This window comes from Nitrosovibrio sp. Nv17, assembly GCF_900119085.1.
GTDB lineage: Bacteria > Pseudomonadota > Gammaproteobacteria > Burkholderiales > Nitrosomonadaceae > Nitrosospira.
Genome location: NZ_FPIQ01000016.1, coordinates 1 through 57,671, shown reverse-complemented (window position 1 = coordinate 57,671; position 57,671 = coordinate 1). Strand labels below are relative to the sequence as shown.

Sequence of the window (57,671 nt, the reverse complement as noted above, 5' to 3'; positions counted from 1 at the left end):
TGTGTCCGGCCTTCTTACCGGCTTCTTGTCTGCCTGACGCAGTCTTCCAGTTCGCTGAAACTCGGCCGTTCGGTCGAATACAGCACCTTGCGCCCGAACTCGACCGCCAGCGCGGGGGCGTAGCCGTTGATGCTCGAGAGCAGCGTGACCCGGATGCACTGCAGCATCTTGGTCGACTCGCCCAGCTTCTGCTCCAGCACGGCAGCCAGCGGCCCGACCAGCCCGTAGCCGAGCAGGATGCCGAGGAAGGTGCCGACCAGGGCCTGGGCGATCAGCCCTCCCAGCTCGGAAGGGGGCAGCCCCACGGAGGCCATGGTATGCACCACTCCCATGACGGCTGCGACGATGCCGAAGGCCGGCATGCTGTCGGCCACCTTGCTGATGCAATGCACCGGTATCTCACCCTCCTGGTGATGGGTCTCTATCTCGTTGTCCATCAGGTTCTCGATTTCGAATGCATTGAGATTGCCTCCCACCATGAGGCGCAGATAGTCGGTCATGAACTCCACCACATGGCGATCCGCCATGATGCTGGGATAGTTTGCGAAGATCGGGCTTTCATGGGGGTGATCCACATCCTGCTCGATCGACATCAGCCCCTCCTTGCGGATCTTTGCAAGGATGTCGTAGAGCAGGGCCATGAGATCGAGATACAGGGTCTTGGTGTAGCGCGGGCGCTCCAGCACCCGGGGCAGCGCCTTGAGGGTGGCCCGCTGCGCCTTGCCGGTGTTGCCCAGCACGAAGGCGCCCACTGCCGCGCCGCCGATCATCAGCAGCTCCAGCGGCTGAAGCAGCGCGCCCAGGTGTCCTCCGGAAAGCGCAAACCCCCCGAAGACTGACATGAACACAACAAGAGAACCGACGATGACCAGCATTTTCAGATTTCCCAGTCGAGATTCGCATCCGGTTCGAGATGTCTCTCCCGGCGTGCGATGCCTGCATGATTGCGAACCATGCAATCCCGGTAACGGCCGGATCCGGAAAATCTTTAATGGGAAAACCGGTGCACGACCGGCGAATACGGCGAATACGGGGAAACGAAGGTGCTGGGGAAATGAGGCCCTGCCCGGCAGGATGTTGCGGCCCGTGGCAGAAGCATGGTGTGGCCGCATCCGCAGCCGCCGGCGCGGCCGCAGCGGGAATCGTCAGGATCCGCGCGGCGATGTCCGGCGCCGATGCGGAGAGGTTCCTCGCAGGTTCCGGGGACCGGGCGTCAGGCCGCCAGGGCCGCGGCCGCGGCGGCAGAAGGGACGCGGGACTTGCTGGTTTTCCCGGCTCGCGAGGGTGTATTGCACAACCCGCAGACGTAGCGGTGGTGAAGGTCATGGACGTGTACCACGAAATGCCCGTGGCATTGCGTGCACGCCGTGGTCTGCAGGATGCCGCTATCGAAGAATCGCACCATGGTCCAGGCGCGCGTCAGGCTCAGCACCGGCTCCATCTCGCTCATCCGGCAATGCTCCAGATAGAGCTTGTAGCTCTTGACGATGGCCGTGATGCCCCGGCACTCGGCATGGCTGGTCAGGTAGCGATGGATATCCGCGAAGACCGAGGAATGAACGTTGGGCTGCCAGGTCAGGAACCAGTCCGCGGAAAACGGCAGCATTCCCTTGGGAGGCGAAACTCCTTTCAATTCCTTGTAGAGCCTGATCAGGCGCTCCCGGCTCAGGCTGGTTTCATTCTCCAGCAGCTGCAGGCGTGCGCCCAGCTGGATCATCTCGATCGCGGCCCGTATCTCGTTGGCCTCCGACACCACACTCTTCTTGCGCATGCGCACTCCTCTAAGCCCTCTCCGTGGCAGTTCGGCAAATGCCCGGTCGAGCCGGCGATTCAGAATCCATGATGGAAAATCAGGGCTGACTGCTATCCAGGAAACTTTTCAGCCTGGAAGGCATTCCCGGCGTCAGGCGATCTCCTCGGCCGGCTGGCCGGCGAGCAGGATGGCCGCGTGGGACTGGGACATCAGTTTTTCCTTGCTGTAGTCCGTGAGCATGCCGAATACCAGGCTGTCGTCGAAGCGTATCCGGCACAGCATCATGTTGGAATTGGCGAGCTTGAGGATCTGGCTCAGCGACAGGACTTCAAGCACGTCCGCGATATCCTTGCTCACGCCCAGGCGGAAGATGGCCATATCCTTGTCGGCCAGGACCATCTGCTGGGCCAGCATCAGGTACGTCAGGTTGAGATCTTTGATCTCGGTGGTCAGTTCGGTGGCTTTCATCTTTCTCCCTCGTGGTTGTGACAATGGGGCTCATTCTGCCGCGCCGCACGAGATCGCGAAATCGGAATCTGTCGGATTCGCGCGTAGAAATAGCAGGGGTTTCCGTGTAGGAAAACTTCCTACAGGAGTACCGTTGCGATTTCTCCGGCGATTCCCGCATGTCCTGGTGGACGTGGGTGTAGTAGACATCGCGAGTGTCGCGGTATTCCTGCAGGATCTGCGCCGTGTAGAGCGCGGTGTCTCCGCCTCCCACCGAATCGCCTACGAGATAGCGGGGCTGCTCCGTCAGCACGTTTGCGGTATTGCTCTGCTGCCCGTCGTTGATGTCGCCCAGTACGATGACGGGAGATAAGTTGCGGATTGCATACTTTCGTTATCGATATTTACGGTTGACGTAAATCATCAAAACCTGCTATTCTGGATTTATGATTCTGGGCTACCGCGACAAACGAACCCAAGATTTCTCCGAGGGCAAATTTGTCCAGGAGTTTCAGGGCTTCGACCGACAGGCGTGGAAGCGCCTCGAAATCCTGGATGCCGCGATAGGCCTCGACGAATTGCGGATTTTGCCGAGCAACCGCCTTGAGGCGCTGCACGGCAACAGACGCGGCCAGTTCAGCATCCGCATCAACAGTCAATGGCGGATTTGCTTTGAATGGCTGCAAGGTGCCGCCGGACCGTCGAATGTCGAAATTGCGGACTCTCATTAGGAGGCAGAACAAATGACGCGTCCCCCCATTCATCCCGGTGAAATCCTCGCCGACGAATTGCAGGAGATTGGCATAACGCCAACCGAGTTGTCACGTCAGATCGACGTGCCCACCAACCGCATCACGCAGATCATCCACGGCCGGCGCGGCATTACCGGGGATACGGCGTTGCGCCTGGGTCATTGGTTCGGTACGTCAGCGCAGTTCTGGCTTAACCTCCAGAGCGCCTACGACATCCGCTTGGCCGAGCAGATGGCCGGTGCGGAAATTGCCATGCTGCCGACCAGATCGACTGGTCGAATTGAACATCCGAAGCAGCCGGGTTTGCTTTGAATCCAGATAATCTGTAGTAGTCACGACTTCATCCGACAGTCACCCGATTTGACAGGTGCAATTGCCAGATTGAATCGAAGCGACTACACATGAGCGAATCCGGCGTCAGCGAGTCGAGCTGCCTACCTTCCAGCATCGCACGGACGATATCGGGTGCAAGGAATGCCAGATACACCACCCGCGTCACATAGGAGCTGGTGACCTCCTCCTGCGTTGCAATCGCCTGCATGCTTCCAGCCGTGCCCGATGCCAGACGATCGAACCAGTCATGCGTCCGGGATAGCAACTGCACCAACATCGGATCTGCCCCTCGGGGCACATCCAGCCCCGCACGATCAGCCGCATCACCCGGCCGCTGCGCTTGAGCTGTACAGGTGGCGGGAGGGTATCGGTCTCCGGTGGCCTTGGAAAAAGAGCTTTCCGTATTATATCTTTTTTGGTTGACCGGCACACGGCCCACGTGTAGGCGGCCTAGTTCGGAATAGAGGAAGAGAGCAGGGTATCGCGGGTCATCGTGGCGGAGAGAGAGGGATTCGAACCCTCGATAAGCCTTTTGAGCCTATACTCCCTTAGCAGGGGAGCGCCTTCGACCACTCGGCCATCTCTCCGTGGAAGAGGCGTAAGGATACCGGTTTGCACTTTTCCGGTCAAACGGTACGCCGCGTGCTTCTCCGAAACCCCGGGGCCTCAGGACGACTGGTCCAGGTCGAACACCTTGTGCAGCACCCTCACCGCGAGTTCCATGTATTTCTCATCCACCACCACGGAAATCTTGATTTCGGAGGTGGAGATCATCTGGATGTTGATGCCTTCCTCGGCCAGGGCGCGGAACATCCTGCTGGCGATGCCGACGTGCGAGCGCATCCCCACGCCCACCACCGAGACCTTGGCGATCTTCTCGCCGCCGACCACGCCGCGGGCGCCGATGTGGGGTTGAACCTGGTTTTCGAGGATGCCCATGGCCCGGCCGAATTCGCTGCGGTTGACGGTGAAGGAGAAGTCCGTCAGGCCGTCGTAGCCGATGTTCTGGATGATCATGTCGACGTCGATGTTGGCGTCGGCGATCGGACCCAGGATCTGGTAGGCGATGCCGGGGCGGTCCGGTACGCCCAGCACCGTGATCTTCGCCTCGTCGCGGTTGAACGCGATGCCTGAAATGATTGCACGTTCCATGTTGCCTTCCTCGAAAGTGATCAGGGTGCCTTCGCCTTCCTCGTCGAAGCTGGACAGCACCCGCAACCTGACCTTGTATTTCCCGGCGAATTCCACCGAACGAATCTGCAGCACCTTGGAACCGAGGCTCGCCAGTTCGAGCATTTCCTCGAAGGTGATGGAAGCGAGCTTGCGCGCCTCGGGAACGATGCGCGGATCGGTGGTGTAGATGCCATCCACGTCGGTATAGATCTGGCATTCCTCCGCCCCGAGCGCGGCTGCCAGCGCCACGGCGGTGGTATCCGAACCGCCGCGGCCCAGCGTGGTGATGTTCCCATGAGCATCCGCGCCCTGGAATCCCGCCACGACCACGACGTACCCCGCATCGAGGTCGGTGCGGATGCCGCCCTCGTCGATCTTCAGGATACGCGCCTTGGTATGGGCGCTGTCCGTCAGAATGCGCACCTGCGCACCGGTATAGCTTTTCGCCTTGAGGCCCAGATCCGTGAGTGCCATGGCCAGCAGGGCGACGGAAACCTGCTCGCCGGTCGAGACCATGACATCCAGTTCCCGCGCCGAGGGATCGGCCTGGAATTCCCTGGCCAGGGCGATGAGACGGTTGGTCTCCCCGCTCATCGCAGAGACCACCACCACCACCTGATGGCCGCGCGACTGGAATTTCGCGATGCGGCGGGCGACATGCTTGATGCGCTCGGTGCTGCCGACCGAGGTTCCGCCGTATTTCTGGATGATCAGTGTCACGCCGTTCTTGCCATATTAAATAAAAAAACGGGGAACTCTACGTGGAACCCAAGTGTCACATATGTTGAATCAATTATGCCTGCGGCAATGGATTCAACTTTCCCTCGAAGGTGGATTTTACCCGATTGCGGGGAATAAAGTCCGATATATGCAATAATGATAACCTCTCCAGGGATTGTCTGCCACGCAAGGGTTGCATTGCTTGGAAAAACGAATTAAATTTATGAGTTTTCGATAGTCCTACACGATCAACCGTATCACTCACAGCGAGCCGATCTCATGAAACTTTTCGAAGAAATATCCAATCCTCGTGAAATCCGACGCAAGCTCGGGTTGAATCAGCATGACTTCTGGAGCAAGGTCGGTGTCACCCAGAGCGGCGGCTCCCGTTATGAAAGCGGACGCAACATGCCCAGGCCGGTCAGGGAGCTTGTAAGACTGGTGCATATCGAGCACATCGATCTGGCAAAGATCAAGAAGGATGACCTCGCCATCGCCGCATTGCTCAAGAGCCAGGATCCCGATCTGTACAAAACCCTGAAGAAAGCCGCCCGGGCAAAATAACCCCTGCAGCCGCGCAGCCCAGATTTACACAGCGCAGCATCCGCAGTACATATTCCGGTTTCCCCGGCTCACGGGAACGACGGCCCCAGGAACTCGATGCGTGTCTCATGGATTGAGCCTGACAGCGAGCCCGGTTGCCCGGATTCTTTCATGGAATGCATCCATCCATGCCCGGTCGACCTTGGCAAGCCGCGGCGCATCCGGCTGCATGGAGGGGCGGGCGAGCCCGTATAGCAGCACCCCTTCGAGCGGCACGCCCTCCCCCCGCAGTTCCTCGACAAACCGGAGATAGGCATCGGCTTCCGAATCGGAAGGAGGCCTGCCGTCGATCTGCAGCACGCAGGTCTGGAGCCAGGTAGGGCAAGCGGCTGCGGCCAGCTTCAGGTTCTCCTGCATCCGGCGCAGGCTCATGCGCGTGCCATTGATGCGCAGCCTGCCCGCGGGCGTGACGCTGTCCACCTTGAACCACACTTCGCCGTTCAGCTGCGCCATGCGGTGCAGGCCGGCGTGGACGCCCGGACGGTCGATCAGGCTGCCATTGGTGATCAGTACCAGCTTGAGGTCCGCGGGCAGATCGCAATCTCCCCTCACCCTTCCGATCAGCTCGATCACCTGCTCGAATTCGCGGGCGCTGGTGGGCTCGCCGTTGCCCGACAGGGCAATGTCGCGCAGGCGCCTCGCATCCGGCGGCACCTGCGTCTCCATGAATGCGCCATACCGGAGTTCCTGCAGGAAGGCGCGCAATTCCGCCTCCAGGCGAGGCAGGTCGATCGCCGGCGCCGTACCACGCCGGAGCTCCGGAACCTGGCAATAGACGCAGCGCCAGTTGCAGGCATTGTTCGGGTTGAGATTGATGCCGACCGATACTCCCCCCGCCCGGCGCGACACCACCGGATAGACGTAGGCCAGCCCGGCGCTGTCGCGGCTGTGGTCCGTCACGTCCAATAGTCTGGAAGCGTGCGCCAATGCTACAATCCTCTGATGTTGATCACCCGCAGGCTGGAATTCGACGCCGGCCACCGCATCCCCGCCCACGCCAGCAATTGCCGCCATCTGCATGGCCACCGCTACGCCATCGAAATCACCCTGTCAGGGGACATTATCACCGAGGCGGGCACCGCCGGGCAAGGCATGGTGATGGACTACTCGGAGGTCAAGCGCATCGCCAGGGCGGCGCTGGTGGACAAATGGGATCACGCCTTCCTGGTGTATGCCGGAGACGTTGCGGTGATGCAGTTCCTCGAATCCCTTGAAGGCCACAGGACGGTCGTGCTGGACGCTCCGCCCACGGCGGAGAATCTTGCCCTGGCGGCCTTCCGCATTCTCGACGCTGCCTACGGCGATACTTACGGCAACCACCTGCGTCTGGAACGGGTGCGCCTGTTCGAAACGCCCAATTGCTGGGCGGATGCGGTGCGAGGGCAGCTGCCGCAAAGCCCTGCCTGACGGCATCGCCGGGGTCCCGTCCTCCCGTGCAGAAAGGTTGATTTTCTTTGCATTCGCTTTTTGTTACCATGCGGGACGGCCAGAGTTACGGGCATATTTCCATACCACTCCAGACGAGGTCCTCATGCCGAGCCAGCCTGCTCCCGATTTCGAGCTCCCCTCCACCAGCGGCAAGACGTTCAGGCTGTCCGGCGCGGCAGGCAGGAATCTGGTGATCTACTTCTACCCCAGGGACGACACGCCCGGCTGCACCGTCGAGGGCCAGGAGTTCCGCGACGCCTTCGACGAGTTCACCGGGCTCGGTTGCGACATCGTGGGCATCTCGCGCGACACGCTCAAATCCCATGAGAAATTCAAGGAGAAGATGGGGTTTCCCTTCGAGCTCCTGAGCGACGTCGACGAGTCGGTCTGCGGGCTGTTCGGCGTCATGAAGATGAAGAACATGTACGGAAAGCAGGTGCGCGGCATCGACCGCAGCACCTTCGTCGTGGACGCGAAGGGCGCGCTGCGCCGGGAATGGCGCGGCGTCAAGGTTCCCGGCCACGTCCAGGAAGTGCTCGAGTTCGTGAGGACCTTGTCCAGAGCGGACTCATGAACTCCCGCAAACCGGCTTCATCCGTCACTACCATCACGCGCCTGCGCGCCCACCCCAAGCTGTTCGTGCTCGACAGCAATGTCCTGATGCACGATCCCACCAGCCTGTTCCATTTCGAGGAGCACGACGTCTACATCACCATGGTGACGCTCGAGGAACTCGACAACAACAAGAAAGGGATGTCGGAAGTGGCGCGCAACGCCCGCCAGACCAGCCGGTTCCTGGACGAGATCGTGAACAGTGCGGTCACCAACATCGAGGAGGGCATTCCGCTGGCCGAGCATGGCAGCAAGAGCGCGACCGGACGGCTGTTCCTCCAGACGCAGACGATCAACAATACCCTGCCGGTGCGGCTGGCGAGCGGCAGCGCCGACAACCAGATCATCAGCGTGGTGAAGTTCCTGCACGAGGCCCATCCCAGCCGGATCGTCACGCTGGTCTCCAAGGACATCAACATGCGCATCAAGGCGCGTGCCCTGGGGCTGGCGGCGGAAGACTACTTCAATGACAAGGTCCTGGAAGACACCGATCTCCTGTATTCCGGCACCCTGCAGCTGCCGGACGACTTCTGGGACAGCCACGGCAAGGACATGGAGTCCTGGCAGCAGGCCGGGCAGACGTTCTATCGCGTCAGCGGACCCCTCTGCCGCGGTTTCCTGGTCAACCAGTTCGTCTACCTGGAGCACGACAAGCCCTTCTACGCCCAGGTGAAGGAGCACGACGGCAAGACCGCGGTGCTGCAGACGCTCAAGGACTATACCCACCAGAAGAACAACATCTGGGGCATCACGGCGCGCAACCGCGAACAGAATTTCGCGTTCAACCTGCTGATGAACCCGGAGGTGGACTTCGTCACGCTGCTGGGCCAGGCGGGAACCGGGAAAACCCTGCTGACCCTGGCTGCCGGACTGATGCAGACGCTCGAGTCCAAGGTCTACTCGGAAATCATCATGACACGCGTCACCGTCCCGGTCGGCGAGGATATCGGCTTCCTGCCCGGCACCGAGGAGGAAAAGATGGCGCCCTGGATGGGCGCGCTGGAAGACAACCTGGAAGTGCTCAACCACGCGGAGAATGACGGCGGGGAATGGGGGCGCGCCGCCACCCGCGACCTGATACGCTCGCGCATCAGGATCAAGTCGCTCAATTTCATGCGCGGGCGCACCTTCATCAACAAGTTCCTGATCATCGACGAGGCCCAGAATCTCACCCCCAAGCAGATGAAGACGCTCATCACCCGCGCCGGACCCGCCACCAAGGTGGTCTGCCTGGGCAACATCGCCCAGATCGACACGCCCTACCTGTCGGAAGGAAGCTCGGGGCTGACCTACGTGGTCGACCGCTTCAAGGGATGGGATCACAACGGGCACGTCACCCTGCAACGCGGGGAACGCTCGCGGCTGGCGGACTATGCCACGGAAGTGCTGTAAGCGCACCGCGCCGGCCGCGATTTCCGCACGGATCAGTAGCGGCCGGTGCGGGCGTAGCTCTCGAAGCGGGTATATTCGCCGAGGAAGGTGAGATCCACCTTGCCGATGGGACCGTTGCGCTGCTTGCCGATGATGATCTCGGCGATGCCCTTGTCCTGCGTGTCGGGATTGTAGACCTCGTCGCGATAGATGAACAGGATCAGGTCCGCGTCCTGCTCGATGGCGCCCGACTCGCGCAGATCCGACATCACCGGACGCTTGTTGGGGCGCTGCTCCAGGCTGCGGTTCAATTGCGACAGCGCGACCACCGGCACCTGCAGTTCCTTGGCCAGCGCCTTCAGGGAGCGGGAAATCTCCGATATCTCGGTGGCGCGATTCTCGCCCTGGCCCGTGGCCGACATCAGCTGCAGGTAGTCGATCACGATCAGCCCCAGCCCGCCATGCTGGCGGTACAGCCGCCTCGCACGGGCCCGCAGCTCCAGCGCATTCAGGGCGGCGCTCTCGTCGATGAACAGAGGGGCATCGCTCAGCCTGCCCAGGGCATGGGTCAGCTTGGACCAGTCCTCGTCCTGGAGACGCCCGGTGCGCACCTTGTGCTGATCCAGGCGCCCCACCGAACCCAGCATGCGCATGGCAAGCTGCGCCCCGCCCATTTCCATGCTGAACACCGCCACCGGCTTCTCCAGTTCCAGCGCCACATGCTCGGCAATGTTGAGGGAGAATGCGGTCTTCCCCATGGAGGGCCGGCCGGCGACGATGATCAGGTCGCCGGGCTGAAAGCCCGACGTCTTCTGGTCCAGATCCTGGAACCCGGTCGCGATCCCGGTCACGTCGCTGGGGTCGTCCTGGTTGTAGAGCGTCTCGATGCGCTCCACGACTTCCTTCAGCAGCGGCTGGATGTCGACGAAGCCCTGCGTTCCGCGTGCGCCCGCTTCCGCGATTTCGAAGACCCGGGCCTCCGCCTCGTCCAGCAGATCGGCGGCGGAGCGGCCTGCCGGGTTGTAGGAGGATTCTGCGATCTGGGATCCCACCTGGGCCAGCCTGCGCATGACCGCCCGCTCCCGCACGATTTCCGCGTAGCGCCGGATGTTGGCGGCCGAGGGCGTGTTCTGCACCATGATGCCGACATAAGCGAGGCCGCCGACGTTCTGCAGCTCCGCGGATCTCTCCAGGGATTCCGCGACCGTCACGACGTCGGCGGGCTTGCCGTGCTCGACCAGTCTGTTGATGTGCCGGTAGATGAGACGGTGATCCTGCCGGTAGAAATCATCCTCGGTGAGGATGTCGGCCACCCTGTCCCACGCGTGGTTGTCCAGCATCAGCCCGCCCAGCACCGACTGCTCGGCCTCGACCGAATGCGGCGGCATCTTGTAGGATTCGAGCGACGGGTCGGGAGGGGTCGCAGCAGCGAGGAATTGAGCCATGGAAACCGGATGACGTCAGGAGTGTCGAAGGGATTCTACCATCGGGGGATCGGCCCGAAACAATTAAAAGGGGGCTGCAAGAGCCCCCTTTCATTTCTTCCTTCAAATCCGCCCATCGCTCAGGAAGTCGGCTCTCCCAGAACCGAAACGACGATCTGCACCGACACGTCGCTGTGCAGCACGACCTCCACCGGATAGTCGCCTATCTGCTTGAACGGCCCCTCCGGCAGGCGGATCGCGGAGCGTTCCACCTCGAAACCCTGATTTGCGAGCGCGGTCTCGATATCGGCATTGGTGACGGACCCGAACAGCTTGCCATCCACACCGGCCTTCTGCGTGATCTGCACCATCAATCCCTCGAGCTTGGTCGCGCGCGTCTGGGCGTCCGCCAGGATTTCCGCCTGTTTTTTCTCCAGCTCGGCGCGCCTGGCGTCGAATTCGGCGATGGCGGCGGGCGTCGCCCGTCTTGCCTTGCCCTGGGGAATCAGGAAATTGCGCGCGTAACCGTTCCTGACCTTGACGACGTCGCCCAGCTGGCCGAGTTTTGCGATCTTTTCCATCAGTATGATCTGCATGGCCTCTCTCCTCAATGCAAATCGGTGTAGGGAAGCAGCGCGAGGAAGCGTGCGCGCTCGATGGCGGTGCTCAGCTGGCGCTGGTAACGGGACTTGGTGCCCGTGATGCGCGCCGGAATGATCCTGCCATTCTCGTTGATGAAGTCCTTCAGCAGGTCGACGTCCTTGTAGTCCACCGTCTGGATGCCCTCGGCCGTGAAGCGGCAGAACTTCCTGCGCTTGAACAGCGGGCGGTTGGCCTTCTTGTCCTTTTCCCTGTCCTTCCCATCCTTGCGTCTTGTGGTAAAGCGAGCCATGATTTTCTTCCTGTCAAATGATGTCTATGCTGTTCAAATGCAGTACCAGTTGCCGGTTCACGCGGCTCCTGCCGCAGAGGAAGCCGCCCGACCGCACCTGGGTGCCGGGGAGCATGCGGGAAACCGTCTCGGCCAGATCCGCCAGCGCCACCGCGGGCATCTCGCATTCCACCCGCCGGCGCATGCCGGCTTCGAGCTGGTGCGACGCATGGCCGATCTTCAGTTCCACCACCGCCACCCCGGCCGGCGTGTAGCGCAGGCCCTCGACTTCCATGATCCTGCCGCAGATGACGACTTGATTGCAGTTCATTGCGTGGGAACGCACCCGCCCGGCGAAGGAAGCGACAGGTGGCGGCCGATACGGCCAGAGGCGATACCCGCCCCGATCCCGTACGATCCGGTGCTCACACCGCCAGCGTCGTTTCCTTCTGCTCGTTTGCGGCAGGCGCGGCCGGCTTCGCCTTCTCCTCGCGCATCATGGGCGAGGCCGTGGTGACCGCCGCATCCATCCTGATGGCGAGGTAGCGCAGGATCGCATCGTTGAACTTGAAGGCGTGATCCAGTTCGTCATGGGTTTCCTGGTCGCACTCGATGTTCATCAGGACGTAGTGCGCCTTGTGCACCTTCTGGATCAGGTAGGCGAGCTGGCGGCGCCCCCAGTCTTCCAGGCGGTGAACCTTGCCGTTCTTCGCCGTGACGATATTGCGGTAGCGTTCGATCATGGCCGGCACCTGGTCGCCCTGATCGGGATGGACGATGAAAACGATTTCGTAGTGTCGCATGCAATCTCCTTATGGGTGAAGCTCCCCGGATGCGAATCGGTGGAGCAAGGCGTGAAGCGGAATCGAAAGTCGCTCAGTATAGCCAGGCGAGGTGAAAATATCAATTCATGTCCACGCGGGCATCCCGGCCTTCATCCGCTGGCGTCGTGACTCGAACAGGCAGACGCCGGCGCTGACCGAAACGTTGAGGCTTTCCACGCTGCCCAGCATGGGGATCGCAACCAGCCGGTCGCAGGCCTCGCGCGTCAGCCGGCGCATGCCCTTTCCCTCCGCGCCCAGCACCCATGCGATGGGCCCATCCAGCTCCACCGTGCCGAGCCGTTCGCCGGCGTCGGCGCATGCACCCACCACGCTGACGCCGTGCTGCTTCAGTTCGCGCAGTGTACGCGCCAGGTTCGTGACGGAAATGTAGGGTACGGTATCGGCGGCGCCACTGGCGACCTTGTGCACCGTGGCGGTCAGGCCGACGGCGCGGTCTTTCGGGGCGACGACGGCATGCGCGCCGAAGGCGTCCGCCACGCGCAGGCAGGCGCCGAGGTTGTGGGGATCGTGCACGCCGTCGAGCACCAGGAGCAGCGCGGCCTCCTCCAGCGTGTCGAGCACGTCCCCGATATCGACGTGGGAGCGGGACGCATCGATGTTGGCCGCCACCCCCTGGTGGCGCAGGCTTCCCGCCATCGCATCGAGTCGCTGGGCGTCGCAGGCGATCAGACGCACGCCCTGCGTCTCGGCGAGCTTCGCCAGGCCGCGTGCCCGCTGGTCGCGGCGGGCCGGATCGAGGAATATCTCGCGGATGCTGTCCGGATTCTGCCGCAGGCGGCTGGTGATCGCGTGGAAACCGAAAACGAGGCGGATGCGGGACACTTCAACGGGCCCCGCGGCCGCGGCCTCCCTCGGCCACGACGAAATCGATCTTGCTCGACTCCAGGTCGGCACGCACCAGCCGTACCCGGATCCGGTCTCCCAGGCGATAGCGCTTGCCGCTGCGCTCTCCCAGCAGCATGTGCTTGGCCGCGTCGAAGTGGAAGTAGTCGCTGGGCAGTTCGGAGATGTGCACCAGCCCCTCCACGTGGATGCCGTCCAGCGCCACGAACAGGCCGAATCCCGTCACCCCGCTGATCACGCCGTCGAAGCACTCGCCTATCCGGTCCTGCATGTAGTAGCACTTGAGCCACGCCTCCACGTCGCGCGTCGCATCGTCCGCGCGCCGCTCGGTCTGGGAGCAGTGCAGGCCGAGTTCACGCCAGTCGCCCGGCGCATATGCGGCGCCGTTCAGGACGGCCTTGATGGCACGGTGCACCAGCAGGTCGGGGTAGCGCCTGATGGGCGAGGTGAAGTGGCTGTAGGATTCGTAGGCGAGCCCGAAATGCCCCACGTTGTCCGGGCTGTAGACCGCCTGGCGCAACGAGCGCAGCATCACCGTCTGCAGCAGCTGGGCGTCGGGCCTGCCCTTGATCCGGGTCAGCGCCTTGGCGTAGTCCTTGGCGCTTGGCGCTTCGCCTCCGCCCAGCGGCACGCCGAACTCCTTGAGGAAGTCGCGCAGCGCGGCGAGCTTTTCCGGGGTGGGGCCCTCGTGGATGCGGTAGAGGGTGGCTTGCCCATGCTTCTGCAGGAAGTCCGATGCGCATACGTTGGCCGCCAGCATGCACTCCTCGATCAAGCGGTGCGCGTCGTTGCGCTCGACCGGCAGGATGCGCTCGATCTTTCCCTGCGCATTGAAGACCATCTGAGTCTCGATGGTCTCGAAGTCGATCGCGCCCCGCTTGCCCCTCGCCTTCAGCAGGATCTTGAACAGCCGGTACAGCAGCCGGAGATGCGGCAGGAGCGCCCGATGCCGGCGGGCGGCCTCCCCCCGCGGGTGCTCGATCATGTCCGCCACCTCGGTGTAGGTCAGGCGCGCGCGGGAATTCATGATTGCCGGATAGAATCGGTAGCCGCCGAAGCCGCCATCCGCCTTTATATCCACCTCGCATATCACGCACAGGCGGTCGACCTGGGGATTCAGCGAACACAGGCCATTGGACAGCACCTCCGGCAACATCGGGATCACGCGCCGCGGAAAATACACCGAATTGCCGCGATGGCGCGCCTCCGCGTCGATGGCATCCCCCGGACGCACGTAGTGGCTCACGTCGGCGATCGCCACGTACAGCCTGAAGTCCTTTCCGACCTGCTCGCAATGGACGGCATCATCGAAATCCTTCGCCGTCTCGCCGTCGATGGTCACGAGCGGCAGGTGGCGGGCATCCGTCCTCCCGGCCGGATCCGTTTCCTGCACTTCCTCGGAAAACCGTGCGGAGAGCTTCTCCACCTCGGGCGGGAATATGTGCGGAAGATCGTGCTTGCGCAGGGCGATCTCGATCTCCATGCCCGGGGCGGTATAGTCGCCCAGCACGTCGATGATGCGCCCGATGGGCTGGGCGTGCTTGCTCGGCTGCCGGATGATCTCCACCATGACCACCTGGCCGTCGCCGGCATCCAGCGACTGCTCCCTGGGAATGAGGATGTCCTGGCTGATGCGCCGGTTCTCCGCTTCCACGAACAGCACGCCATGATCCACGTGCAGCCTGCCCACCAGCTGCGTCACCGCGTGCTCCAGCACCTCGACCACGACCCCTTCCCTGCGCCCCCTCCGGTCCACTCCGGTCTCGCGCACCATCGCGCGGTCGCCATGCAGCGCCTTGTGCATCTCCTTCTCGGTCAGGAACAGGTCGGGGCCGCCGTCATCCGGCACCAGGAACCCGAAGCCATCGGCATGCCCCTGTATCCGGCCCTTGATGAGATCGAGCTTCTCCACCACGCAGATGTCGCCCTTGCGGTTGCGCATGATCTGCCCTTCGCGCAGCATGGCGGCGATGCGGCGGCTGAAAATCTCGTTCTCCGCCTCCACGATCCCCAGCAGATCCTGCAGCGCCTGTTCATTGACCGGCACGCCCTGCTCCTCCAGGATCTGCAGGATGAATTCCCGGCTCGGAAGGGCGTGGCCGTAGCGCTGCTTCTCGCGCTCGAAATGGGGATCCAGCTTGCGCACGCCGCGTTTCTTCTTGATTGACAAAGCGGTAATTTCCTATAAAATTGGCGCCTCTGTCCGATGCCGGAACAGAGAGTATCGCCCAGATGGCGGAATTGGTAGACGCACTAGGTTCAGGTCCTAGCGGTGGCAACACTGTGGAGGTTCGAGTCCTCTTCTGGGCACCACTCCATACTCTCAATCCCCTGATTTTCCAGAAACAATTCCTTCCATTCGAACCCGGGCAACGCCTCGAGGCGAGGAGTATACGCCACCCTGCCCCGCAATTGAACCGCCATTGCGCGATCCGCCAGGTTCATCGGATTCTCTGAAACCGCCGGATCGACGCGGTGCATCTCCCGTACGGGAGCGGGTATCGGCCGCAGACCCGTCCCCGCGGCGTACAGCGGGAGGATGGTGCCGATGCGATCCGTGGTCTATCATGCAAATCAGGAATTCAAGCGGGGTTCCCATTCTACCCATATAAAGAGCATGAGCAAGGCATTCACGAGAGAACCCAATCCCGCCGATGCGCTGGACGAGGACGCCATCCCCGACCCCTCCCCCGCCATGCCCGCGGGTGCCAGGAACTACATCACGCCGCACGGCCATGCCCGCCTCGTGGACGAACTCGCATGGCTGGTGCATACGGAACGGCCGCGCGTGACGGAAACAGTGGCCTGGGCCGCCGGCAACGGTGACCGCTCCGAGAATGGCGACTACATCTACGGCAAGAAGCGCCTGCGCGAGATCGACCGGCGCATCCGCTTCCTGACGCGGCGGCTGGATGCAGCCGAGCTCGTCGATCCTGCGGCGCCGAGGGACGACGGCGAGCAGATCTTCTTCGGTGCCACCGTCACCTTCGCCAATCCGCAGGGTGAGGAGAGAACGGTGTCGATCGTGGGCGTGGACGAAATCGACACGGCCAGGGGACACATCAGCTGGATCTCGCCGATGGCGCGGGCGCTGATCAAGGCGCGGCAGGGGGATGTCGTCACCTTGCACGCGCCCGGCGGAACGGAGGAACTGGAGATTCTGGAGGTTGCATACCGGGCCGTTCCCGTGGAACCCTTCCGCGGGGACTGAAGCCGATGCCGAGTTCGCGCGGATTCGCCCCGCATCGGCCGTGAAGCGCATCACCTCGCGCGACAACCCCTTCTACCGGCAGCTGGTGAAGCTGGGGAAATCCGCGCGGCATCGGCGGGCGGCCGGGATGGCGCTGCTGGATGGCGCCCACCTCGTCGAGGCGTACCGTCGAGCGCTGGGCGCGCCGCACACCCTGGTCGTGAGCGCATCGGGCCGCAGGCACGAGGAAATAGCCGCCCTGCTCGCGGCCTGTGCCGAAGGCGGGCGCACGGAGCTGTACCTGCTGGACGACGCCCTGTTCCGGCAGGCTTCTCCAGTCGACACCCCCACCGGCATCATGGCACTCGCCCCCATCCCCCCGTCAAATGCCATTCGGGTACACCCCGGCATGGAATCCTGCCGTGTGCTGCTCGAAGCGATACAGGATCCGGGCAATCTCGGCTCGATACTCCGCTCTGCCGCCGCCACGGGTGCGGCCAACATCCATTTGTCCGCCGGCTGCGCCGACGCCTGGTCGCCGCGGGTGCTTCGCGCCGCCATGGGTGCGCACTTCCTGCTGCGCATCCACGAACATGCAGATCTCATCGGCGTCGCGCGGCAATTCGAGGGCAGGGTCGTCGCCGCGACGCCGGCAGCGGCCACGAGCCTGTACCGGGCCCGGCTGGCGGGCCCGGTCGCGTTCGCCTTCGGCAACGAGGGCGCCGGCCTGTCGGACGGGTTGCTGCAGGCGGCTACCGAACACATCCACATTCCCATGCTCGGCGATACCGAGTCGCTGAACGCGGCCGCGGCGGCGGCGGTGTGCCTGTTCGAACGGCTGCGGCAGACGGATCCCGATCCGCGGCAGGCTGCCGGCACCTGAATCCGGCGGCTGCGGAAAGCGCAGCCTCAGTTTGCCGCCGGTTGATCCAGCCAGTGCGCCAATCCCTGTGCATTCAGCTGCACATCCAGATCCATCAGTTCCCGGATCTCTTCCGGGGACAGGCCGCAGCCGTGTCCGGCGAGACGCTGCAGCAGCAGTTCCTCGATCCCCCGGGCCAGCGCCGCATGCCTGCCGGATACGTCGCGCAGTCCGCGGGCGATGTCCACGTGTGCGTCGATCAGTTCGTGCATCGCCTGGGCATGGCGCGGCAGGTGGCCGATGCGGCTGTAGTGGGTGAGGAAGGCATGCTCCGGATCGTGGCGCATGATGCGATCGATGGAGGCGTGCGCCGCTGCGGGATCGAACTGCACCGGCGTGGTGGTCGGGAACACGAACTCCCTGCCGTCGACGTCGAACTCGCGATAGGAAAGCCCGAAAGTGTCGCCGGTGAAGAACGACCGGCTGGCCTCGTCGAAGATGCAGTAGTGATGGCGCGCGTGGCCCGGCGTGTCCAGGAAGCGCAGCGGCCTGCCGTTCAGTTCCAGCACGAGGCCGTCGGGCGCCTCCAGGATGCGAGCGGCATCCACCGGACGGATGTCGCCGTAGATGCGCGCGAACTCCGCCTCGCCATACACCGCCCGGGCGCTGGCGACGAGGCGCGCGGGATCCGCCATGTGCCGCGCTCCACGCGGATGCACGACCAGCTGTGCGCGAGGCAGCCGGTGCATCAGCTCGCCGGCGCCCCCCGCATGATCGAGATGGATGTGCGTCACGCACACGTAGGCCACGTCCTCCGGGGCCAGGCCCTTGGCCTGCAGCGCACCCATGACACTGGCAACCGAGGCACAGGTTCCGGTATCGACCAGGACCGCCTGACCGCCCTCGACGACCAGATGGATCGCCGCCAGGCCGAGACGCAGATAGCCGGCGTCGATGGCACTTATGCCATGATCATAATCTGCGATGCGGTGCGAGGCGGCAGGCGGGGGCACCCCATGAAGCAGGCTGTCGTTCATGGAAGACGGGACGTGGAGAATGGATTATGCGGCCGACTGCTTCAGCTGCTCGAGGATGGCCGGGTTCTCCAGTGTCGAGACGTCCTGGGTGATCTCTCCTCCCTGGGCCAGCGTGCGCAGCAGGCGGCGCATGATCTTGCCGGAACGGGTCTTGGGCAGGTTGTCGCCGAAACGGATCTCCTCCGGACGGGCGATGGGCCCGATTTCCCGGGACACCCAGTTGCGCAATTCGGCCGCGATGCGCCCCGCCTCCTCTCCCTGCGGGCGCTCGCCCTTCAATACCACGAATGCCACGATCGCTTCCCCCCTGATGTCGTCGGGCCGCCCGACCACCGCCGCCTCGGCGACCAGCGGGTTCGCCACCAGCGCGGACTCGATTTCCATCGTCCCCAGGCGGTGACCGGAAACGTTCAGCACGTCGTCGGCGCGCCCCATGATCCAGAAATAGCCATCCTCGTCCCGATGGGCGGAATCCCCCGCGAGATAGTAGCCGCCCAGCTCCCGCGGAAAATAGGTATCCCGGAAGCGCTCCGGATCTCCCCAGAGGGTGCGCGCCTGATACGGAAAGGGCCGCTTGATGACGAGAAACCCGCCCTTGCCGTTTTCGATGTCCTGTCCGGCCTCGTCCACGATCGCCGCCGCGATTCCGGGCAGCGGCAGGGTGCACGAACCGGGCTTGAGGGGTATGGCGCCCGGCAGCGGCGCGATCATGTGGCTTCCCGTTTCCGTCTGCCACCAGGTATCCACCACCGGGCAGCGGGATTGCCCGACGACGGTGTAGTACCACATCCATGCCTCGGGATTGATCGGCTCGCCCACCGATCCCAGCAGCCGCAGCGAGGAAAGATCGTACTCTTTCGGCCTATCCGGACCATTCTTGATCAGCGAGCGGATGGCGGTGGGAGCGGTATAGAAGGTGGTCACCCTGTGATCCTGGATGATCTTCCAGAAACGGCCCGCGTCGGGGTAGGTGGGGATGCCCTCGAAGATGACCTGGGTGGCGCCCACCGCGAGGGGGCCGTAGGTGACGTAGCTGTGACCGGTGACCCATCCCACGTCCGCGGTACACCAGAAGACGTCGTCGGGCTTGTAGTCGAAGACCCATTTCATGCTCAGTACCGAGCCCAGCAGATAGCCGGCCGAGGAGTGCTGCACGCCCTTGGGCTTGCCCGTGGAGCCGGACGTGTAGAGGGTGAACAGCGGGTGCTCCGCCCCCACCCATTCGGGCTCGCAGACGACCTCCTGGTTCCCGACCAGATCCTGCCACCAGACGTCGCGGCCCGCTTCCCACCGTATATCGCCGGGCCCGCGCCGGTATACCACCACGGATCTCAGGGTTTCCAGCCCCCCCAGCGCGATGGCCTCGTCCACCGCCGTTTTCAGATGATTGGTGCGTCCGCCGCGGTACTGCTCGTCGGCGGTGACGACGGCCACTGCACCGGCGTCCCGGATGCGCTCGTGCAGACTCTTGGCGGAAAAGCCGCCGAATACCACCGAGTGGGTCACGCCGATGCGGGCGCAGGCCTGCATCGCCACCACCGCCTCGATGCACATGGGCATGTAGATGACGATACGATCGCCACTGGCGACTCCCAGCGATCGGAGTCCGTTGGCGAGCCGGCACACGCGTTCATGGAGATCGCGGTAGGTGCAGCGGGTCACCCTGCCGTCGTCCGCCTCGAAGATGAGGGCGACCTTGTCCGGCTGGGAGGCGAGATGCCGATCGAGGCAGTTGAAGGAGACATTCAGCACCCCGTCCTCGAACCACTTGAAGAACGGATGGGCGCTTTCATCCAGAACCCTGCTGAAAGGCTCGCGCCAGAGGATGTGCTCGCGCGCCAGCCTGCCCCAGAAGCCCTCCGGATCCTGTTCGGCCTCGCTGCACAGGGCACGGTAGGCCTCCATTCCCGAGAGATTCGCCTGCTGCACGAAGCCCCCGTCCGGCGGGAACACGCGGGTCTCGTGCAGAACGGATTTGATGGTGGCCATGGGATGCTCCGGTAGATTTTCCGCGAATGGGCGCGCAGCCGGAATTGTATCACTCCATGCCGGCAGGATGAACCCGCACAGGGCGCCGGCACCTCGGCGTTCGCTGAATATCTATTTCATTTGCTCCCGATTTTTGCTAACATAGCAACGATTCATATGGGCTTTTTCAGCCCATTTTTTGTTTGCGAGCCTTGAAGGAGAGTCCATTATTGGCGGTTGCGGATCTGCACGGGCTGCTGGAGTCGACGCTGCATGGACTGGGGTATGAGCTGGTCGACGTCGAGCGATCGGGACGTGGCAGGCTGATCCGGGTATTCATGGACAAGCCGGATGGCATCGGTGTCGAAGACTGCGCGGCGGTCAGCAATCACCTGACCCGCCTGCTGGCGGTGGAAGGCATCGACTACGACCGGCTGGAAGTGTCATCGCCCGGCCTGGATCGCCCCCTGACGAAGATGGCCGACTTCATCCGCTTCTCCGGCGAACCGGTGAAGCTGAAGCTGCGGATGGCGGTGGAGGGCCGGAGGAATTTCTCCGGCACCCTGCGCGGAGTGGACAATGGTACGCTGCAACTGGAAGTGGATGGAAAGCTGCTGAGTCTTGAGCTGAGCAACCTGGGGAAGGTCCGCCTCATTCCGAAGCTGTAAAATTTACCGAGAATTCAGGTTGGAGGTAACATGAGCCGCGAGGTTTTATTGCTGGTGGACGCACTGGCGCGCGAGAAGAATGTCGAAAAAGGCATCGTTTTCACTGCGCTTGAACTGGCACTGGCGTCTGCGACGAAAAAGCGCTTCCGGGACGATGCCGACGTGCGCGTGTCGATCGACCAGCAGACCGGCGACTATCAGTCCCTGCGCCGCTGGCAGGTGGTCGACGACGGCGCGGTCGAGGACCCGGCCCGGCAGATCGCGCTGAGCGAGGCACGCGCGCGGGACCCCGGGATCGCCCTGGAAGACTACATCGAGGAAGCGCTGGAACCGGTGGAATTCGGCCGCATCGGCGCCCAGGCGGCCAAGCAGGTGATCTTCCAGAAGATACGCGATGCCGAGCGCGAGCAGATCCTGAACGATTTCCTCGAACGCAAGGAGTACATGGTCACCGGCAGCATCAAGCGGATGGAGCGCGGCAACGCGATCATAGAATCCGGCAGGGTCGAGGCGATACTTCCCCGTGACCAGATGATCCCCAAGGAGAACCTGCGGGTCGGCGACCGCGTGCGCGCCTATCTCTACAAGATCGATCGCGCCGCACGAGGCGCGCAGCTGGTTCTGTCGAGGATCGCCCCGGAATTCCTGGTCAAGCTGTTCGAACTGGAGGTTCCGGAGATCGAGGAGGGCCTGCTGGAAATCAGGATGGCGGCCCGTGATCCGGGCTCGCGCGCCAAGATCGCGGTGAAATCCAACGATCCGCGCGTCGATCCGATCGGCACCTGCGTGGGCATGCGCGGCTCGCGCGTGCAGGCCGTCACCGGCGAACTGGCTGGCGAGCGCGTCGACATCATCCTCTGGTCTGAGGATCCGGCCACGTTCGTGATCAATGCCCTTGCCCCGGCGGAGATCAGCAGCATCCTGATGGACGAGGAAAAGCACAGCATGGACATCGTGGTGGACGAGGACAATCTCGCCCAGGCGATCGGCCGCGGCGGCCAGAACGTCCGGCTGGCCTCCGAGCTGACCGGTTGGGAGCTCAACATCATGACGATGGAGGAATCGCAGGACAAGAATGAAAAGGAATCTTCCGTCACGCGCCAGCTTTTCATGGAAAAGCTGAACGTGGATGAAGAGGTGGCGGACATCCTGGTGCAGGAAGGCTTCATCTCCCTGGAACAGGTCGCCTACGTGCCGATCGAGGAGATGCTGGAAATCGAGTCCCTCGACGAGCAGACCGTCAACGAACTGCGCAATCGCGCCCACAATGCCATCCTGACCGCGGAGATCCTGGACGAGGAACAGTTCGAGCAGGCGGCGAAAGAACTGCTTTCCCTGACCGGCATGACCACCGAGATTGCCCGCAAGCTGATGGCGCGGGATGTCAAGACGCAGGAAGAGCTTGCCGATCTGGCGGTGGACGACCTGGTGGAAATGGTCGAGATGGATGCCGAGGATGCCAAGCAGCTGATCATGGCCGCGCGCGCGCCATGGTTTGCCTGACCGAGCCGATTTGTGCATTGATAGCGTATCGCATTACTGAAGGGTATCGATGTCTCAGACGAGTGTAGAGCAATTTGCCAATGAACTGGGCATGCCGTCGAACGTGCTGCTGGAGCAGCTGCGGGCGGCGGGCGTCCAGAAGAGTCTGGCTGCGGATGGCCTGACGGAACAGGACAAGAACCAGCTCCTCGACTATCTGCGCAGGCTTCATGGCGCCCGCGAGCGCAAGAGCCAGATCACCCTGTCCCGCCGGCAAACCTCTGAAATCAGGAAAGCGGATGGCACCGGGAAGGCTCGCAGCATCCAGGTCGAAGTGCGCCGCAAGCGCGTGGTCGTCAGGGCCGATCCTGCCGACAAGGCCCCTGCCGTAAAACCCGCCGCACCCGATCCGGACGCGATCCCGCAGGCGCCGGTCCCGGTGATCGATGCCGCGCAACAGGCGTTGCGCCAGGAAGAGGCGAGAAAGCAGGCCGAATTGATTTCGCGCCAGGCAGCCGAGCTCAGGGAGAAAAAGGAACGCCAGAAAGCGCTGCTCGGCAAGGAAGGCGAGCCTGCAGCGGCTGCCGCGCCGGCGGCGACGACGGCAGCTCCGGTCAAGGAGGCGCCTGCGCAGCCCGCCGTGACACCGGGCATCCTGCACAAGCCGGTGGTCAAGCCGGAAGACAAGACCGCCAAGGCGGACAAGAAGAAAAAACAGACCAGACAGGTCGTCTGGAAGGACGAGAAGGCGGAGAAACGCGGGATCCGGACGCGTGGCGACCTCTCCGCCGGCAGGGGGTGGCGGACGCGCAAGGACAGGCACAGCAAGCCCGCCGGCGAGGAATCGGCGCACGGCTTCTCGGCTCCCACCGAACCCATCGTGCACGAGGTGATGGTGCCCGAGACGATCTCCGTCGGCGCCCTGGCACAGAAGATGTCCATCAAGGCCGCGGAGGTGATCAAGGCGCTCATGAAGATGGGCAACATGGTGACCATCAACCAGATGCTGGACCAGGAAACCGCCATGATCGTCGTGGAAGAGCTTGGCCACGTCGCGAAGTACGCGGCCCTGGACAGCCCGGAGGCCTTCCTGACGGATACCGAGTCGCCCTCCACCGGGTATTCGATGGAGCCGCGCGCGCCGGTAGTCACGGTCATGGGCCACGTCGACCACGGCAAGACCTCGCTGCTGGACTACATCCGCCGCACTCGCGTGGCGAGCGGCGAGGCGGGAGGCATCACCCAGCACATCGGCGCCTATCACGTGGAGACCGAGAAGGGCATCGTCACCTTCCTCGATACGCCGGGCCACGAGGCCTTCACGGCCATGCGCGCCCGCGGCGCCAGGATCACCGATATCGTGATCCTGGTGGTGGCGGCCGACGACGGTGTCATGCCGCAGACGATCGAGGCCATCCATCATGCCAAGGCTGCCAAGGTGCCGATCGTGGTGGCCATCACCAAGGTGGACAAGCCCGAGGCCAATCCCGAGCGCATCCGCCAGGAGCTGGTGACGCAGGGCGTCGTGCCGGAGGACTGGGGCGGCGACACCATGTTCGTCGAGCTTTCCGCCAAGACCGGCCAGGGCATCGATACGCTGCTGGAGAGCGTGCTGCTCCAGGCCGAGGTCCTGGAACTCCAGGCTCCGCGCGAGGCACCCGCCAAGGGCATCGTGATCGAGTCGCGCCTGGACAAGGGACGCGGGCCGGTGGCGACGATACTGGTGCAGTCCGGTACGCTGAAGCGCGGCGACATCCTGCTGGCAGGCGCGGTATTCGGGCGCGTGCGCGCGATGCTCGACGAAAGCGGAAAATCCACGGAGCAGGCGGGGCCATCCATTCCGGTGGAGATCCAGGGGCTGTCGGAAGTCCCCGTGGCCGGCGAATCGGTCGTGGTGCTGGCCGACGAGCGCAAGGCGCGCGAGATCGCCCTCTTCCGCCAGGGAAAATTCCGCGACGTGAAGCTCGCCAAGCAGCAGGCGGCCAAGCTGGAGAACGTGTTCGACCAGAAGGGCGACGTCAAGATACTCGCGCTCATCATCAAGGCCGACGTGCAGGGATCATACGAGGCGCTGGCGCACGCCCTGCAGGGCATCTCGACCGACGAGGTCAGGGTGAACATCATCCACAGCGCCGTGGGCGCCATCAGCGAATCGGACATCAACCTGGCGCTGGCGTCCAAGGCGGTCGTCATCGGCTTCAACAGCCGCGCGGACTCGATTGCCCGGAAACTCATCAGCTCCACCGGCGTGGATGTGCGTTACTACAGCATCATCTACGAGGCGGTGGATGAAATAAAGGCCGCCCTGTCGGGCATGATGGCACCCGACCGCAAGGAAAACGTCACGGGCCTGGTCGAGATCCGGGAGGTATTCCGTATTTCCAAGGTCGGCAGCGTCGCGGGATGCTATGTGCTGGACGGAACCGTCAAGAGAGGCTCCCTCGTGAGAATCGTGCGCAATGGCGAAGTCATCCACACGGGTGAACTGGACTCGCTCAAGCGCTTCAAGGACGACGTCCGGGAAGTCAAGGCCGGCTTCGAATGCGGCCTGTCGATCCGGGGTTTCAACGACATCCAGATAGGCGATCAGGTGGAAACCTATGAGATCGTCGAGGTCGCACGCAGCCTGTAGCGCCGGGATCGCGCATCCCCGCGGAGCGAGTGTTCCATGCCCAGAGACCATTCCCGTACCCTGCGGATCGCGGACCAGATCCAGCGCGAGCTGGCGGAACTCATTCGTACCGATGTCAAGGACCCCCGCATCGGCATGCTCACCCTGACGGGTGTCGAAGTCAGCCAGGACTACGCGCACGCGAAGGTCTACTACACCATGCTGGGGGGGGAAAACGATCACTTTCTCGCGCAGAACGGGCTGGAGCACGCATCCGGCTTCCTCCGCGGCCACCTGTTTCATCGACTGAAACTGCGCGTGATCCCGCAGCTTCACTTCATCTACGATGAATCGATCGAGCGCGGCGTGCACCTGTCGAACCTGATCGACGAGGCCGTCTCCCAGGAAGGAACGGTAAAAGGAGTGGATGACCTCCCCTGACCTCCCGCCGCACCAGAAGACGGGACAGTTCAGACACGCCCGCCGCCCTGTCGACGGTATTCTGCTGCTCGACAAGCCTCCGCGCATTTCCTCCAATCAGGCGCTGCAAATGGCCAGGCGCCTGTTCATGGCCCGCAAGGCCGGTCATACGGGCACGCTCGATCCGATGGCCACGGGGCTGCTGCCGGTCTGCCTGGGAGAGGCCACCAAGTTCTCGTCAGCGTTGCTGGGTGCCAGCAAGACCTACGAAGCCGTGCTCAGGCTGGGTTACCTCAGCACCACCGGCGACGCCGAAGGCGAGATTTCCGCATGCGACACGCCGGTCTCCGGCATGCGGCCGCCGGCAGCGCTCGTCGAAGCAGTGCTGCAGAGCTTCGTTGGCCCGATCATGCAGATCCCGCCGATGCACAGCGCCTTGAAGCACCAGGGAAAGCCACTGTACCACTATGCCAGGGCAGGCGTGGAAATCGAGCGGCCACCCCGGCCGGTGGTGATTCACGCCCTGCAAGTGACCGCAATCGAGGAGAATGAAATGCGCATCATCGTCAGGTGCAGCGCCGGAACCTACGTGCGCACGCTTGCCGAAGACATCGGCAGGGCGCTGGGATGCGGCGGCGCCTATCTCACTGCCTTGCGCCGCAACGCCCTCGGTGGCTTCAACGTCTTGCAGGCCTGCACCCTGGATGCGCTCGAGGCGATGCAGCCGGCGCAACGCGACGCCTGCCTCTATCCGGTGGATGCGCTGCTGCAGGAATTGCCCGCCGTCATCCTGGACGATACGGCGGCAACCGCCCTGCTGCGCGGACAGAACGTCCCGGCCGACGCTGCCGCGGTGGACGCCGGGGAAGGCACGAACATCCGCATATACGATCTCGCCGGCGGCTTCCTCGGCCTGGGCGCGATCACGCCCCGGGGCGCGATCGCGCCGAAAAGGCTCGTGAACCGGTCGGATTGACCCAGCTATGTACTCCGTCTTTCCTGCACGCTTTCAGTGACGTCCCTGCCGATCCCGCGATAGCCGATGAAGCGGCCGGTCGAGTCGAACATGGGCTCGCCGCTGACCATCAGGTACTGCCGTGAACCGTCGGAGCGGGTGCGGCTATAGACGAAATCGATGAAAGGACGCCGAGCCGCGATATTCTCCTTGAGCACCTCGTACTCGGCCTCGTCCCACTGCGTCTTGCCGTTGTTTCCCTTGGATTCGGCCAGCGGGATATCGTTTCCGGCCCCGAGCATTTCCAATGCCGGACCGTAGACCTTGGTGAAATGCCCGGTTTCATCCTGTTCCCAGTACCAGTCCGATGCCAGCTCGGTCAGGCGGCGGAAGCGTTCCTCGCTTTCGCGCAGCTTTGCCGTACGCTCCGCCACCGCCTGCTCCAGTTGCCTGTTGTAGGCTTCAAGCCTCTTGTGGAGCAGACGTATCTCCAGCATGTTGCGAATGCGGGCCTGGATTTCGACCAGGTCGAAAGGCTTGCTGACGAAATCCTTGGCCCCGGCCTGCAGTGCCTGCAGCTTGTGGCCCGGCTGGGCAGTAATCACGAGCACAGGCAGATAGTCGTCCGGATCCACTTCCTTCAACGCTTCGAGCACCTGGAAGCCATCCATGCCCGGCATCTGCAAGTCCAGCAGGATCAGATCATGGCGATGCTCGCGATAGAGCGGGCACACCTCGTGGGGATTCGTGGTGGAGGTCGTGGCAACATAGCCGGCATCGCTCAGCATCAGTTCGAGCAGCCGGACATTGGCCTCCTTGTCGTCGACGATCAGGATACGGGCATCATGAATGTCGGATTCGCTAATCATCATTCCCGTGCATTGTCGGTCCATCAACCCATGGCCCGATTGGAACCTCCATCGTCCTATATCCGGTCCACGCCCCTCCTTTCCCCGATTTAGGCAGATCATCCGCCAGTGGTCTCACCAGAACAACCTCCATCGCCCCTTCATCCGACAAACGACTCCGAAAAGCAGGCCAGACTCCCGCCCTTGTTACCATGCCATCACTCGGGCGGGGAATCTGTGCGCTACCCCTCATAAGATACCGGCGTTTTGCCGGGGGTATCGACATTGACCCGCAGGATCCATGCCTGTATAATACTCCATCTGGCGCGGGGTGGAGCAGTCTGGCAGCTCGTCGGGCTCATAACCCGAAGGTCGTAGGTTCAAATCCTGCCCCCGCAACCAATTCCAACATAAATCCATAAAAAATATCAATATAATTAACTGGTTGAGCGGAGTTGGTGCGCTGCGTGCCCGTCAGTTAAAGGTAGCTTTGCGCTTTCATCCCGTCGTTCGATGTGCTATGGCCGGTCCTGATAAGCGGACGTTGGCCGCCGCTATCTTTATGGCTGCAATGGGGAATCTTCTGGGAGCCTCTTTACAGACGCAGATTGACTGAAGCTGCCTTTCGTTCAGGTCAGCTATATGCGCTATGCATCGACTGCCTCGTTGGACACTCCGGAATATCGCCATTGCAGGTTTTCGTAGCTCACTAGACATTCGTCCTAGAATCGACCTCACGCGTCGAAGAATACTGCTCGAGGATCAGAAACAATTATTCCCCGCCTTCCCTTGGCGGCGGCAAGCTGTAAATTGAACTTCGTCGATCGCTCGGAAACTCGTTCGGCTGACCATTTTCACGATGCAGTTCGGTGGGTTAGAAGGTGGAGACGAGGGGGCGTTTCCGGGATGACGATTGAGTTGAAATTTTATGAGTTCTTCGCCGGCGGGGGCATGGCGAGATTGGGGCTGGGATCTGACTGGACCTGCGTCTTCGCCAACGACAACGCCCATCAAAAAATCGCCGCATACAACGCCCGATGGGGTACCGGCGAACTCGACGCGCGGGGCGTGGAGGAGATCGATGTCGCCGATTTGCCACGGGGTGCGCAATTGGCCTGGGCCTCCTTCCCCTGTCAGGATCTCTCCGTCGCGGGCGTCGGCAAGGGCGTCGGCTCAGCCGAGGATCGTGCGACCCGCTCCGGCGCGCTCTGGTCGTTCCTTGATCTTATTGTAGGACTGAAGCGTGAATCCGCCCATCCGGCCGTCATTGCGCTTGAGAACGTCACCGGCCTGCTCACGTCCAACAGTGGGCGCGACTTCGCCGTCATCTGCGAAGCGCTCGCCAAGCTTGGTTACGTGTTCGGCGCGGTGATAGTCGACGCCAAGCATTTCGTGCCCCAATCGCGCCCTCGCATATTCCTCATCGCCGCGCGCGAAGACTGTCCCATTCCCGAGAGCGTCGTCTGTTCGACGTCTGAACGCCCTTGGCACAGCGCCGGTGTCGTGAACGCTCAAGCCAATCTTTCCGATGAGCTCGCCGCACGCTGGCGCTGGTGGCGCTTGGGCGCCCCCCCGCATCTGGAAGAAGACGCACTTCTTCGCGCGGTCAATCTCGACGATGACGCCGAATGGCACGCCCCCGTGGAAACCAAACGCCTCTTGGCGATGATGCCTGCGACCCACTGCGCACGTCTTGCCGAGGCCAAACGTGCCGCAAAGCCAATGATTGGCAGCCTCTATTTGCGAATGAGGCCGGCGAAAGATGGCAACGTGCAATGCGCTGAGATCGCATTTTCTACGACTCTCGGCTGTCTGCGTACGCCGCGCGGCGGCGCGTCGCGACCCCGGATTATCGTCGTTGAAGGTCACAGGGTGAGAACCCGCCTACTTTCACCCCGTGAGGCTGCGGGGCTGATGGGATTGCCCGACGATCATCCCCTCCCAGACAGCTATCAGCACGCGTTCCAGCTCATCGGCGACGGCGTCGTGATTCCCGTCGTCAACTTTCTTGCCCGCACCCTTCTTAAGCCGCTCGCCCTTGCTTCGATGAACGTCTCGCGCGTTCATCCCACTCCGAACGCCGACCTGATTGATCAGGAACAACCTGCATGAACGGCAAGGGCTCGCTTCCTACGACCTTGGCGGCTTGGGAGCGCGGTTTCGTCGATCGCTTCTTGAAAGTCAGCGATGGCGGCGACGCCTCGCCGTTGCGGTCCTTCGAGATTACCGGCGGCACTCTTGCCACCGTTTTCCCTCACGCCTTGGCTAGCGCAGAAGATGCGGAAGCAGCGTTCCGAGCAGCGGTGCGAGCCGATCCGCATCTGTACCGCGCATTTCGCGAAGGCAGCCCGGTGCCACCGACGCAAGAAGTTCCGAACTGCTTCGCCTATCTCTGCGCGTCACTATTGATCGATACACTTTTGGACGGCACATATTCCGGCCAAGGTCAGTATCGCGACCGCCTGCGGACGTGGCTGGGAACGTCGCGTTCGATGATGCAGCTCACGGGCGTCGCTTCAATGTGGCGCACCTTGGATCGCTGGCTCTGTGAGCGCGTCTCGGCTGGCGACGATTTTCGGCGTTTGGTGCTGCCTGATCCCCGCAGTTGGCGACAGATCGGGTACACGCGCCGCTTGTCGTTTCCAACTCGCAGCGATCTGCGGTTCTTGGAGCGGGTGCTCGCTGGCTTCCCGAGCGGCAGCGCAGATCCGCCTGGCTTGATTCGCGCAATTGAAGCCGCGATGGAGCGGTACGGCGTCTCGTGGGGGATGGAGAATGCATTTAATGAGTTTCGCATCACCTTTCGAAGCGGCAGCGCACTCGTCGGCCATCGCTTCTGGCGGCTCGTTCAACTCGCGGAGCGCGCGACCGGCACGAACAAGGATCATGTCGCCGCCCATCTGGAGGCTGCGTTTGACGAGGATGGCCGTCCCGAGTTCATGGTCAATCAGGAGTTGGCTCCCGACCTCACCACCGCAATGGGATCGCCGGCAATCACCGGTAGCGTCAACCTAGGCCTTTCGGTCCGTCGCGGGATCGTGTTTTTCCGACAAGTCGGGATAGCTCGCTGGATCGCTGAAGGCGATCCCCCCTTGGGCCGCGTCCACCTGGCCGTCGCGCCGCACATCGCGGGCGTCGCGCGTGGGCTGTCGATTCAATTCGAGGAAAGCGGCGAGTGGCTTTTTTCGTGCAGCCCCGTCGATTCGGGTCTCGTAGGCGACCTCTTGGCTCGACTGCGGCTCGGTCGATTGCAAGGCGAACGCCTGATCGAGGTGACTGTAGAGGGCGGCGTGCACGTGGACGGCGGATTTTTGGGTCGAACGCGCTATCTGCCGCACGTTGCGGCGGCCAATCGTCAGGTTTCGGTCCACGAGCTTGTCGAACATGGTAAAGTGCCTCCGGCAGTGCGCAGCAATGACGGCGCACTACACGCAAGCCGGCCGCTTCACGGCCGCTACGAAGTTTCGGTCTTTGGCGATGAAAGCTCGCAGACACCGGAATGGTCACGGCGTCTGCGCTTTTATCCAGACGCGCGGCCGCACGCCGATCTAATCTGCGCCGCGCTTCGCGAACCCGCGATAGTGGAATGGACTGCGATGCAGCGGGATGACCGCGCATGGCCCGCTGCCGCTCATATAGATTGGGAAGATCTTCCCGATCCGATCTCAGACTTGCTTGAGGCCATATACGCTGCCGGTCGATCGGGTCATTCCGATCCGGACATGCTCGATCTGATCCATCGGGCCGGGGCGGGACCGTGCGCATGGGACGTGCTTCGCTCAATACAGGAATCAGGCTTCGTACGCGCCCGTCGGCGATCACGCTGGCGCGGCCGGATCTGGACACTTGAGCCCCCTAGCTTGGTCGCAAGGGGCAAAGCGGTATATCTCGAAGGGGCGACGTGTGCCCAGCTGCAGGATGAGTTTCGACGTGTGGCTGAGGCTGCTGGCGGAATCACCTTCAGGCACACCGCGGATCTGGCTTGGAGCTTGCCGGTCATCGGTGCGGCAGGGATCCAAGTCGAGCAAATTGCCCCAACATTGGGATGGAAGCTGGCTGAACCGATCGCTGCGCCCATGTTGCTGCCCGACCGGCTAGAGAATTCGCAGCTTGTCGCCGATCACCACGTCAAGACGTCGACCTGGGACTGGGATCATCGACGTTTTGTTACCAATCCTGGCACCCTCTCCGAGGTCTCGATCGAGCGATGGATCCACCCCGGCGCGCGTGATCACGACCAATACCGCGTTCGTTCCCCGAAGGGGGAAACGCGGCACGCGACACGCACGGCAGCGATCTTGCAGGGGCACAGCCTTGCAGGAACCGCCATGTTTCGAATTGACGGCGATCTGATTGTGCGAACGTCCGCAGAAGGCGCGCTGCCGCTTGAAATGGCGCAATGGTTGCGCAGCCGCGCCATAGAAGGTGCCGGTCTCTCGTCAAATGGAAGCTACAGCTATCCCATAGGCGATGTTGCCGCAACGCAGTTAGCGCGCGCCTTGCCCGACTGCATTGAGGGCGCTTCAGCACTGTGGCGCGAGATGGACGCGTCCGAGAATGAACACACTGCACTGCTCCGATCCAGGCGAAGCGGCGGCAGGACGCGCCTCCGCTGGATCGACGGAAAGGTGCGCGCCGCATGAGCGTCAGCCGGCCCTGGTATATTGGTCGGCTCACTCGCCGGCGGGGCGTGCGCACCCCGGTCGACGTTGTGGCGATAGCGTCTCAAGAGGGCTGGGACCCCCTCGAAGATCCGCGAAAGCTTTTTCCGAAGCTCGGCCAAATCGAACTGGCGGGAGCGCTCCCCGGGGAAGGCAGTCCGGGCGAGTGGCTTGTCTTTCAAGTGACCGAAGAAGGGAGGCCGGGCGCCCGGCAGCTGCGCATCGGCCCACACCGGTTCGTGCCGCGCTTTGCAGATCTGAAAGACCTGGGATCAGTTGAAGCTGCGCGCTTCCTCTTTACCCGCCAAGGATGGGATGGCGCGGATGATCCTGGACGCTGGATAGTTCGATTCGCTGCAGATTACGCCCTCGCTCTTCATCTCGACCGCGAGCAGGACGGGCGGCTGCGATGTGCGGATCGAAGCCTCGGCAAGGTCGCTTGCATGCCGTTTGAGCAGGCAAACGTTGTTTCCCAGCCCGCTGCCGAGACGACGCAACTGCTCTACGACCCTGCTAATGCCGAACCTTTGGCGGTCTATGATTGGTCTTCTGACGCCGATTATGTTGCGCATGTCGTTCGCGCCCTTGCCGGTGCCAATGATCCCCGTCTTCCTGAACTCATCACTTGGCTGGAACTGCACCGCGACGACGTGGCGGGGCGAATCTCGGCAATTGGCGTCGATCCTGAGTTGGCCTATGAAGCGCTGCGTTCAGGCGAACTAGCCGCTCGATTGTCTGCCGATCGCGACGTTCTCGCTGCCTACTTCGCTACCGTCCGAGACGACCCGGGCATCGCCGCCGCGGTCGCAAAGGCGATCGCGCAAGAGGCCGAAATCGGGCGTTGTGAAGCAAGGGCCGCCTTCGAGCGTAAACTGGTTGACGAAAAAGAGGAGCGACAACGCAAACTCGACGCCGACCTCGCGGAGTTGCGCGCCAAGAGAGAGGGAGAGCTCCAGACGATTATGAGCGTCCGCGAAGCCGAGGCTCTCGTCGATCTCGATCGGCGTCTAGCGGATCGCCAGGCGGCAACCGTCAACGCGCTTGACGCCGATCGTGCCGCCGCAAACGTGGAAATGGCGAGGTTGCGCAAAGAGATCGACGCGCTGCAAGTCGAGCGCCAATCTCTCGTAAGCGCTGTATCGGCGCTGCGGTCTGATGCCGCCATCCGCGAGAAAGCCATCCGCGCCGCCGGTGCCGAGCTGGCCAGACTCGCCAGTAAAATGGCCGCAACAGAAGGGCGGGCAGCATTGATTGCGCGTCCGTTGACCGTGGTGTCGGCATCCGACGGCAAAGAGCGGATCGACCGCGCGGAACTTGGGCGACGAATAGCTTCCTGCAGCCTATTGACGGCGGCGGGCAAAGAAGCGACGGCGGCCTTCGCCGCCTACCTGCTCGCCGGAGAGGTGCCGATCCTCGAGGGGCCTGACGTTGAGAATTTCGTCCGTGTGGCCGAGTCCCTGATGGCGGCCGGGCGCCTCATTCCCTTCGACGCGGATACGACGGTTCTGACGCCCGAGGATCTCTGGTCGCGGCCAGGCTCCAATCTACCGTCGCAAATTGCTCAAGCGGCCGGCCACGCCGCGGAAGGACGCGTCTTCCTCGTGGAGCTGCGCGGTATTGAGCGATCTGCGGCGCGTCATTGGCATCCCGCTCTCGTAGCTTTGGTCCGGCGCGGCATGTTGCCCCGACCCTTGCTGCTCTTCGCAACGCTCATCGACCGGGACGCCGAAGAGGCCCAAGCCATTCCGCCCGGTGCCTGCCGCATGACCATCGAGCGCGCGGTCGTCGAGGCTGCCGGTCTGGCCGCGCCCACCTTGCTCAGTGGCACCGTCAACGCGATCGCCTGCCGCGTCGACGTCGGTGAGCGGCCAGACGACCTGTCGCCCGCGACGGCGGTGCTGACGGCGCTGCCAGAGATGGAATTGAGCATTGCGACGGCACTACGGGTCGCCAGGATCGCTGTTGAAGCGGCGGCGCTCGCTCCCGAGGCCAGCGACGCGATGTTGAAGGCGGCGCGCCGCTTCTGCTGCGAGATCGGCAGCGTCCGAAACGACGAAGCCCGTGGGGAGGCCGACCGTGCTTGATCCGATTGGTGGTTTCAATCGCATCCAGGACTTCTTCACATCCTATGTCGAGACCAGCTTTCGCATATCCGATCCGGCCGTTCAGGCGGCTCGCCACGAGCTGCTCGGCCGCCCGGACGTCTTCGCGACGCTTCCCTTCATTGAACCGGTCCCTCGCTATCGCTCAAGCGAACTGAGCCTCGAGGATCTGGTCGACATGGCGCGAGGTCCGCTGGAGCCTTTGAGCCGCGCTGGCCGCCTCGCCTTTGTAGAACTGGCGTTGTCGGGATTGTTCGAGGGCCGCCCTAACGACGGCGAGCTCAGACGGGCTTCAAGCTATCCGCCATATCAGCATCAAATGGAAATGCTGACGCGCGGTGTGCGGTCGGGTAAACCCGGGATCGTCGCGTCGGGAACCGGCTCAGGGAAGACCGAGAGCTTCATGCTGCCCGTTCTCGCGGCAATCGCTAACGAAGCCGTGTCCTGGCAAGCGCCCTCGCCAGGCTACCTGTCAAACGACTGGTGGAACACGCCGCGCTCGCGGTGGGTGCCGCAACGGACTGGCGAAAACCGCACGGCGGCCGTTCGCGCGCTCGTGCTATATCCCATGAACGCTCTGGTGGAAGATCAGATGGTGCGGCTCCGCCGAACTCTGGACTCCGACGATGCCCGCGGCGTCATGGATCACCGCTTCGCCGGCAACCGCATCTTCTTCGGTCAATATACCGGCTCGACGCCGGTGACCGGCTACGAGCGCCACCCCCGGATTGCAGGAGAGCAAGCCGAGCGCGATCGGCGGGCGCACCGCCTGCGGCAACTCCGCCTCGCGCTTTTAGAGCATGAGCAGAATCAAGCTGCAGCGCGGCGTCACGACGCCGAAGCGGCCGAACGGGCCCGGGCGGAAGGGATGAGGTCGCCCGACCTCACGCGATACATATTCCCGTCGCTCGACGGCGGGGAAATGCTCTCGCGCTGGGACATGCACGCAAGTCCGCCCGACGTACTCGTAACCAACGCCTCGATGCTCGGGGCGATGCTGTCGCGGGAAGTCGAACAGGGAATGTTCGAGCAAACCCGCGGATGGCTCGAGCAAAATGACGGTGCCTATTTCTACTTGGTTTTCGACGAGCTACACCTGATCCGCGGCTCGGCTGGAACTGAGGTGGCATTTCTCGTCAAATCGTTAATCCAGCGCCTTGGTCTTGACCGGCTCGAGCACCGATACAAGCTTCGCATCCTCGCCTCTTCGGCCTCGCTGCCGATGGATGGTGAACGAGGAGAGCAGTCGAAACGCTACCTACGCGATATGTTCGCGCCGTTCGGTACGTGCAGCGGCTCTGAGGATCCGGGCTCGGAAGCGACCGACTTCTGGTCCGATTGCGTGGTCCGCGGCGTTCCGGAGCTGCCCCAATGGGAAGGCGGACGCGTGCCGGCTGAGCCGTTCGAGGCTCTGTTGGCAGCCTGTTCGGGCGGCGTGGACTTTGTTGCAGGCCTGGAAGATCCCTCATCAGCGCAACTCGCCGTAGTGGATGCGGCACGCGCTCTGGGCATCGCCGACAACCAGCGCCTTGTTTCAGCTTTGGCTGAAGCTGCGGCGGCCGTGCTGACCCAATGCTGTCGAGAAGGCGAGGGCGTGCGCGCGCACTCGATCGCCGATGTGGCCGAAACTGCGTTCGTCGACGGGGGAAGCCAGGCGGCGGTCCGGGGCCTTATGCTCGCGCGAGCGCTTCCGGAATCGGCAGCTTTTCGCGGAACGGCCGACATTCTCCCCGCGACGCCGTCGTTCCGGCTTCACTGCTTCGTCCGCAACATCGAGGGACTTTTTGCGGTGCCCTCGGCAGATGACAAAAACCGCGTGGAATATTCGAGCCTGAGCGTTGACCGCGGGCTATCCCATGCCGCGCCTGCGCCGGGCGAAGCGCGCGGACGCAGGCTGTTCGAGCTGCTGTATTGCGAAGCATGCGGTGATCTTTTGATCGGAGGCCAGCGCGGTACGATCAACGGCGGGCGGCGCGAGACGGAGCTACTGCCGGCAACGGCCGAACTTGAGAACCTGCCGGAACGGGCCGCTGCCGAATATTACGACCGCATGACGCAGGATCAGTTTGTAGTGTTTTGGCCGCGAAGAACGACCCCGCAGCTTCCCGAAAGCGGCTTCGACACCTGGGAACCCGCAAGCCTCAATCCCGAGACCGGGGTGGCAACAGCCGGATACGACGTCCCGGCAGGATCGATTACCGGTCATCTCTATTTCCAGGCGGATGCTGCCGTTCAACGGCGCGGTCGCACAATTGGGGTGAAGTCGGCGCAGCCATTTTGCTGCCCGAAATGTGGGACAGATTATTCCAACCGCCCTCCAACCAGCAGATCGCGCTCTCCGATCAGGGCGTTCCGAACGGGCGTAAGCAAGGCGTCGCAGCTCGTTGCGACCGAACTCTTCGAACTGCTCTATGCGATCGGTGCCGACCCGAAGAGCATCGTCTTTTCCGACAGTCGGCAGGATGCAGCCAACCAGTCTCTTGAAATCGAGCGGTTGCATTTGCGTGATTTGCGCCGCGAGGTGCTCGTCTCTGTGGCGCGCGCTTATCTCGAACGCCGCACCACCGAAGCATTGGATCCAGACGAGACGGCCTTGCGCATCCGCGAGTTGATGAGCACCGACGTTCAGGCGGGCCTGGACCTCGCGGCGGCGCTGCAAAGGCAAAACACTGATCGACAGGTGAGCGTCGTCAACCGCAAGGTGCAGCTCTCGCGTATATTTGAATATCAAGCCGACGACGTCGGCGACGTCGGCGAGCTCATCGCCGAATATGTGCGTCTCGGCGTACATCCGTTCGACGAGGTTGGTCTCCAGACGTTCCGCGGCAGACCATGGTATGAAGCCTTTCAAGAAGTGGGCGGGGCGATCCGCTATAATTCGGCGTTGTCCGACACCGACCGCCAGCAACTTTGGCTCCGGATATTTCAGGAGCAGTGCGAACTTGTCGACGACGTTATCTTCGCCAACACGTTTTTCGCGTTGGAGGAAACGGGGCTGGCCTATCCATCCACTTCGCCCGAGGCCGGTCAGGATGTTGATCGCATGGACGCCTGGTTGAGGGTCTTCGCCAGCGCCACGCGCGTGCATGAAAACAAGTTCTTCGACCCGACGCGCGCGCGTGAGTGGCCCGACGCCTCCGCAATCCCTCCGACTAATCGTGTCGCGCGCTTTGCTGGCGCAGTGTTTGGCGATGACGGCGGAGTTGGTTTGGATGATGTGCTTCGTCGATTGAGCGGCCTCGGTCACCAGAACGGCGTGATGCGCGTGCAAAACGTCTATCTGCGGATTGCCAGCGAGCCCGATCCCTACTGGCGCTGCGGATCGTGCGAGCGCGTCCACATGCACCGAGGCGTCGGCTTATGCACTCGGTGCTATGACCCATTGCCACCCGATCCGACAGGCCCCGTCATGGATCTATGGCGGTCCAATTTTTTGGGCCGCCGTATCGCTCGAGGACGAGCAGGCGGCGTTCGACGCTTCCGGCTGCGGTGCGAAGAGCTCACCGGGCAGACCGACGACTTCGCTGACCGCCTTCGAAAGTTCAAGGGCATCTTCGTCGAGGGCGAAAATGCAGTTTCTCGGCGCGCCCGCGAGATCGACATGCTCTCCGTGACCACGACCATGGAAGTCGGCATCGACATTGGCTCGCTTCAAAGCGTCTATCAGGCGAACATGCCGCCGCAACGCTTCAACTATCAGCAGAGGGTCGGTCGAGCTGGTCGGCGCGGCCAAGCTTTCTCGCTCGTGGTCACGTTCTGCCGCGGGCGCAGTCACGACGCCTATTATTTTGCGCATCCCGGCGCGATCACCGGCGATCCGCCGCCTCCGCCTTTCTTGGCGGTCGATCATGATCCCATCCCCTTGCGTCTCTTGCGCAAGGTGTGGCTGCGCGCTGCGTTCGATCTCCTCCGCCGCGAATATGAAGCGCGCGGCGTGGGGTTCCCAAGCGACGGGCTCGTGCCGCCGGACGTCCACGGCGAATACGTCCCGACGGACGAATATTATGCAGACGTCCCAAGCGACGACTGGCCGGCTGAGTTGCGGCGCTCGCTGCAAGCTACTGAGGCGGTTCGCGAGGGCTTCATCGTAGCCGCGACCATTGACGGGGCGCAAAGGGACCGTTTGCGGCACCACGCCACGGTAGACCGCCTTATCGATGAGATTTGGGCTGAGCGCGAATTCCGGCCGCGTAACATGCGGCGTGGTCTGGCGCAGTTTCTCGCTGAGCGAGGCCTGCTCCCCATGTACGGGATGCCGACGCGCGTGCGTCAGCTCTATCTGGGCTTGCGGCCGGAAAGCGACGAGAGAGACGCAAACTATGACTGGTCGACGATGGATCGCGACCTTGATATGGCGGTCTTTGAATTCGCACCGGGTTCGATTCTCACCAAGGACAAGCGCAGGCATCGGGTCGTTGGTTTCACCGGCGACCTCTTGCCGCCAGAGCGGCGGGGACGCGACCTGCTCATCGCCGCGGCCTCGACCTGGCGCGAATCAGATCATCACGTCGCGCTCTGTCCCATGTGCGGATCGGCTCGCTATTCCGTTAATCAGCCTATCGAAGCGCTCGCCTGCGAAGACTGCCTCGCGGACATTCCGAGCGAATACTTCCTGCTCTACATTACGCCGGCCGCCTTCCGGACCGACTTCAGACCCGAACGAAATGATCTCGATACGATCGGGCGCATGGCGACCCGCACGGTCGCGACGGTCTTGCATCATGGCGAGATGGTCGAAGTGGACAACGTCCGCGTCCGCCGCGGGGCGGGCGTGACTATCATGCAACTCAACGACGGGCCCGATGGCGATCAAGGAGGAGCGGAGCGGTTCACGATCATCGAGGCCGAGGATCTTGCCGTTCCAGTTCCGCCCTCCCACGCAATGACCGAGCTGCACGCAATCCAAGCGATCGATCTTGACCATGCCTCCGATCAGCGCAGTGCCGGCCGGTGGGCGACGGACCCCAACAGCGTCACCACGTTCAGCCTTATAGCTAAGAAGGAAACCGACGCGCTATATCTCGAGATGATGCATTTTGATCGTCGGCTCACGCTCGATCGGGTCGCCCGGCGCGGCATGAATTCCCATCTTCCCACACGAGCTGCAGCGATCAGCGCGACGCAAATGCTGGTGCAACGGGCGGCGATCGAGCTCGACGTCTCAGCCGACGAGTTCGAGGCGCTGGAACCGAGGCTGCGCGACGGCCGGCCCATGCTGCAAATCGCTGACGCGCTGATCAACGGGTCGGGCTTGTCGCGGCGGCTCGGGGCGAACGCCGGCGGGAACAGGCCCTACATCATCGATGTCGTTCGCAGCCTCGTTTCGGATGCAGCCACATGGCCGTTGATCGATCTCCTGGACAATAATGAGGAAGCGCACGCTACGCAGTGCCAGACATCCTGCTATCGCTGCATTCAACGTTACAGCAATCGACCATATCACGGGCTGCTCGATTGGCGGCTCGGGCTCTCCTATCTACGCGCGATGCTCGAGCCCGACTACGCATGCGGGCTGAACGCGGCTGATTTGCAGCATCCCGAGCTTACGGGCTGGCATGAACGCGCGGCTGCTCTCGCAGAAACTGTCGCGCAGATGCGGCCGGGCTCGCTTTCCTCCGGCGTGCACCCTGCGACAGGTCTGGCCTGTCTCTATGAGCAAGGTCAGCGGGATGCCGCCCACACAATTGTAATCAGTCACCCGCTCTGGAAGCAGGACGGTCCAGAAGGCGTAGCGCTCGGCGGCGGCGAAGCGGTCCGGTTCGTTGACACGTTTGAGTTGGAACGACGCCCACTGCGCGCGCTGGAAAATTCTCGGAGCACTCGGTGAAAGCCGTTTTCGACACGAAGGCCGGATCACCCTACGACGACGAAGCGGCATCGCGCTATCATTTCCCCAAGCGCTTATATTGGGACACGATGCTCGCGGCGCGAGGAGACTGGATCGTCTATCGGGAGCCGCGGGAGAACGACGGCTCCATGGCCTACTTCGCCGTGGCTAGGGTCGCAGACATCGTTGATGATCCGCGCGACGCGGCCCACGCTTATGCATTGATGACGGACTACCTGCTCTTTGATGCGCCAGTACCATTCAGCTCGCTCGGGCGATACGAGGAAGGGCCGCTTCGCTCTCTTCCCCAGCGCGCGGGTGTAGGCGTTGCGCTGAGGGGACGATCGGTAAGGCCGCTGGCGGACGAGGACTTCGCAGCAATCACCTTAAAGGGACTATCCATGACCTTGGCTCCCGCGAATGCAATACGACTGCAGCTAGATGTACCAGCGCTTGACTTGGCCGAAGAAGCAGCGGCGGCCAGCGATCCTATCGAGCGCGCCCGCCGCGTCGCGCAGCTCCTTCTCAATCGGCCAGTGCGGGACGCGAACTTTCGACGCGCGGTGTTGGCCGCCTATGCCGACACTTGCGCCATTACTGGTCTGCGCATCATCAACGGTGGAGGGCGCGCAGAAGCGCAGGCGGCGCACATTGTCCCGGTAGCCGAGCAAGGACTCGACATAGTGCAGAATGGCATTGCCCTGTGCGGCACCGCACATTGGCTATTTGACCGCCATCTCATCTCTATCGGTGAGGATTTGCGGCTGTTGGTCGCACACAATCAGCTGCCGGAGCATTTGCGACGCACCTTCTTGCCGACAGATAGACGGCTAATATTGCCAAAAGACGAACGCCTCTGGCCGGCCGCGCATTTCTTGGCTCATCACCGAGAACGTTTCGCCAGCGTCCATTGAGGTCGGGATCGTTAATCTCGACCGTGCGTCGCTCTTGCGAGTTGTCGCTCCAACTCGGGAACGTCTCGCAAGCTGCATTCCCATAGGACGAGCACCTTCCAGCCCATGCGTTTGAGGGCTTCCTCCGCTCGTGCGTCCCGCTCGACGGTCCGCGCGAACTTGGGTAGCCAATAGTCGAGCCGCGTCCTCGGTGTGGTTGCGCGGCTGCACCCTGTATGCGTGTGCCAGAAGCAGCCATGAACGAACACCGCCAACCGGTAGCGGGGAAAGACAAGATCAGGAGACCCTGGTAGGTCGCACCTGCCGAGTCTGAAGCGCAGCCCCATCCGGTGCGCCGTTTGCCGGACAAGTAGCTCGGGCCGCGTGTTTTGCGAACGCACCGCCTGCATAGCCGCCCGCCGCTGGTCGGGGCTCAGATTGTCGATGCGGCCTGGGCCGTGCGCCTCTGATCTTGGCATTTGGCCCTCAATCTCTCGAATGGAGCTTGGAGGCTCTGGAATCTGAGAGTGCCATTGCCCTTTCTTTTATCTAGACCTCACCATTGGCGTGGAGCTCTCCTACCACATAGAAACTCCAAGTGTCATGTTGGAGTTGACTCTTTTTCGTGGATGGTTATGGGCTTGATTTCCGAGCTTCCTGACGTTTCCCCGGGGAACGGACAGTTTTAAGCTAGAGGCGGACCGCTTCATTGGTTTGCACTGACCTTTTCTTGACGAATTCACTCGGGGTCAGATGGCCGAGCGAGCCATGGGGACGGTGGTGATTGTAATCCTCCTGCCAAGCTTTCAGTTTCTCACGGGCATCGTGCAGGGTGATGAATTCATGGAGATTGAGGAACTCATCGCGCAGCCGCCCGTTGAATGACTCGATCAACCCGTTATCCGTGGGCTTGCCCAGCCGGGTGTAATCGAGCTTGATGCCTCGGCGATAGGCCCACTCGTCCAGGGCCCTGGAGGTGAATTCCGTGCCATTGTCCACGGTGATCGCCTTGGGCCATCCCCGCTGTGCCGCAAGCCGATCCAGGGCCTGGGCAACGCACCGCCTGGACAGCCTGAAGTTGGCCTCCAGGCATACACTCTCGCGACTCCACTGATCGATGACGGCGAGGATGCGAAATGCCCGGCCGTCTTGCATCGGGTCGTGCACGAAATCCATGCTCCAATGCTGATTCGGGCCGGTGGGCATCTGGGGTCTGCCGCGCAGCAGCGCGATGCGCTTGCGGCGTTTGACCTTCATGCGCAGTTGCAGCCCCTGTTGGCGGTAGAGCCGGTACACGCGTTTCTTGCCCACCTGCCAGCCTTCGCGCTTGAGCATTACCAGTATCCGTAGATAGCCGAACCGGGGACGATTCATGGCGATGTCGCGAATGCGCTGGCACAGTACGCTCTGATCACGCGCCCTGCTCCTGGCATACCACACCGAGCGTGCCAGCTGCGCCAAGTGGCAGGATCTTTGCACACTGATTCTGAAGCGCTCCTGCATCCAGGCTGCCAGCTCGCGCCGCCTGGCAGTCTTCAGAGTTTTTTTCGCACCACCTCCTGCAGGATCTGCGTGTCCAGTGTCAGGTCGGCCACGATGCGCCGCAGCCTTGTATTCTCTTCCTCAATCTGCTTGAGCCTGCGCAACTCGCTCACGCCCAACTCCGCGTACTTCTTCTTCCAGGTGTAGAACGTGGCTTCCGATACGCCAAGCTGTCGGCATACATCGACCACCGTCTGGCCGCCGTCGGCCAGACGCAATGCGTAGACAATCTGCTCCTCCGTATATCTCGACCTTTTCATCGCTTCTCCTCGCCCCGCTCGGGGCCTCGGGAAGCAATCCTACCTCCAGTTCCAACCCGTATCAATTTCCCGGGAGAACGTCAGTTTCTCCTATCAATACTCCGCCTCCACATCGATGTTGACGGCGACTTTCCACGTCTCATCGCGGGGCGTGCCTGCCATGGCGGCGGCCAGCAGGGGCGTGACCTGCCGTGCGTGAGTGCCTACATAGGCTTTCAGGGCAACCGCTTTATCCGGCGCGCCGGCCTGCTCCAGAAGATAACCAAGACGCTGCGCCCATGGCAGGGGCGCGGAGCCGGCGATGGCTTCCAGTTTGTCGGGAGCGATCATTTCGGAAAGCTCTGAGAGCACGGTAGCGACTTGATCCAGCCCGCCGGCCTGTGCCTGATAGCCCACGAGATCAAAGGCCGTCGCCTCGGGCGACGAAGCGAGGATCGTGCCCCGGGGCGTGTTGAAGCTCTGCGTCGGAATAGCCGCGAGGTTCTTGCGGACGAAGAATGCGACGCGCACCTTTCCGCATACGATCGGCCGGCGCACCTTGGCGACCATGATCTGGAATTCCTGCGGTCTGTGGTGGGCGGCCCCATGAAACTGTGCGGCTGAGAGAAGGCCAGTATAGTATTGAAGGCCCTGACGCTTCATCAGTTCCGGTATGAACTGCTCAGCCGGCAGGCAGCCCAGCGCGCGGTACTCTGGCGGGACGATGACGTAGAAGCCGCGGCCCGGTGATGCGACCAGTCCCTGCTTGGCCAGGCGGTTGAGCGCCAGCTTCGCAGCATCGGCGCTGACACCCATTGCCTCCCGGGCGTCCGCCGACGAGAACAAATATTGCCCGCGCGTGGCAAGACCGTTCACCAAATCCCGAACATGAAGAGTATTTTTATATTTTATTCTCGTAAAGTATCATAAACCGTTACTTTGCGTAAATGTTATACACGGCCCTCCTTCATATTTAACATTGTCAGAGGTTTTTTATATGATATTGACATAGAGATCGCACTATGAAGTGACAGTGACGGACCACGCAAAAGCCGGCAATCCATCTCCCCAGTAATGCCATGAATGTCGTGAACCGAGCGCCACGGTGCATCGGTATGCCTTGGCTGGAGCCGTATCAAACGGGAAAGCCGGCAGTGGAAAAAGATGAACGCCTCAAGGGCGTCCGTAAACCATGAATGAGCCACCCTGAATATTGGGCAGCTCAATGGGGAGTTCGGGTCGTTCCCTCCTGGATGACCTGTTCAGATGCATCCCGTCTAGAAATTTGCAACGACCGCCAGGCGATAGATACGAGGGGCGCCGGGCAGAAGATTGTTGTTATTGTGGGCGGACGCAACATAGTCGATATTGGCCAGATTCTCGATATTCGCCTGCACGCGCAGAGTCTTGTTGATCCGTACGAACATCGCTCCATCGAGACGTGTGAAGCCCGGCAGCAGCACGGTATTGTCGAGGGACGCATACATGCTGCTGCGATGGATCACCCCCAGCCCCAGCCCAAGGAAAGGCGTGAAATCATATCGATTCCATACGGAGACGGTGTGCCTTGGAACCTGCGCCACGACGGCTCCCGCCCGCGCTCCCATGATGGCCCGTGTGATTTCGGCATCGGTATAGGCATACCCTCCCATCACGCTCCATTGGGGAGTGATGCGTCCCATGAGCCCGATCTCCGCCCCCCGGCTGCGCTGCCCATCCACCAGCATCGTCCGGGTGGGGTCGCCCGGAACAGGCGCGATGACATTGCTGCGCTCGAGCTGATACAAGGCAGCCGTCAATGAAAGATCGGGGCGGATATCCCATTTCGCGCCAAGCTCCAGGTTCATGAACTGCTCCGGCTTCAGGGCCTGGTTGCTCAGGGTGAGCGAGCTCAGCTGATCGCCCGCACGCGGCACGTAAGCCAGACTGTAGTTCCCATAGATGGAAACCGGTTCCGCCGGCTTGTAGATCAACCCGACTCGCGGCGAGAGCAGCCCGTCGCTGGCATGAAATCTCTGGCCGTTGCGATTGTTCACGAAATTTGCATCGAAATTGTCATAGCGGATGCCGAGAACGGCTTTCACCTGGGGCAGCAGGGTGATCTGGTCCTGGGCGTAGACACCCACAACATCCACCACACCGTGATTGTCCGCATCCGTCGCGCTTTGCCTGAAGGTGACGGGTGTATTTGTCATTGGACTGAAAAAGGATACGCTGGCACTCGTACTAAGATTGTTGAAATAACCTGTATTGCGGAAGTTATCCGAAACCTGGCGGCCGTATTCCACTCCCGCCATGAATTCATGCGCAATGCCCCATGTGCTCAGCTTGAACAGCAGGTCGGTCTGGGTGAAGAGATTCTCCCGTTTCGTCAGGTTGTTGTATGCCGCGAGCGCGACCGTCCCGGTGGCGTTCTCGGCGCTCGCCACGCCGTTGGCGAAGATGTTCTGATAGAACTTGTCATAATTGGCATAACGGGTGCGGTTGCGTATCGTGATGCCATTGTCGAAAGCATGCTCGATCAGCGAATTGAGCGACCATGCGTCGACGTGCGTCGGACTGTTCTCGGCATTGCCGAAGAACGTGGACCGATGAGTATTTGCCATGCGGCCGGAGTTGACGATACCGGATACCGTTCCAAAGGAAGGGACACCGCGATCCGCCGTGCGGCGGTCGAAGAAGTACTCTCCGCCGACCACTATCTTGGTCTGCGCGGTGGGCCTGAAGGTGAAGGTGGGGTTGATGCCTCCGCGCTCCATGTCGACCCCGTTGCGATAGCTGTTCGAATGCTCGTACATGGCATTGAGGCGGACGGCGGCGACATCTTTGATAGGTTGTCCCAGGTCGACAGCAATACGCTTATGGCTGAAGGCACCGTACTGGGCCTTGATTTCCCGCACCGGCGTCCAACCAGCTTCCTTGGTAACCCGATTGATCACGCCCCCAGCACCACCGCGTCCAAAAATCATTCCATTCGATCCTTTCAAGACTTCGACCCGATCTATATTGTAGAGATCCCGAAAATATTGGACGTCGTCGCGGAGACCGTCCACAAAGAAATCCCCGGTCGTGCTGTTGCCGCGGAAAATCACGGTGTCACGATTGCCTTCTCCCTGCGAAGGCGCGACGCCGGGCACGTATCGCACCACATCCGTCATGTTCTGCATGGAAAGATCCCGGATCACGTCCCGGGTTAGAACGGTGATGGACTGGGGAACATCCCGCAACGGGGTGTCCGTTCGGGTGGCGGCGAAACTCCTCACGGCCACGTAGCCGTCCGTCGCCTCATTTAGGGTGCCTGCAATCACTTCAATGGGCGCCAGTACCGCGGGCTGCTCGCTCGCTTCCCGCGGCTGCCTTGCCACCACATATCCCCCGGCGTGCGGTGCCGCCTGCAGACCGCTGCCGGCCAGCAGGCGCTCCAGGCCCTCCTGAGCTGAAAACCGTCCCTTCAGCCCTTGTGTCGCGATGCCCTCCACGTCCGCGGGAATGTATGAGATATCGATGCTCGCCTGCTGCGAAAAAAGGTTGAGCGCATCCGCCATTGCACCCGACGGGATGCTGTAGGCGATGGCGGAAACCTGAGTGGACGGAGTGGATTCCGCAGCGGCCACACCGGGCAGGACCAGCGAGGCCAGGCCAAAGACGATCAGCGCGCGACGCACGGAGCCCGCCACGCGGAGAAGACAGAAACCACGTACTGCCGGCAGCCGACTCTGTTTCCGTGCGGGTTCGCAGCATTTGGCGACAAAAACGGAACCGTTGTTTCTCATAGCACAACCCTCCAGAAGGCACATCAAGAATTGGCTGGCTTGCCAGGAGCTCTGGCGGGCTGGCTGGGATTAAAGACACAACTCATATTCGGGCGATGGCATTGGAGACCGGGGACGGAAAAACCCGCGATCCTCGCACGGCATCCCACGCTGCGGATGTGGATGACGAAGCGCGATCCGGTTGTCCCGGAATCAATGAGTGGGAGCAGTGGCGCTTGCCTGGGAATCGTGTGCAGTTCTTCCACGATTGCTTTACGGCGACCGGCAATCGTTCCCATGAAATAAAAATGCCAGATTAGCTGATGAAGCTTATGCAATCCTTATGAGGATGGATGCCGGTCGACCCAGGGGATGGCGACAGGGTGCGCCGATCGGACGGATACTGGCTGGAACGCGGAAGGAATGCCGAAAACCGATCTCCCCGAATACGAATGGGTACTCGGGGGACGGAAATTCGAGAGAAAGCCGCTGGCCCGACTATGTTGGGCCGCAGCGGTCGTCGCATTGATTTCTTGCGTGACTTTCGATCATTGCGGACGATTGAACGCCTGCTGAGAGGGTTCGGGTGTGTCGTTGTCGAGTGATGGACGTGGCAGATAGACGATGAAGGAATTGCCTGCTCCGTCACTTCGTGTCCGTAGCCCAACCTGTCCATGATGCTGCTGCACGATGTCGCTGACGATGGCCAACCCCAGGCCGTTGCCGGCGGTGTTCCTGCTGGTGCTGCCGCGATAAAAGCGCTCGAAAACCCTTTCGCGCTCGACGCCGCCGATGAGACTGGCGCTATCGCGTACTTCCAGTACCACAAACAATGAATCCAGCCAGGCAAGGACATCCACCCTGCCATGGGGCGGAGAGTAGCGGATGGCATTGTCAAGCAGATTTCCCGTCATGATGCGCAGGTTTTCCTCATCTCCATTGACGAGTAATGGCTGACTCGCCGAAAATCCAATATCTATCTTCTTGGCCTCAGCCTGGCCTATATGATCCTCGATGGTCAAGCGGATTACCCGATCGAGGTCGATCACCCGGTACTGCCGGTTGGGCTCGAACCCCAGTCTGGTCAGGGTGAGCAGCTGCACCACAAGCTTGCTGGCGCGGGTGATGCCGCTTTGCAATCCGCCGAGCGCCTGTTCGCGCTCCTGGTCGCTCTGGGATCTTGCCAGGATATCCAACTGCAGCTGCAGCGCTGTCAGCGGAGTACGCAACTCATGAGCCGCATCGGCGGTAAAGTGCTGCTGCGACGTAATGGCGTCACCCAGCCTCGTCAGCAAGTGGTTCAGCTCCTCGATGGCAGGCCGTATTTCTATGGGCAGCGACTGGGTATCGAGGTGTTCCAGGCTGGCGGCGGAACGCATCTGGATGGCATGGGACACCTTATCCAGGGGCTGCAGGCTCTTGCCTACCGCAAACCAGATGAGGCCGCCGATCACAGGAATCTGCAGCATTAACGCATACAGCAGATTGGAAGCCAGTTCCCGGATGTAAATATGCCGGGCCGCCTGCGGTTGCGAGACCTGTACGAGACCTGCCCCGGTCTGCAAGGAATACACCCTCCATTCTTCCTGCTGGTAACGCGTGGTGAAGAAACCGTTCTCTCCCTGACGTGGAAATGCGATGAGGGGATGGGAGGTATAGACGGCGTCTCCGACGGAATTCCAGATCTGGATCAGAAACTCTTCCTCTTCCCGGATCTCGTCGTGCAAAGCGTTGTCGCCGGTATTCGGAATCGGATGATCAGGCAGATGAAACACGCCGTGTTGGGCACCTATCACGGTTGCCAACTCTCGCATATTGCTATCGTAGAGCTCGTTGATCTCCTCCGCAGACTCGATGTAGAGGAATACAGCGATCACAAGAGTGCCAAGTGCAAGAGCCGCCAGCAATGATCCCAGCAAGTAGCGGCGTATGGATCTCATTATTTTTTTATGCAATAGCCCATGCCGCGGATATTGATGATGAGATGGGACCCCAGCTTCTTGCGAAGCTGGTGAATGTGAAACTCGACAACATTGCTTTCGACTTCGTTTTGCCATCCATAGAGACGCTGCTCCAACTGAGCGCGAGACCAGATCTTGCCTGGAATCTCGAGCAGTGCGTACATGAGGGCATACTCTCTGGCCGATAGGGAAAAAGTGGTCTCCCGGTAGTGGAGCAGCTTGCTTACGGTGTTCAGGCTGAATTCTCCGCTGCTGAGAACGGCATTCCCATGCCCGGTTGCGCGACGCAGCAGGGCGCGTATACGCGCCTCCAGCTCTGCCGATGCAAAGGGCTTGATCAGGTAGTCGTCTGCTCCGGCATTCAATCCTGTGACGCGATCTTCAACCGCATCGCGAGCGGTCAGGATCAACACCGGAACGACATGCTTCCTGGCGCGTATCTGCCGGAGCAAATCGAGGCCGCTGCAGTCAGGCAATCCCAGATCCAGCAGGATCAGCGCGTAATTCTCCGTTGCCAGGGCAAGTTGTCCGCTGGCCGCATCACGACACCAGTTGATCGCATAGCCGTCTTGCCGGAGCAACTGCTCCAGGCTGCTGCTTATCATCGGGTCATCTTCGATCAGGAGAATTTTCATACAGCCCTTCTGCGATTTTTTTGCGGCGGCCGGCCGATATCGATCGATGGAAAATGGGCAATGCCAAAATATCCGATGAAACTTAGACAACCCTTAGAGAGCCTCATTCGCGACCCTTTGCGGACGGATCGAATGCCGAGGGAAGGAACCGAGGGAAGGAAATGTGACATTCGAGATGCGCCGATCGACACAATAGTAAAGTAATTCTTTACAATTTATGGGGATCCATAAAACCCATAAACCTGCCGTTTTACGGTGCCAAGGCCTTCTCTTTCCTTGCATCAGCTCCGCAGGGAAAAGTGAATACTTTTCCCCGATATGACGGACATAAAGAATAATTTTTATAATTAATATATTGCAGGTATCCACTACTCTTCCCGCCCATGTATGTGGTAAATCGCACAGAATCGATCCCTATCCTGTAGGACACTTGTTGATAGTTGGAGCTTTTCACGCAAAGTTTATGGTATATTAAACATTGCTAAACTTTAAGAATGAAAGCGAGAAATCCATGGTACAAAAAGAGGAACAGCCCAAATTGATAGACATGCTGGGATTGAGCGGTGATCCGTCGAGCGAGAGACTGCTGGATGAACTGCTAGCCCGTCTGGATGAAGAGGAATCCATTCCGTTCCCCAAGAAGAAGGGATACGCATGCAAGCTCTCCCTGGCTGCGGCGCGATACCCTGGCAGCATCGCAATCAAGCCCGACCCTGGTAAAAACTAGCCACACGGGATTCCGACGGTCGAAGCCGACGGGATCCATGCAGCATGGCCTGCCGTTCCTTCAATCCGGCGGCGATCATGCCCTGGGCTACCCGTCGCATGAATCCCGATTTTCCGGGGCTCTGCCCTGGCGCCTTTTCCCTCCCCTTCTTCCTGGATGACCTGATCCGGCGGAAAGGGCGTCCTGCACCTGCAATCCGTGCATGCGTGCATTGCCGATATGCTAGAATGGTTATTTGACGGTGTGATTTTTCTCACAGTCAGGATGCTCCGCATGCCGTTATTCTGCATCCGAGTATCCCGTCGTACACTTCCCCGGTGCTGTCGTCCGACAGCCTTGTCCTAGAAAAACAATAACGCTGCAGGCCTGATCCGGCGAGTCGGCGGGTGATGCCCATCGGACCGGATCGCTGGCCTGTGCACTCCCTCAGCATATTCCGTACCGGTTGGCATCCAGAGACTATGGCAGCATGGATCAGGCGTCTTGTGATGGGGTTGCTCGTCGGCACGCTCGGCGTGCTGGCCAGCTGGACGCCATGGGGATCCGAATGGGAAAAGGGCCTGGGGTTGTCGTGGCTGTTCCAGTTGCGCGGCGCGACGGCTCCGCCGGTCAATGTGATGGTCGTTGCGATCGACAAGCTTTCTTCTGACGAACTGGGATTTCCTCCGATGCCCGACCGATGGCCCCGCGGGACGCATGCCCGCCTCATCGAAAAACTGTCGAATGCCGGCGCCCACGCGATCGCCTTCGACCTCAGGTTCGATGTTCCGGGCGCCGTCCCGGAGGATGATGCGAAGCTGGCGGCTGCGATGCGTGCTGCCGGCAATGTCGTGGTCGTCGAAAGGCTGGATCGGATTCCCCTGGCGGGCCGATCCCAATCCATGCACTTCAGCGGATCGATGGAAACATCCGCCGCCCTGCTGCCGGAGATCGCCGATGCGGCCGCGGCTCGGGCCCCGTTTCCCCTGCCGCGGGCCGCGCGCGTGAACGAATACTGGACGTTCCGGCCCGATGCCGGCGATACCCCCACCCTCCCGGTCACGATGGTACAGCTGGTGGCACTAAAGGCCTACGAGGACTTCGTCCGCCTGCTGCATCGCACCAGCCCCGCGCATGCGCGGAGCGTGCCGGCGCACCGGGATGCCGTCGTGATCGACGACCTGATCCTCACCCTGCGCGGCCTGTTCAGCGGCGACCCCGGGATCGTCCGGCGCATGACCGACGCACTGGATCACGATCCGGACATCGGCGTGCGCAACCGGCATCTCATCCGCGCGCTGTTGAACCTGTATGCCAGTGACGAGCTGCACTATCTGGATTTTTACGGCCCACCACGCACCGTGCCAACCGTCCCCTACCACGTGGCACTCGGGGATGCCGCAGGCGCCTCGCCTGGCGTGGCCGATTTCGCCGGCAAGGCGGTCTTTGTCGGCTATTCTGCCGCCACCCAGCCCGAACAGGACCGGGTGCGGGACGACTACCACACCGTGTTTTCCCGCACCGACGGGCTTTATATCAGCGGCGTCGAGATCGCCGCCACGGCATTCGCCAATCTCATGGACGGCCGCGCCATCCGCCCCCTGTCCTTCTCTTCCCGGCTGGCGCTCGTGTTCGCCTGGGGGTTCGTGCTCGCCGGTACGTACGGCATCCGGCGACGCCCGGGCGCCTTCGCCCTGGATGCCGTCTTCGTGATCGCCACCCTGGCGTGGGTAGCCGCATATGTCGGCATCGCCCGCCACCGCTTCGCCGCGGACGGCACCTGGCTGCCGCTCGTGATTCCGCTGCTGCTGCAGGTCCCGCTGGCCGTGTTCGGCGTCGTCCTGCTGCGGTACTACGACGCCTGGCAGGAACGCAAGGCATTCAAGGCGGCGGTCGGGAAATTCCTCCCCGAGCGCGTGCTTGCCGAGATATCCCGGAGCACGGACGCGGCGGTGCCGGACAACCAGCTGATCCATGGCGTCTGCCTCGCCACCGATGCCGAGATGTACACCACGCTCGCGGAGCGCATGGAGCCCGCCCGGCTCGGGGTGCTGATGAACGATTACTACGCGGTCCTGTTCGAGCCGGTGGAACGCCACGGCGGCATTGTCTCGGATGTGGTGGGAGACGCCATGCTGGCGATATGGAGCAGCGCCGCCGCCGATGCAGCCGTGCGCAGGCGGGCATGCCTGGCCTGTCTCGACATTGCCGCCGCACTGGAGCGCTTCAACCGGGCGCCTGGCAGGCCGCCGCTGCATACCCGCATCGGGCTGCATTCCGGAGAAATGCTCCTGGGCCGCGTCGGCGCCTTGCAGCACTATGAATACCGCGCCGTGGGCGACATGGTGAACACGTCGAACCGCATCCAGGGTCTCAACAAGCACCTTGGCACGCGCCTGCTGGTGTCGGAAAGCGTCGTCGCGGGATTGGACGATTTCGTGGCGCGCCCGCTGGGCAGCTTCCTGCTCGCGGGGAAAACGTCGCCGGTGCGCGTGCTCGAACTGCTGGCGCGCAGGGAAGACGCCAGCGCGGCGCAATTGTGGCTGTGCGACGTCTTCGCCCGTGCGGTACGGGACTACGAGTCGCAGGCGTGGCCGCAAGGTTGCGAGAAATTTGCGGAAATCCTGGAAGCGGTTCCCGGAGACGGCCCGGCGCGGTTCTATCTGGAGCGCTGCCAGGATTACCGCGCGGCAGCCCCGGTGGGGCCATGGGACGCATCCATACGGATTGCGGCGAAGTAGCATGAAGGCAGAGACGGCACGAGGGAGCGGCCGGCCCATGTAATCCGGGCAGGCCCGACAGGACAAGAATTCATACGACAATGAACGGATATCAGGGAGAACGGCATACACGGACGAGCCAGCGGGGCCGCACCGCGGCAGGCGTGCTGGCCGCGGCGGTGATCGCGCTCCAGGGCTCCGCAGCCTTCGCGGCCGCGCCGTGCGCATCCGCCGTCGCGCACGTCGTGTCGGTGCAGGGCATCGTTGAGGTTCGCCGCTTCGAGGAAAGGATCTGGCAGCTCGCGCTGCTGAACAGCGCACTGTGCCCGGGGGACAGTGTCCGTGTGCGCCAGCACAGCCGTGCAGCCCTGCGGCTCGGCAACGAGACCCTGCTCAGGCTCGACCAGAAAACCGCGCTGACCCTCGGTGCGCCCGAGGATGGCAAGACCCTGCTGGAAATGCTGAGCGGCGCCCTGCACGCCCTGACCCGTACTCCCCGGCCCTTCGGCGTCAGAACCCCTTTCCTGAACGCGGGCATCGACGGCACCGAATTCGCCATCGGCATCGATCCGGATCGTACCCGGCTCGTGGTCTACGAGGGCCGCGTCTCGGCCGGCAACGAGCACGGGCGCATCACGCTCGGCGACCATGAGGCAGCCGTCGCCGCCAGGGGCGAGGCGCCCCGCCCGGAAGGCCGCATCCAGCCGACCGACGCGGTGCAATGGGCGTTGCACTATCCAGCGATCCTTGCCGGCTGGAAGGAAGGCTCGCCGGGCGAGGCGCCATCCGCAGCGCTGGGTGCAGCCGTCGCCCATCAGCAGGCAGGGCAGCCGTCGGAGGCCCTGGCAGCGATCGCCGACCTGTCCCCGGATCGATACACTGCGGACATCCTGGCCTATCGGGCAGGGCTGCTGCTGTCGGTCGGGCGCGCCGACGAGGCGGACGGAGACATCGCCCGGGCGCTCGCGCTCGACCCCCGCCACAGCGGTGCCCATGCACTGCGGGCGATGATGCGGGTGGTGCAGAATGACAAGGACGAGGCGCTTGCTCTGGCCCGGCAAGCGGTGGAGTACGACCCCGGCTCGGCGGCCGCGAGGCTCGCGCTGTCGTATGCGCAGCAGGCGCATTTCGAGGTGGAAGCAGCCCTGGAAAGCGTGCGCCAGGCGACCATGCTCGACCCCGCCAATGCCCTGGCCTGGGCGCGCCTCGCGGAACTGCACCTGGCGACCGGCTACGCCGACCGGGCGCTGGCGGCGGCGCAACGCGCCGCGGAATCGAACCCGAGGCTGGCGCAGACGCACACGGTCCTCGGCTTCTCGCACCTTGCCCGGATCGACACCGACGCCGCCCGGACTGCCTTTGCCACCGCGATCGGGCTCGACTCCTCCGACCCCATGTCCAGGCTCGGCATGGGCCTGGCGGAGATCCGCGACGGCCGGCTCGAGGCGGGACGCATCGAAATGGAGATCGCCGCCAGCCTGGATCCCGCCAACTCCCTGGTGCGCAGCTATCTCGGCAAGGCCTACTTCGAGGAGCGGCGCTATCCACTCGCTGCCACGCAGTTCGACCTGGCGAAGGAGCGCGATCCGCGCGACCCTACTCCCTGGCTGTACGACGGCATCATGCAGCAGACCCAGAACCGGCCCGGGGAGGCGCTCGGGAGCCTGCAGCAATCGATCGACCTGAACGACAACCGCGCGGTCTACCGTTCCAAACTGCTGCTCGACCAGGACCAGGCAGCCCGCGGATCGAGCCTCGCACGCGTGTACGACAACCTCGGCTTCGAGCGGCGCGCGATCATGGAAACGGCGCGCTCCCTGACGCTGGATCCCGCCAGCCACTCGGCGCACCGGTTCCTGTCCGACGCCTATCTGGGATCCCCGCGGCATGAGATCGCACGGGTCAGCGAACTGCTCCAGGCGCAGCTGCTGCAACCCATCAACGTGAACCCGGTGCAGCCGCAGCTGGCACTGGCGGATCTCAACATCATCACCGGCACCGCTCCCGCGGCGGCAGGCTTCAACGAATTCGCCCCGCTGATGGAGCGCAACCGGCCGCAACTGGTCGCCTCCGGACTCTTTGGAGGACGGGGGACACGCGGCGCCGAGACGGTGCTGTCCGCGCTCTACGGGCGCGCCTCCGCCAGCATCGGCCAGTTTCACTACAACACCGACGGCTTCAGGCCCAACAACGACCAGAAGCACAACGTCTACAATGCCTTCCTGCAGTTCGCGGTGACGCCCCGGTTCAACGTGCAGGCCGAGGTGCGCACCCGCAAGAGCGAGCACGGGGACCTGCTGCTGGATTTTGGCAGGGCACCCACCCTGGACCGGCGCGACCTGTCGGAAGACACGGCGCGCATTGGCGCGCGCTACGCCCTGTCCCCGCATCAGGATCTCCTCGTCTCCGCCAGCTACCGCAATCGCAGGGAGCTCCAATCCTTTCACACGCCCGCCTTCATCCGCGGAGAGGCGGTGCACGACAGCGGCTACCAGGCGGAGGCCCAGTACCAGCTGCGGCAGGAGCGGTTCAGCGCGATCGCCGGCGGCGGCGCCTATCGTATCGATGCGGACAGAGCGTCCGAGACCAGCTTCGCTCCGCCGCCATGTCCCCCCGAGCTCTGCCCTCCCATTCCCCCGATCCGATCCGATCTGCCGGGCTTCAAGCGGGAACGCAGCAACGGCTATGTCTATACGCACCTCCACCTTCCCCGCGACTTCACCCCTACCCTCGGCCTGGCCTACGACTGGTATGCGGAGGCTCCCGACGCGATGGCGCCGTCCGAGAAGAGGCTGAGTTTCGGCAGGCTCAATCCCAAGGTGGGCCTGCAGTGGGACGCTTCTTCCCGCCTGCGGGTGCGCATGGCGTGGTTCCAGACGGTCAAGTCGGCGCTGATCTCGCAACAGACGCTGGAGCCGACGCAGGTGGCCGGCTTCAACCAGATGTTCGACGACGTGAACGGCACCCGCGCCACGCGCGCCGGCGTGGGCGTGGACGCGCGCATAGCGGATGCGCTGTACGGCGGCGCCGAGGTTTCCCAGCGCGATCTGCGAGTTCCCGTCGTCAAGCCCGTCACGCAGACGCTGGACTATTGGCAGAGCCAGCACGAAAAACTCTACCGTGCCTACCTCTACTGGCTGCCGCATCCGAACTGGGCGCTCAGGGGAGAGTACCAGTTCGAGAGATTCTCGCGCGAATTGCTCCCCAGCAGCGCCACGCCTCAATCCGACATGCCCATTCGGATCGAAACATCGCAAATCCCCCTCGACATCCGCTACTACGATCCCTCCGGCGTGTTCGCGCAATTCAAGACCACCTACGTACGCCAGGAACTCGAGCGCATGTCGTCTCTCCTGTACACGGGAAGTAGCGACTTTTTCATGCTCGACGCCGTGCTGGGCTATAGATTCCCACGCCGCAGGGGTATTCTCAGCGTGGAAGGAAGAAACCTGCTGGACGAAGCCATCGTCTTCCGGAACATGAATTTCGAGACCTCTGAGCCCCTCTATAACCAGCGCTACACGCCGAGGCGTACATTCTTCGTGCGCCTCACCCTGAATTTCTAACAGCAGAAGGAGACACCACGATGAAGACGAGCCTCGCCACCCTTACGGGAATACTGATACTGAGCGGATGCGCCGCCCTGCACGCGCAATCCCCATCCGACCAGGCGCGCAAGCCGGCCCCAGGCTACAGCGACGGCCATGACCACAAGAAGGACGACCCCTACGTCCGGGCGCTGCCCAAGGAGGCGGAGGCGGCGCTGGCCAAGGCAGGCGTGAAGGACAGCACCATCGTCGCCGCCATCGACCAGGATGGCGTCATACGCCTGCTGATACCGGAGAACGTCAAGCACGACAGGGTGACCTTCGATCAGAAGAACCCCCTGGCAAACAAGGGACTGACGGGGCTGGGCTCGATCTCCCTCGCCAGCTACCAGGGATCGCACTGCTACGTCTGGAGCGACGGCACCGTGGTGGACAAGAATGGCAACATCGTGATACAGGGTCGCGGGGGCGGATTCGTCAGCGGCGGCACGGCCTACTCGGTGTTCTGCCTGGTATATCATCAACACTGACGCGCCATGAATCACGGCATGCATGCGTGGCGGCACCGCTTTCCGGCGATCCCTGCGCCGACGCGCTGTGCGTGGCATGCCGATACCGGCCCCCGGCGGCCCTGCCACGCCGTCGGGAAGGCCACTGGAGCTGAATCATGACCACACTGGACATACCCATCGAGCGCGCCCGTATCCTGCTGACTGCCATCGCCGAATTCGCGGACCTGCCGCCCGCCGAACTGGAAGCGATTTCCCATCCCTGCCGCTGGTACCGGTATGCGGCAGAAGAGCACATCATCCGCTACCAGGACACGACCAACAGCGCCTTCTTCATCATCCAGGGCGCCATTCGCGTGACCTACTACGCCGTATCGGGCCGTGAAGTCATCCTCTGCGACCTGTCGGGCGGCGACATGTTCGGCGAACTGACCGCCATCGACGGCCAGGCCCGGTCGGCGAACGTGGTCGCCCGCTCCGATGCACTGGTGGCGATCATGCCGGCGTCCGACTTCCTGGATCTGCTCCAATCCAATCCGCGCATCTCGCTTGCCATCCTGAAGCGCCTGACGCGACACGTACGCCGCCTGACGGAGCGTGTGTTCGACTACAGCACGCTGTCCGTGCGCGACCGCATCCACGTCGAACTGCTGCGCCTTGCACGCCCGGCCACCGCGCAAAACCTGAGCGTGATCTCACCGGCACCCACCCATGCGGATCTCGCCAACCTCGTGAGCACCCACCGCGAGGCAGTGACCCGCGAACTGAGCGAACTGACCCGTTGCGGATTGCTCCAGCGCAAGGGCCACGAACTGCACATCCTGGACGTGACGCGGCTGGCCCGCATGGTGGAGCAGGCCCGCGGGATCTGAACGTCCACCCATGGCTCGCCGCCCGCCATCGCCTTCCGGGCACGACAAAAAGCAGGCGGGACGCGTGAAATGAGATGCAACCCATCGCAGCGTTTTCCGGGAGATTCTTCCGGGAGATGATGGGTTGCGCTACGCTCCACCCATCCTTGTATGATCAGAGATATTCAGATTTTGTTTGTGATGCAAGTAAGATGATGCTTCACTGGGGAAGCCGTCCCATCCTGAAGACAGGTTTTTTAAGGTCTGAGCTTGTGATGTAGATTGGCTCCCCGCCCTATTCGCCAATACCGTGGAGTATCCGAGGCTTTGAGCCTGTATACACAAGGATGGTAGGCGCGTGTGCAGGGTCGGGGAACCCGTGACATTGTATCGCGACTTCATTCGAGGATTCATCATGACACTTCAAACGACTGAACCCGGAACACCTGCACAGATTGCTGTTCCCGTTGCTGCTGGTATCGATGTGGGAGCCACAGAGCTATTGTTGG

General features: G+C 62.4%; 45 protein-coding genes and 3 tRNA genes. 25 read left to right on the top strand and 23 right to left on the bottom strand.

Annotated features, from left to right (window positions below; all coding sequences use genetic code 11):
• Window positions 1-14: 14 nt before the first annotated feature.
• The 3 genes from motA to flhD form a co-directional block, all read right to left on the bottom strand.
• Window positions 15-875: a flagellar motor stator protein MotA gene (gene motA, locus BT108_RS09800; protein ID WP_072294352.1), complete on the bottom strand. Its 861-nt coding sequence runs from the start codon at window positions 873-875 to the stop codon at window positions 15-17.
• Between the two features lie 338 nt (window positions 876-1,213).
• Entirely contained in the window at window positions 1,214-1,771 is a 558-nt protein-coding gene (flhC, locus tag BT108_RS09795) for a flagellar transcriptional regulator FlhC (RefSeq protein WP_072294351.1), read from the bottom strand.
• Window positions 1,772-1,903: 132 nt separating this feature from the next.
• Window positions 1,904-2,221, bottom strand: a complete 318-nt coding sequence (flhD, locus tag BT108_RS09790) for a flagellar transcriptional regulator FlhD (protein ID WP_072294350.1) — start codon at window positions 2,219-2,221, stop codon at window positions 1,904-1,906.
• 425 nt (window positions 2,222-2,646) lie between these two features.
• Between flhD and BT108_RS09780 the strand changes: the two genes are divergently transcribed.
• Window positions 2,647-2,931 carry a type II toxin-antitoxin system RelE/ParE family toxin gene (locus tag BT108_RS09780; protein WP_072294349.1) on the top strand — a complete coding sequence of 95 codons (285 nt, stop codon included), beginning with the start codon at window positions 2,647-2,649 and terminating at the stop codon, window positions 2,929-2,931.
• Between the two features lie 12 nt (window positions 2,932-2,943).
• Entirely contained in the window at window positions 2,944-3,264 is a 321-nt protein-coding gene (locus BT108_RS09775) for a HigA family addiction module antitoxin (protein ID WP_072294348.1), read from the top strand.
• A 28-nt stretch (window positions 3,265-3,292) separates the two neighbouring features.
• Here BT108_RS09775 and BT108_RS09770 read toward each other — a convergent pair whose 3' ends face one another.
• From BT108_RS09770 to BT108_RS09760, 3 genes are all read right to left on the bottom strand, one after another.
• Complete coding sequence (locus BT108_RS09770; RefSeq protein ID WP_072294347.1) at window positions 3,293-3,562, bottom strand: hypothetical protein; 270 nt, start codon at window positions 3,560-3,562, stop codon at window positions 3,293-3,295.
• Between the two features lie 217 nt (window positions 3,563-3,779).
• Window positions 3,780-3,872, bottom strand: a tRNA-Ser gene (locus tag BT108_RS09765).
• Window positions 3,873-3,951: 79 nt separating this feature from the next.
• The gene (locus BT108_RS09760) at window positions 3,952-5,178 is read right to left on the bottom strand and encodes an aspartate kinase (protein ID WP_072294346.1); all 1,227 of its coding nucleotides are present in this window, start codon (window positions 5,176-5,178) and stop codon (window positions 3,952-3,954) included.
• A 279-nt stretch (window positions 5,179-5,457) separates the two neighbouring features.
• On the opposite strand from BT108_RS09760, the gene BT108_RS09755 reads away from it, so the two are divergent.
• Window positions 5,458-5,742, top strand: a complete 285-nt coding sequence (locus tag BT108_RS09755; protein WP_072294345.1) for a helix-turn-helix domain-containing protein — start codon at window positions 5,458-5,460, stop codon at window positions 5,740-5,742.
• Between the two features lie 105 nt (window positions 5,743-5,847).
• Here the strand turns inward: BT108_RS09755 and BT108_RS09750 are convergent, their stop codons facing one another.
• A complete protein-coding gene (locus BT108_RS09750) occupies window positions 5,848-6,708 on the bottom strand; it encodes a radical SAM protein (protein WP_072294344.1) in 861 nt (286 codons plus the stop codon).
• Between the two features lie 15 nt (window positions 6,709-6,723).
• Between BT108_RS09750 and queD the strand changes: the two genes are divergently transcribed.
• The 3 genes from queD (at window position 6,724) to BT108_RS09735 (ending at window position 9,213) form a co-directional block, all read left to right on the top strand.
• The gene (gene queD, locus BT108_RS09745; protein WP_072294343.1) at window positions 6,724-7,188 is read left to right on the top strand and encodes a 6-carboxytetrahydropterin synthase QueD; all 465 of its coding nucleotides are present in this window, start codon (window positions 6,724-6,726) and stop codon (window positions 7,186-7,188) included.
• Between the two features lie 124 nt (window positions 7,189-7,312).
• Window positions 7,313-7,783: a peroxiredoxin gene (locus BT108_RS09740; protein ID WP_072294342.1), complete on the top strand. Its 471-nt coding sequence runs from the start codon at window positions 7,313-7,315 to the stop codon at window positions 7,781-7,783.
• Window positions 7,780-9,213 carry a PhoH family protein gene (locus BT108_RS09735; RefSeq protein WP_072294341.1) on the top strand — a complete coding sequence of 478 codons (1,434 nt, stop codon included), beginning with the start codon at window positions 7,780-7,782 and terminating at the stop codon, window positions 9,211-9,213. The genes BT108_RS09740 and BT108_RS09735 overlap by 4 nt, the downstream gene beginning before the upstream one ends.
• Before the next feature lie 32 nt (window positions 9,214-9,245).
• Here BT108_RS09735 and dnaB read toward each other — a convergent pair whose 3' ends face one another.
• From dnaB to rnr, 7 genes are all read right to left on the bottom strand, one after another.
• Complete coding sequence (dnaB, locus tag BT108_RS09730; RefSeq protein WP_072294340.1) at window positions 9,246-10,637, bottom strand: replicative DNA helicase; 1,392 nt, start codon at window positions 10,635-10,637, stop codon at window positions 9,246-9,248.
• A gap of 119 nt (window positions 10,638-10,756) precedes the next feature.
• Window positions 10,757-11,212 (bottom strand): 50S ribosomal protein L9, encoded by a 456-nt coding sequence (gene rplI, locus BT108_RS09725; RefSeq protein ID WP_072294339.1) that lies wholly within the window; start codon window positions 11,210-11,212, stop codon window positions 10,757-10,759.
• Window positions 11,213-11,223: 11 nt separating this feature from the next.
• Window positions 11,224-11,508, bottom strand: a complete 285-nt coding sequence (rpsR, locus tag BT108_RS09720) for a 30S ribosomal protein S18 (protein ID WP_072294338.1) — start codon at window positions 11,506-11,508, stop codon at window positions 11,224-11,226.
• A gap of 13 nt (window positions 11,509-11,521) precedes the next feature.
• Complete coding sequence (priB, locus tag BT108_RS09715; RefSeq protein WP_072294337.1) at window positions 11,522-11,818, bottom strand: primosomal replication protein N; 297 nt, start codon at window positions 11,816-11,818, stop codon at window positions 11,522-11,524.
• A 94-nt stretch (window positions 11,819-11,912) separates the two neighbouring features.
• Window positions 11,913-12,290, bottom strand: coding sequence for a 30S ribosomal protein S6 (gene rpsF / locus BT108_RS09710; RefSeq protein ID WP_072294336.1), 378 nt, complete (start codon window positions 12,288-12,290; stop codon window positions 11,913-11,915).
• A 105-nt stretch (window positions 12,291-12,395) separates the two neighbouring features.
• Complete coding sequence (gene rlmB / locus BT108_RS09705; protein WP_072294335.1) at window positions 12,396-13,154, bottom strand: 23S rRNA (guanosine(2251)-2'-O)-methyltransferase RlmB; 759 nt, start codon at window positions 13,152-13,154, stop codon at window positions 12,396-12,398.
• Between the two features lies 1 nt (window position 13,155).
• The gene (gene rnr / locus BT108_RS09700) at window positions 13,156-15,345 is read right to left on the bottom strand and encodes a ribonuclease R (protein WP_072294334.1); all 2,190 of its coding nucleotides are present in this window, start codon (window positions 15,343-15,345) and stop codon (window positions 13,156-13,158) included.
• A gap of 56 nt (window positions 15,346-15,401) precedes the next feature.
• On the opposite strand from rnr, the gene BT108_RS09695 reads away from it, so the two are divergent.
• From BT108_RS09695 to BT108_RS09685, 3 genes are all read left to right on the top strand, one after another.
• Window positions 15,402-15,488 (top strand) — tRNA-Leu (locus tag BT108_RS09695).
• Window positions 15,489-15,792: 304 nt separating this feature from the next.
• A complete protein-coding gene (gene greB, locus BT108_RS09690) occupies window positions 15,793-16,386 on the top strand; it encodes a transcription elongation factor GreB (protein WP_072294366.1) in 594 nt (197 codons plus the stop codon).
• Between the two features lie 40 nt (window positions 16,387-16,426).
• Window positions 16,427-17,248, top strand: a complete 822-nt coding sequence (locus BT108_RS09685) for a TrmH family RNA methyltransferase (RefSeq protein WP_072294365.1) — start codon at window positions 16,427-16,429, stop codon at window positions 17,246-17,248.
• 26 nt (window positions 17,249-17,274) lie between these two features.
• Here the strand turns inward: BT108_RS09685 and BT108_RS09680 are convergent, their stop codons facing one another.
• The gene (locus BT108_RS09680; protein ID WP_072294333.1) at window positions 17,275-18,264 is read right to left on the bottom strand and encodes an MBL fold metallo-hydrolase; all 990 of its coding nucleotides are present in this window, start codon (window positions 18,262-18,264) and stop codon (window positions 17,275-17,277) included.
• Between the two features lie 24 nt (window positions 18,265-18,288).
• A complete protein-coding gene (acs, locus tag BT108_RS09675; protein ID WP_072294332.1) occupies window positions 18,289-20,253 on the bottom strand; it encodes an acetate--CoA ligase in 1,965 nt (654 codons plus the stop codon).
• 209 nt (window positions 20,254-20,462) lie between these two features.
• Here acs and rimP point away from each other — a divergent pair, with 209 nt between their 5' ends.
• The 5 genes from rimP to truB are packed head-to-tail and all read left to right on the top strand — an operon-like array spanning window position 20,463 to window position 26,389.
• Complete coding sequence (rimP, locus tag BT108_RS09670; RefSeq protein ID WP_072294331.1) at window positions 20,463-20,900, top strand: ribosome maturation factor RimP; 438 nt, start codon at window positions 20,463-20,465, stop codon at window positions 20,898-20,900.
• Window positions 20,901-20,930: 30 nt separating this feature from the next.
• Window positions 20,931-22,403 carry a transcription termination factor NusA gene (gene nusA / locus BT108_RS09665; RefSeq protein WP_072294330.1) on the top strand — a complete coding sequence of 491 codons (1,473 nt, stop codon included), beginning with the start codon at window positions 20,931-20,933 and terminating at the stop codon, window positions 22,401-22,403.
• A gap of 49 nt (window positions 22,404-22,452) precedes the next feature.
• Window positions 22,453-25,014 (top strand): translation initiation factor IF-2, encoded by a 2,562-nt coding sequence (infB, locus tag BT108_RS09660; protein WP_072294329.1) that lies wholly within the window; start codon window positions 22,453-22,455, stop codon window positions 25,012-25,014.
• A gap of 36 nt (window positions 25,015-25,050) precedes the next feature.
• On the top strand, window positions 25,051-25,434 hold the full coding sequence (rbfA, locus tag BT108_RS09655; protein ID WP_072294328.1) for a 30S ribosome-binding factor RbfA: 384 nt from the start codon (window positions 25,051-25,053) through the stop codon (window positions 25,432-25,434).
• On the top strand, window positions 25,421-26,389 hold the full coding sequence (gene truB / locus BT108_RS09650) for a tRNA pseudouridine(55) synthase TruB (protein WP_072294327.1): 969 nt from the start codon (window positions 25,421-25,423) through the stop codon (window positions 26,387-26,389). Before rbfA ends, truB begins: the two co-directional genes overlap by 14 nt.
• A gap of 5 nt (window positions 26,390-26,394) precedes the next feature.
• Here truB and BT108_RS09645 read toward each other — a convergent pair whose 3' ends face one another.
• A complete protein-coding gene (locus BT108_RS09645) occupies window positions 26,395-27,240 on the bottom strand; it encodes a response regulator (RefSeq protein ID WP_369817080.1) in 846 nt (281 codons plus the stop codon).
• 301 nt (window positions 27,241-27,541) lie between these two features.
• Here BT108_RS09645 and BT108_RS09640 point away from each other — a divergent pair.
• From BT108_RS09640 to BT108_RS09615, 6 genes are all read left to right on the top strand, one after another.
• Window positions 27,542-27,618 (top strand) — tRNA-Met (locus tag BT108_RS09640).
• Between the two features lie 504 nt (window positions 27,619-28,122).
• Window positions 28,123-29,328 carry a DNA cytosine methyltransferase gene (locus tag BT108_RS09635; RefSeq protein WP_072294326.1) on the top strand — a complete coding sequence of 402 codons (1,206 nt, stop codon included), beginning with the start codon at window positions 28,123-28,125 and terminating at the stop codon, window positions 29,326-29,328.
• Entirely contained in the window at window positions 29,325-31,859 is a 2,535-nt protein-coding gene (locus tag BT108_RS09630; RefSeq protein ID WP_072294325.1) for a hypothetical protein, read from the top strand. Before BT108_RS09635 ends, BT108_RS09630 begins: the two co-directional genes overlap by 4 nt.
• Window positions 31,860-31,906: 47 nt before the next feature.
• Entirely contained in the window at window positions 31,907-33,961 is a 2,055-nt protein-coding gene (locus tag BT108_RS09625; protein WP_143142455.1) for a hypothetical protein, read from the top strand.
• Window positions 33,954-39,806: a DEAD/DEAH box helicase gene (locus tag BT108_RS09620; RefSeq protein ID WP_072294363.1), complete on the top strand. Its 5,853-nt coding sequence runs from the start codon at window positions 33,954-33,956 to the stop codon at window positions 39,804-39,806. The genes BT108_RS09625 and BT108_RS09620 overlap by 8 nt, the downstream gene beginning before the upstream one ends.
• On the top strand, window positions 39,803-40,720 hold the full coding sequence (locus tag BT108_RS09615; RefSeq protein ID WP_072294323.1) for an HNH endonuclease: 918 nt from the start codon (window positions 39,803-39,805) through the stop codon (window positions 40,718-40,720). Before BT108_RS09620 ends, BT108_RS09615 begins: the two co-directional genes overlap by 4 nt.
• 11 nt (window positions 40,721-40,731) lie before the next feature.
• Here BT108_RS09615 and BT108_RS09610 read toward each other — a convergent pair whose 3' ends face one another.
• From BT108_RS09610 to BT108_RS09580, 6 genes are all read right to left on the bottom strand, one after another.
• The gene (locus BT108_RS09610; protein WP_072294322.1) at window positions 40,732-41,178 is read right to left on the bottom strand and encodes a very short patch repair endonuclease; all 447 of its coding nucleotides are present in this window, start codon (window positions 41,176-41,178) and stop codon (window positions 40,732-40,734) included.
• A gap of 211 nt (window positions 41,179-41,389) precedes the next feature.
• A protein-coding gene (locus BT108_RS09605; protein WP_255369686.1) for an IS3 family transposase occupies window positions 41,390-42,501 on the bottom strand; the annotation gives its coding sequence in 2 pieces (ribosomal slippage) (window positions 41,390-42,252 and window positions 42,252-42,501; 1,113 coding nt in all).
• Window positions 42,502-42,594: 93 nt separating this feature from the next.
• Window positions 42,595-43,356, bottom strand: coding sequence for a type IV toxin-antitoxin system AbiEi family antitoxin (locus BT108_RS09595; RefSeq protein ID WP_218184853.1), 762 nt, complete (start codon window positions 43,354-43,356; stop codon window positions 42,595-42,597).
• Window positions 43,357-43,757: 401 nt separating this feature from the next.
• Entirely contained in the window at window positions 43,758-46,145 is a 2,388-nt protein-coding gene (locus BT108_RS09590) for a TonB-dependent siderophore receptor (protein WP_255369685.1), read from the bottom strand.
• A 635-nt stretch (window positions 46,146-46,780) separates the two neighbouring features.
• The gene (locus tag BT108_RS09585) at window positions 46,781-48,172 is read right to left on the bottom strand and encodes an ATP-binding protein (RefSeq protein ID WP_072294318.1); all 1,392 of its coding nucleotides are present in this window, start codon (window positions 48,170-48,172) and stop codon (window positions 46,781-46,783) included.
• Window positions 48,172-48,828 carry a response regulator gene (locus BT108_RS09580; protein ID WP_072294317.1) on the bottom strand — a complete coding sequence of 219 codons (657 nt, stop codon included), beginning with the start codon at window positions 48,826-48,828 and terminating at the stop codon, window positions 48,172-48,174. The genes BT108_RS09585 and BT108_RS09580 overlap by 1 nt, the downstream gene beginning before the upstream one ends.
• A 511-nt stretch (window positions 48,829-49,339) precedes the next feature.
• Between BT108_RS09580 and BT108_RS09575 the strand changes: the two genes are divergently transcribed.
• The 5 genes from BT108_RS09575 (at window position 49,340) to BT108_RS09555 (ending at window position 57,183) form a co-directional block, all read left to right on the top strand.
• Entirely contained in the window at window positions 49,340-49,555 is a 216-nt protein-coding gene (locus BT108_RS09575) for a hypothetical protein (protein WP_072294316.1), read from the top strand.
• A 461-nt stretch (window positions 49,556-50,016) separates the two neighbouring features.
• The gene (locus BT108_RS09570) at window positions 50,017-52,275 is read left to right on the top strand and encodes an adenylate/guanylate cyclase domain-containing protein (protein WP_072294315.1); all 2,259 of its coding nucleotides are present in this window, start codon (window positions 50,017-50,019) and stop codon (window positions 52,273-52,275) included.
• 80 nt (window positions 52,276-52,355) lie between these two features.
• On the top strand, window positions 52,356-55,820 hold the full coding sequence (locus BT108_RS09565; protein ID WP_083566349.1) for a TonB-dependent receptor domain-containing protein: 3,465 nt from the start codon (window positions 52,356-52,358) through the stop codon (window positions 55,818-55,820).
• A 20-nt stretch (window positions 55,821-55,840) separates the two neighbouring features.
• The gene (locus BT108_RS09560) at window positions 55,841-56,332 is read left to right on the top strand and encodes a hypothetical protein (protein WP_072294314.1); all 492 of its coding nucleotides are present in this window, start codon (window positions 55,841-55,843) and stop codon (window positions 56,330-56,332) included.
• A 137-nt stretch (window positions 56,333-56,469) separates the two neighbouring features.
• Window positions 56,470-57,183, top strand: a complete 714-nt coding sequence (locus tag BT108_RS09555; RefSeq protein ID WP_072294313.1) for a Crp/Fnr family transcriptional regulator — start codon at window positions 56,470-56,472, stop codon at window positions 57,181-57,183.
• Window positions 57,184-57,671 lie beyond the last annotated feature (488 nt).

Bases quoted from the DNA above. Each gene is read 5' to 3' on its own strand.
- motA (WP_072294352.1), bottom strand. From the start codon at position 875: ATGCTGGTCATCGTCGGTTCTCTTGTTGTGTTCATGTCAGTCTTCGGG.
- flhC (WP_072294351.1), bottom strand. From the start codon at position 1,771: ATGCGCAAGAAGAGTGTGGTGTCGGAGGCCAACGAGATACGGGCCGCG.
- flhD (WP_072294350.1), bottom strand. From the start codon at position 2,221: ATGAAAGCCACCGAACTGACCACCGAGATCAAAGATCTCAACCTGACG.
- BT108_RS09780 (WP_072294349.1), top strand. From the start codon at position 2,647: ATGATTCTGGGCTACCGCGACAAACGAACCCAAGATTTCTCCGAGGGC.
- BT108_RS09775 (WP_072294348.1), top strand. From the start codon at position 2,944: ATGACGCGTCCCCCCATTCATCCCGGTGAAATCCTCGCCGACGAATTG.
- BT108_RS09770 (WP_072294347.1), bottom strand. From the start codon at position 3,562: ATGTTGGTGCAGTTGCTATCCCGGACGCATGACTGGTTCGATCGTCTG.
- BT108_RS09755 (WP_072294345.1), top strand. From the start codon at position 5,458: ATGAAACTTTTCGAAGAAATATCCAATCCTCGTGAAATCCGACGCAAG.
- queD (WP_072294343.1), top strand. From the start codon at position 6,724: ATGTTGATCACCCGCAGGCTGGAATTCGACGCCGGCCACCGCATCCCC.
- BT108_RS09740 (WP_072294342.1), top strand. From the start codon at position 7,313: ATGCCGAGCCAGCCTGCTCCCGATTTCGAGCTCCCCTCCACCAGCGGC.
- BT108_RS09735 (WP_072294341.1), top strand. From the start codon at position 7,780: ATGAACTCCCGCAAACCGGCTTCATCCGTCACTACCATCACGCGCCTG.
- dnaB (WP_072294340.1), bottom strand. From the start codon at position 10,637: ATGGCTCAATTCCTCGCTGCTGCGACCCCTCCCGACCCGTCGCTCGAA.
- rplI (WP_072294339.1), bottom strand. From the start codon at position 11,212: ATGCAGATCATACTGATGGAAAAGATCGCAAAACTCGGCCAGCTGGGC.
- rpsR (WP_072294338.1), bottom strand. From the start codon at position 11,508: ATGGCTCGCTTTACCACAAGACGCAAGGATGGGAAGGACAGGGAAAAG.
- priB (WP_072294337.1), bottom strand. From the start codon at position 11,818: ATGAACTGCAATCAAGTCGTCATCTGCGGCAGGATCATGGAAGTCGAG.
- rpsF (WP_072294336.1), bottom strand. From the start codon at position 12,290: ATGCGACACTACGAAATCGTTTTCATCGTCCATCCCGATCAGGGCGAC.
- greB (WP_072294366.1), top strand. From the start codon at position 15,793: ATGAGCAAGGCATTCACGAGAGAACCCAATCCCGCCGATGCGCTGGAC.
- BT108_RS09680 (WP_072294333.1), bottom strand. From the start codon at position 18,264: ATGAACGACAGCCTGCTTCATGGGGTGCCCCCGCCTGCCGCCTCGCAC.
- acs (WP_072294332.1), bottom strand. From the start codon at position 20,253: ATGGCCACCATCAAATCCGTTCTGCACGAGACCCGCGTGTTCCCGCCG.
- nusA (WP_072294330.1), top strand. From the start codon at position 20,931: ATGAGCCGCGAGGTTTTATTGCTGGTGGACGCACTGGCGCGCGAGAAG.
- infB (WP_072294329.1), top strand. From the start codon at position 22,453: ATGTCTCAGACGAGTGTAGAGCAATTTGCCAATGAACTGGGCATGCCG.
- rbfA (WP_072294328.1), top strand. From the start codon at position 25,051: ATGCCCAGAGACCATTCCCGTACCCTGCGGATCGCGGACCAGATCCAG.
- truB (WP_072294327.1), top strand. From the start codon at position 25,421: ATGACCTCCCCTGACCTCCCGCCGCACCAGAAGACGGGACAGTTCAGA.
- BT108_RS09645 (WP_369817080.1), bottom strand. From the start codon at position 27,240: ATGATGATTAGCGAATCCGACATTCATGATGCCCGTATCCTGATCGTC.
- BT108_RS09635 (WP_072294326.1), top strand. From the start codon at position 28,123: ATGACGATTGAGTTGAAATTTTATGAGTTCTTCGCCGGCGGGGGCATG.
- BT108_RS09630 (WP_072294325.1), top strand. From the start codon at position 29,325: ATGAACGGCAAGGGCTCGCTTCCTACGACCTTGGCGGCTTGGGAGCGC.
- BT108_RS09610 (WP_072294322.1), bottom strand. From the start codon at position 41,178: ATGCCAAGATCAGAGGCGCACGGCCCAGGCCGCATCGACAATCTGAGC.
- BT108_RS09585 (WP_072294318.1), bottom strand. From the start codon at position 48,172: ATGAGATCCATACGCCGCTACTTGCTGGGATCATTGCTGGCGGCTCTT.
- BT108_RS09580 (WP_072294317.1), bottom strand. From the start codon at position 48,828: ATGAAAATTCTCCTGATCGAAGATGACCCGATGATAAGCAGCAGCCTG.
- BT108_RS09575 (WP_072294316.1), top strand. From the start codon at position 49,340: ATGGTACAAAAAGAGGAACAGCCCAAATTGATAGACATGCTGGGATTG.
- BT108_RS09570 (WP_072294315.1), top strand. From the start codon at position 50,017: ATGGCAGCATGGATCAGGCGTCTTGTGATGGGGTTGCTCGTCGGCACG.
- BT108_RS09565 (WP_083566349.1), top strand. From the start codon at position 52,356: ATGAACGGATATCAGGGAGAACGGCATACACGGACGAGCCAGCGGGGC.
- BT108_RS09560 (WP_072294314.1), top strand. From the start codon at position 55,841: ATGAAGACGAGCCTCGCCACCCTTACGGGAATACTGATACTGAGCGGA.
- BT108_RS09555 (WP_072294313.1), top strand. From the start codon at position 56,470: ATGACCACACTGGACATACCCATCGAGCGCGCCCGTATCCTGCTGACT.